The organism is Pedobacter frigiditerrae, assembly GCF_032678705.1.
GTDB lineage: Bacteria > Bacteroidota > Bacteroidia > Sphingobacteriales > Sphingobacteriaceae > Pedobacter > Pedobacter frigiditerrae_A.
This window is the reverse complement of the sequence record NZ_JAVTSS010000001.1, coordinates 461,374-519,044: the sequence shown is the minus strand read 5'-3', so window position 1 is coordinate 519,044 and position 57,671 is coordinate 461,374. Positions and strand designations below refer to the sequence as shown.

The window sequence follows — 57,671 nt, the reverse complement described above, 5'->3', positions numbered from 1 at the left end:
TTTAATAGGTAAGGTAAATGTTTGCGTTGCACGAGGTCCAACTGGCAACTCGTTTAAAAAACCTGTTTCAACTATTTTTCCATCTTCTAACACCTCCCATTTCAATTGGAAATTACTAATATCCCTAAAGAAATAGCTGTTGTTTATGCTGATTTGCTTGTTGCCTATATAGCTTGATTTAATAAATTGATAAACTTTTTTAGCTTCAATTGCCATTGGTGTTAAACCACGATAAGCTGTTACCACACCTTTAACACAGAAATTATTATCGCTAAAATCTTCGTTAACTGGTCCTTCTAGTGGGAAATCGCCACCATAAGCTAAAATTCTCTTTCCATTTTTTACCGTGTCTATTGCTTGGTCTATCCACTCCCAAATGAAACCGCCTTGTAACTTCGGATTACCTTCTATCGCATCCCAGTATTCCTTGAAATTACCCAAGCTATTACCCATAATGTGCGCATACTCACTCATGATCAACGGTCTTTCGCTTTTTCCTTTCGAATACCTGATTAACCAATTTGGGTCAGGATATTGAGGAACAATCATATCTGTATTGAAGTCGTTCTCTGCCCTTTCATATTGCACAGGGCGAAAATCTCTTTGTTTTAACCACTCATAAGCTTCATAAAAATTTACGCCATTTCCAGCTTCATTTCCTAGCGACCAAGTAATTACTGCTGTATGATTTTTATCTCTTTCGTACATTCTGGTGATACGCTCCAAATGTGGCACACGCCATTGTTTATCGTTACCAAAAGTTGTTTCTAAACTGTAATAACGACCGTGAGATTCTATATTCGCCTCATCAATTACATACATACCATACTCGTCACAAAGCTCCATCCAATAAGGATCTGGCGGATAATGAGAATGACGAACAGCATTTACGTTCAATTTTTTCATCATCTCCATATCTTTTCTCATATCCTCATGCGTAAGCGTGTGCCCTTGCGTAGCGTTATGCTCATGGCGATTTACACCTTTTAAAAACACACGTTTACCATTAACCAATAAATCGCTTCCCTTAATTTCTACACTACGGAAACCAATGCGTTGAGGAATGACTTCAATTATATTTTCATTTTTATCTTTTAAGGTGATGTATAAAGTATATAAGTATGGTACCTCTGCCGACCAATTTTTAACGTTACTGATTTGAGTTTTAAAAGAAAGATTGGATTTATAATTACCTAATACTTTTTGCAAACCAGTGGCATCTTTCCAAATGCTATTTCCTTTGGCATCTACCAAGTTTAAGGCTACATAAAAACTATCGGGTCTGCTGTGGTTAGTACGTTGGTCTATTTTATAGTTTTCAATGGTTACATCTACATTTAACAGACCATTGGTGTAAGTTGGGTCTAAAGTACCAACCGCTTTAAAATCACGGATATCTAACTTTGGGGTCGAGTATAAATACACATCTCTTTCTATACCCGAAATGCGCCACATGTCTTGGCATTCCAAATAACTTCCATCACTCCAACGGTAAACTTGCAAGGCGATTGTATTTTCTCCAGGTTTAACATATTTAGTGATATCAAACTCGGCAGCAAGCTTACTATCCTCGCTGTAACCAATTTTTTTACCATTTACCCAAATGTAAAAAGCAGATTTAACAGCCCCTAAACTGATAAATACCTGTCTGTTTTTCCAGCTCTCTGGGATGTTTATTTTTCTGCGGTAAGAGCCAACGGGATTATTGTCTTCTGGAATATCAAAAGGTGGATTCATTCTATTGCCAGTATTTTTTCTCCCAGCAAATTCATAAGGCTGATTTACATAAATTGGCAAACCATAACCATTCACTTCCCAGTTAGCTGGTACTTTAAAGTTATCCCAGCTTGCATCGTTGAAATCAGTTTTATAAAAATCTAAGGGTCTTTTTCGTGGGTCTTTAACCCAATTAAATTTCCAAGTTCCATTTAGCGATATAAAATATTCAGACTTTTCCTTATTTCTTTTAGCTGCTAAATCAGCGTCTTCATAAGCAAATGCCGATGCCCTCATGGGCATCCTGTTTACAGAAACAACTTCGGGAGTTTGTAGTTCTACGGGTAATTGTTGCGCTTGTGTATTTAAGCAGAACAATAAAATGATAAATAGGATGATTGTGTTTTTCTTCATTTGTGGTTAATTGGTCAGGATTAATTGCGCATAGATTGAATATTACCTAACAATAATCAATTTATCAGCATACTAAAATAGTCATGTAAAGCCACCGAGAGCTATTTTGTAAAACACAAACGTTTGCATTTTTTCATTTCTCCGGTTAACATTTGCTTTAATAAGCATTACAGCGCTATCAATAGCTTATTTTTTAAGACAAACTTCCTCCATTGATTGCTCAGGATAATTCTGTGAGGATATTTTTGATGAATTGCATTGAGTTTTGAAACAAAGTTTCAATAAATCAAACGTTTGTGTTGTAATATTTTGTTTTGGAGACAAGTTCAATAGTCTAAAATTTTAAGTGTCTTATTTTTTACCCAAAAAATCATATTATTTATAACTTTCTCAAAATCTTAACTTCCAATAGCTATCGGAACATTTGGGTATGAAGCACAATACCTAAACGCTAACCTACAAATAGATTCTTCGCTCCCGAAGAAGTCAGGACAAGTGCGCTACCGATGTAAATCGGCACATGTCTGAAGGACAAGAACCGACTACTTGCAATCGGTTATCTCAAAAATAAACTTCCCTTTTTCGTAATCAATCTTTCTTTTATCGTCAAAATAGGCCGAACCAAAATACATATAGAACTTCCCAACGCCCATTGTCAATTTTCCATCGCGTTTAAGAAAGGCAACTGGATTTCTATACCATTTATCAACTTTGTTTACTTTAAAATCGTAGTGACCTTTTAACGTATCTCCATACATTTTACCCTTAAACTGACCATCGTAGTTTGTTACGTTACCATAATTAAAAGTTATCAAACCAATGATTTGGCTCTTAATCGTATCTATTCGTAACCATCCTGTATCTTTTTCGCTGATAGCTTGAAAACAGATAGTACTTTTCTCGACCATTAGGTCTTTGATATCTTTTTCCTGGTTTTGGCTACAGCTGTAAAAGAGAGTGGTTAGTGTTAGTGATGAAAGGAGAAGGAAGGATTTAGTTTTCATTTGGATTAGTTTTTAGGGTTATCTAATTTACTAAATGATGTTGGGATTTGGGAGATTGCATGAGAGGGAAGTGATTTTATTCGCGAAATATTCATTGAGATAAATTTCTGCGCCTAGTGTCCCCCTTTCGAGGGGGAATTAAAGGAGGAGGATTGTTATGTAAACTTATTATACGACAAGACATTGTTTTACTTCCTCCCCCAACCCCTCCGATAAATCGGAGAAGGCTCTCCGGAGGGGATTGTATGAGGGGAAAAGAAATTTATTGTGTTTTTGAATTAGAGAATAAAAAACCAACCACTCAAGGCTTTCCTCGGCTCTTGACAGCCGAAGGGTCAAGTTACTTTCCTTGATGAAAAAGTATCAAAAAAATCAAGGCTGTAAATGCCTCATCGGATAAGTACGTCAATTGTTTTCATACGCAAGCTGAGCCTCTTGGCTGAAAAAGCCTTCGCTTCTCCACCTTGCTGATTTATCGCTAGAGAGAATTCATTGCTTTAAACAATTAACTACTTCTCCTTCCTTTTGCTTCCGATTGCTATCGGAATAAGGCCAGTCCTCGTGCTTGGGAAAGTTTTTGGGGATTGAAAAGATTTTGCTCTTATTAATGCACAGTAGGTTTAACCCAGTACCCAATTTCCTTTCACAAACCTCTGCCTCACTCCTTACTTTGATAGTACTCAAGTCCCCTCTCTTTTAAGGAGAGGGGATTTAGAGCTTGCTCCGATTTTATATCGGAGGGTGAGGTTATAAAACCCCTTCCAACTTAGCCCAAACATTTTCTGATAAAATTTTTGCGCCTGCAGCAGTTGGGTGAATACCATCCTTTTGGTTCAATTTAGCATTCCCTCCAACTTTATCAAGTAAAAAAGGAATTAAAACCATACCGTTTTTGGAAGCTAATTTTGGATATATCTCTCTAAACTGATTAGTGTACTTCAAGCCCATACTTGGTGGCATTTGCATTCCTGCTAATACCATTTTTGCTTTTGGGTATTTCTTCTTAACCTGATCTATAATGAATTGCAAATTTTTAGTGGTTTCTGCAACTGGGATGCCTCTCAAACCATCATTTGCGCCTAGCTCTAATACAAAAACATCTATTTTCTGCTTTAACAACCAGTCTACCCTGCCCTTACCACCTGCAGATGTTTCGCCACTTAAGCCGGCATTTATTACTTTATAAGGTAATTTTAGTGAGTCTATTTTTTGTTGGATTAAAGTTGGATAGGCTTCGGATGGGTCTAAGCCATATCCGGCAGTTAAACTTGTACCAAAAAACAGGATGTTCTTTTGCTTAGTTTCAGTCTCTTTTTTCACCGCAGCTTCTTCGCTTTTTTCATTTTCATTGTTTGTATTTCCGCAGGCTGCAACAAGGCAAGCCAAAACAATTATACCCATTAAACGTTTTCGTAACATATCTATCAATTCTTCCTCTAATAATTTAAAAGCCTTTATCTTTAACAGGATATACGGCATAATGTTTCAGTCAAATATAGCGAAAACTTAAAATAGGAAATCATTGGAAACCATTCTCGATATTAAAAATGTGAGCAAGGCTTATCAAAGCGCAAATCACGAACTTACCGTTTTAGACAACATCAATTTTTCTATCAATAAAGGCGATACAGTTGCCATTACTGGCCCATCGGGTAGCGGAAAAACAACTTTATTAGGTCTAGCTGCAGGTTTAGATAGAGCCAGCTCAGGTTCTGTAACTTTAAACAACATCGCTTTAGATAATTTAAATGAAGACCAAAGGGCAGCAGTTCGCAACCAATATGTGGGTTTCATCTTTCAGAACTTCCAATTATTGCCAACCTTAACCGCTTTGGAGAACGTAATGGTTCCCTTAGAATTAAGAGGGGCAAAAAACATAAAGGCTACCGCGATGTCATTGTTAGACAAAGTTGGCTTGGCAGAACGTTCACATCATTATCCTGTTCAGTTATCTGGCGGAGAACAGCAACGCGTTTCTTTAGCTAGGGCATTTTCTAATCAACCTGCCTTACTTTTTGCAGATGAACCAACAGGCAACTTAGATGCAGAAACCAGCGAAAAGGTAATCAAACTGTTGTTCGATTTAAATAAAGATGCCGGAACAACACTCGTAATTGTAACCCACGATTTAGAATTAGCAGCTAGAACCAACCGAATTATTAAAATTAAAGGCGGTAAATTAATCGCTGATGAAGCCCTTACCAATGTCTAAATCTGAATTTAATCAACCCATCAGCATTGCTTGGTTATTTAAAATGGCTTGGCGGGATAGTCGTAAAAATCGCTCTCGTTTATTCCTGTTTATTTCTTCCATTGTATTGGGCATTGCCGCATTAGTAGCCGTTTATTCTTTTAAGGATAATTTGCAACGAGATATAGACTCACAAGCAAAGGAATTGGCTGGGGCCGATTTAATTGTAGATAGCAAGCGACCAGTAGAAAAAGCTAGGCAAAAAATGTTAGCCCAACTGGGCGATGATAGAGCCGAAGAAAGAACTTTTGCATCGATGCTTTATTTCATCAAGGGCGAAGGAAGTAGGCTAGTACAAATTAAAGCTTTACGAGGTAAATATCCATTTTATGGGAAGATAGAAACTAGTCCAACAGCAGCAGGCACACAATTTCAAAGTGGAAGGAATGCACTGGTAGACCAAACGCTGATGTTACAATTTAATGCCAAAGTTGGTGATTCGATTAAAGTTGGCGCATTAAATTTCAGGATTGCAGGCGCCTTAAATAAAGCACCTGGACAAACGGGCATCCAAGCTACCATAGCCCCAACTGTATTTATTCCATTAACTTATTTAGAAAAAACTGGACTAACTCAAATTGGTAGCAGAATTACCTATCGTTTTTATTATCAATTTTTAAACGATAATGAGCTGGAAAAAACATTAAAGAAAATTGAAGCTCCTTTTGAAAAAGAAGGATTAGACATTGAAACCGTTGCCTCTAAAAAAGAAAGTACCGGAAGATCGTTTAGAGACATGAGTCGCTTTTTGGCCTTGGCAGGATTTATAGCACTGTTGTTAGGCTGTATAGGCGTAGGCAGTGCCATCCACGTTTATATTCAAGAAAAACTGAGCACCATTGCAACTTTGCGTTGTTTGGGCCTAAAAGCAAGAGCGGCGTTTTTAATTTACTTAATCCAGATTTCATGCATAGGCTTAGTTGGTGCTGTTTTAGGCGCTGCATTAGGTACCGGAATTCAGTTTTTACTACCTGTTGTACTTAAAGATTTTCTCCCTATAGAAATCAGTATGCAAATTTCTTGGTTGGCAGTTGCACAGGGTGTGATTTTAGGTCTATTGATTTCCATCTTATTTGCATTGCCATCTTTATTAGGTGTTAGAAAAATATCTCCATTAAATGCTATTCGTGCTTCTTTTGAAAATGCAACAGCGAAAAGAGACCCTTTAAAATGGTTGGTTTATGTCTTGATGCTTCTTTTTGTATTTGGTTTTACCTATTTGCAAATGAAATCTTTGGTGCAGACCATCGCCTTTACCATCGCAATTTTAATTGCCTTTTTATTGTTAATGGCTTTTTCTAAAGGATTGATGTTTTTGGCGAAGAAGTTTTTACCACTTTCTTGGAGTTATTTATGGCGACAGGGTTTTGCTAATTTGTACAGACCAAATAACCAGACTTTAATGTTAACGGTTTCAATTGGACTGTCCACTGCGTTTATTTGTACTTTGTTTTTTGTACAAGCGATATTAATTAATCGGGTAACACTTTCTTCGAGTGCTAATCAGCCAAACACCATTTTATTTGATATTCAGAACACGCAGAAGGATGATTTGAATAAATTAACAACTTCATATAAACTGCCTTTAATGAATCAAGTGCCCGTAATTACGATGCGCATTGAGCAAATTAATGGCAAAACATTGGCTAAAGACACTAGCAACTCCAATGCATTTAGAGGAGAAATAAGGGCAACTTATCAGGATAGTTTAACCGCAGCAGAAAAGATAATAGATGGCGAATGGATAGGAAAAGCTGAAAAAGATGAACCTATTTACATTTCATTAGAACAAGGTTATGCTAAAAGACTGAAAGTAAAACTGAAGGATAAAATCGTTTTTAATGTACAAGGAATGCTTATCCCAACAGTTGTTGGAAGCTTTAGGGAAGTAAACTGGGGCAGGATGCAAACTAATTTTAGGGTTGTTTTTCCGACAGGTGTTTTAGAAGATGCACCACAGTTCCACGTATTAATGACTAGGATTCCAAGTAAGGAAATCTCGGCGAAATATCAAGGTGCTGTAGTTAGAAGTTTCCCAAATATCTCAGTAATTGATTTAGACTTGGTTTTGGAGTTAGTAGATGAGCTGTTAAGTAAAATTGGTTTTGTGATTAGGTTTATGGCAGGTTTTAGCATGGCCACAGGGTGGATTGTTTTGTTATCAGCTGTGCTAACCAGTAAAAACCAACGCATAAAAGAAAGCATTTTACTGCGAACTTTAGGCGCAAGTGGCAAACAGGTTTTAATCATTAATGCGATTGAATATTTCTTTTTAGGCGTATTAGCCGCAGGTGCAGGATTAATACTATCATTAAGCGGAAGTTGGTTATTAGCTAAATATAGTTTTGATGCTACCTTTACACCACCATTGGTTCCCATACTTATACTGTTTTCTATTGTTGTTGGATTAGTTGTGATAACAGGTGTATTAAGCACAAGAAATGTCTTGAATCAACCACCATTGAAAATATTAAGAAACGAGGGGTAATTTCCCCAATCACATCATAAATGGGGAATTTGTTATGAAAATAATTCCCCACTTTTCTACATATTTTATTTTAATGTAAAAATACGATTGTTCTTAAAGAATTTAGTAACCTTCTTATTTAAGCAATCATAGGTGTTTAAACATCTATACTTGATCTATCGACCGTTTTTGGTGATTAATTAGCTTTTAATGGCATAACCATTGCCTATAGGGTGTTGTAATAAGCACTTAATGAGAAAATATTTTAAATACATAGTTGCTGTCATCTTAGTTTTAATTAGCGTGTTCATGGCGAAAGCCCAAACTTCTGGCTACGGCTGCTTAGTAGACAATGCTGTTTACACAGAATATCTTGGAGAAGAACATCCTTACCACCCCAGTAACCCACTTACAAAATTTTATAGGTTTAATGGCAATAGTATTGATATAAACTATAACAACTACAATAGTAGCCAGCCAAATAACTATGGTTACGATTGTACAAAAATCAACATATTTGGCGCTAGTGGAACTGGCCCTGCACAACAAGAATACGTAAGTCAGAATACCTCATGTGTTACTGCAGCAACTTTAAATAGCTCAATTAAAGGCAACGGAACTTATGTGTACTACAGCTATAAAAACCCTACCTACTGTGGTGGCACACCAATGCCTTTGCCCTTAGATGATTATAATTGGGTTATTATTTTAGGCTTTGCTTTAATTGGCGGTTTTGTGATTAGCAAAAAAGGAATGTTATTGGCTTAATAGCATAAATGGTTCATTGGTTCATTAGTGTCATTAGTTCAATAGTTCAATAGTTCATTCGCATCATTGATTTCCCGATAGATCGATTTCATTTCCGATGTGAATCCGATAGCTATCGGAACAAGTTCGTTCAACATTGGTTCAATAGCTCAGACAATTTATCCAGGGCTCCTTACCATCTATTCCCTATTTCCTATTCCCTATTTCCTATTTCCCATTCCCTATTCCCTTTTATTCCTTCACAGGCACATCCATTTCTCTTGCTGTTTCTATATAAAGCTTAACTTGGTTTAAGCAGGCTTTTAAGTTTTGTTTCACCTCATTTTCCCAAAAACGCATAACGGTATAACCCATTTCTTTTAAACTTTCATTTACAAACTGGTCGCGTTGCATGTTCCGCTTAATCTTAGGGATCCAAAACGTTGGGTTATTTTTATGCTTGTTTTCATCCCATTGGTAGCCATGCCAAAAATCACCATCAACAAAAACTGCCAACCTATATTTATCAATCACTAAATCTGGCTTGCCCGGTAAATCTTTCCTATGAATACGAAAGCGGATGTTGTTTGACCAAAGTGCTTTACGCAATAGCAACTCTGGTTTACTATTCTTGCCCCTGATTTTAGACATGATTTTGCTGCGCTGTTTGGTGGTATAAAATCCAGCGCTTTCTTCAAATTTTGGAACTTGAATCTTGTTTTTCTCTATGGGATAAGGTTTTCGCTTCATCGATTATCGCTCTGTGAAGTTAACGAATTGAAGCTAAAATTGTTTTTTTTCCTATAAATTTAGCGCTGCAAAATACCCACAAATGGGTATTGTAAGAGATGGTGTATTCTGTAAATTTATATTACAAATTTTATATTCATCTATTATGAAGAGACTTCTGTTTTTATTTTGCTGTCTCTTTGTTATAAATTGCTTATACGCTCAACCTGGTGTCAAAGGAGTTACGGTAAACAATACCGATAAAAATGTGTCTACCGGAAAAACTTGGGCTCTTATCATTGGCATTTCCGAGTATCAAAACATAGATGACCTAAGATATGCTCACAAAGACGCAGAGGCATTTTACAAGTACTTAAGAACGCCACAAGTAAATGTCCCTACAGAAAATATCAAGTTGCTATTAAACAAGGATGCCACTTCCGCAGAAATTTATGGTGCTTTAGATTGGTTAACAGAAAGTGTTAAAGAAAATGACAGGGTTATATTTTACTTCTCTGGCCATGGGGATGTTGAGAAAAAAACCATATATCAAAATGGCTTTCTTTTAGCCTATGACTCTCCCACTTCTGCTTATATGACTAAAGGCTCTATTGGATTGACTTATTTACAAAGTTATTTAGACTCTTATATTGTAAAGAACAAGGCAAAAGATGTGCTTTTAATTGTAGATGCCTGTAAGTCTGGTAAACTTGCCGGAGGAGTGCAAGGTGCACAAGCCACGATGAAAGCTTTGAATGAGCATTGGAATGGACAAATCACTAAAATTCTTTCTGCTCAAGAAGGAGAATTATCATTAGAAGATGCCAAATGGGGTGCGGGAAGAGGTGTTTTCTCTTATTATTTATTGAAAGGCATACAGGGATTAGCTAACAGAAATGCGGATGACCATCTTATCACCACCATGGAATTAGGTAATTATCTCCCGATTATTGTATCTGAAGAAACCAATGCTAGTCAAAATCCTAAAATTGAAGGTGATGCAAAGCGTGTTTTATTTACTTATGATGATGTTTTATTAGCGGAAGCGAAAAAAGTTGAAATGGTAAATCCAAAAGACCAAATGATTGCAGCAGTAAAACCTCGCAAAGAAAAAGAGAAAAGAGAAAAAGGTTTTGCTGACAAACTAGATTCTACGATTAACAACTCATACCTCAAATATATGAATTTTGTAGAAAAAGGGTGGTTGTTATGGGGTAATCGACAGTCAGACACCATAAATTGCGCATTAAACATTTACAATAAGTTATTAAACAATCCTGCAGCTATAAGCATAAGACCTTCTTTAAAATCCTCTTTCTTAACTGCCCTACAAAAAGGCGCACAATCTAAACTAGATAGTTTAATAAAAGGTCAAGTTGCAAAAAAATACGATTATAGGGCTTATCAAGAAATATTATATGCCAGTCGTATCATAGATAAAACCCACATTTTATATAATTACGTACAATCGAGAGCATTATATTTTAATGCTTTTAACACAGATTCTACTGAAAAAAGCTTAAAAATGCTTCATCAAGCTTTGGTTTTAGAGGGGGAGGCAGCTTATCTTTATTTTGGGCTAGGCTTTACTTATCAGCAAATGAACAAGCTAGATTCGGCAGCCTATTATTATGATAAGGCAATTGAATTTGCACCAACTTGGAGTTATCCAATTAATAACCTAGGAATGATTTATGCCGCCGAGAAAAATTACGAAAAGGCTAAAACATATTACATAAGGGCATTAGAAATGAATAAAGGAGAATGGAGGCATCCCTTGAATTTAGGAAAATTATATTTTAGTAACGAAGAATACGATAAAGCAATGGATATGTTTAAATTGGCTATAAAAACCGACACAACCATTGCCAACTCACATCAAGGTTTGGCCTCTGTTTATTATCAACAAAAGCAATTTGACAAAGCTTTATATCATTATAAAAAAAGCACTGAACTTGACCTTGAAGATCCTATTTGGTTTAATACACTTGCAGAATTTTACGAATTAGTTGGAGACACAACAAACGCTGTAAATTCTTATTTAAATGCATTAAAAATTGATTCAACATCTATCTTTGCTAATAAAGGGTTGGGCTATCTAAGCTTTAAACTAAAAAAAATAGAAACTGCAATTAATTTTTATAAAGCCGCACTCAGCCAACAACCAAAGGACCAAAAAATACTAATTACCATTGGCCTGTTATATAAGGAAATAGATAAACCGTTTGAAGGTTATTCTTACCTATTTAAATCGGCTGAGCTAGGCCTTGACTCTTTAACCTACAGTTATATAACTGATGGGATAAACAAATCTCCCCTTCATGTACTAGAGGGATTTAAACTTTATTTAAAAACTGCAACTAATCAAAATGTAGGTGCTACTTTTAATTATTGGGTCGGAAAAACCTTTTATCAGAACAATGATTTTATAAATGCTTTAAACTATTTTGAAAAAAGCATTGCCGATGTAGCAGGTTCAACTCATAAGGTACTTTTCGACTCCTACGCTTATTATAATTTTGCTGGTGCCTATGCTGCTAATGGCGATAGTGTTAAAAGTTTAAAATATCTACAACTGGCTTTAGATAATGGTTATAGTGACTACAATTTCATCAAAAAAGACAAAATCCTTATCAACATTAAAAAAACTCTGGCTTTTAAAGCTTTGATGAAAAAATATTCTGTTGATAAGAAAATATAAGAGGGCGAAAATACCAACATTTAAGTATTTACAATATCATTGGCATTAGCTAATTTTAAATTCAATTTTCCCTCAATCAATCTCGTTACCAACCCCATGAAAAACTGGTTTTGCATTTTCATTTGCTTATTGTCTTTATCTCAACTCTGTTTAGCACAAGGTGAAAAAGGGGTTACGGTAAGCAATAAAGAAAAAGATGGACCAACTGGAAAAACTTGGGCGGTTGTGGTAGGTATATCAGAATATCAAAACATCTCTAAATTAAATTACGCCCATAAAGATGCCGAGGCATTTTACAAATATTTGAGAACTCCTCAGGTTAACGTACCTACAGAAAACATCAAGATGTTGCTAAATAAAGAAGCTATTTCAGGCGAGATTTATGGCACTTTGGAGTGGTTAGCAGAAAGTGTTAAGGAAAACGACAAGGTTATCTTTTATTTTTCAGGCCATGGCGATGTTGAGAAAAAAACGATTCATCAAAATGGTTTCCTATTGGCTTATGACGCCCCTATTGCCGCTTACATGACAAAAGGAACGGTGAGCATTAAATTTTTACAGGATTATTTAGAAACTTATATCGCCAATAACAAAGCGAAAGAAGTTTTATTAATAGTTGATGCTTGTAAATCTGGAAAACTAGCCGGCGGAATGGAAGGCATAAAAATGACCATGCAGGCTTTAGGAAAAGAATGGAGCGGCCAAATTACCAAAATACTTTCTGCTCAGGAAGGAGAACTTTCTTTAGAAAACCCTAAATGGGGAGGCGGAAGAGGTGTTTTTTCTTATTATTTGATGAAAGGGATACAAGGTTTAGCAAACAGAAATACCGACAATGTAATTACTGCTGGAGAACTTGCGCTTTACCTCCCATTAAAGGTTGGTGATGAAACGGCTAATAGCCAAAACCCAAAAATTGATGGCGATGCAAAAAGGCAGCTTTTTACGTTTGACAATGTTTTATTAGCTGATGCAAAAAAGGATGAGCTCATCATCCCTACTGGGCAAATGATAGCAGCCAATACAAAAAAAGGTTTTGCAGATGAAATTACGCCAGCAGTTGCTGATGCTTATGCCAAATACAACGAGTTTGTTAAAAAAGGTTGGCTGTTATGGGGAGAAAAAGAAACTGACACTGTAAATTCTGCCCTTCATATTTACAACAAGTTATTAAACGATCCTTCTGCTATTACAATTCGCCCATCATTAAAATCTTCATTTTTAGCGGCGTTACAAAAAAGATCTCAAAGCAAATTAGATGATTATTTAAAAGGGGTCTCGAATATTTTTAAAGAAAAAGATTTAAGAACTGCTAAAGAAATTATGTTTGCAGCTACCTTAACCGACAAAAAGCATATTTTACATGATTACATTAAAGCTAGGGCCTTGTTTTTTAATTCTTTATTAGTTGAGGATGATTTAAAAGGAATCAGCATTTTAAAAGATGCACTTAAATTGGAAGGTGATGCACCTTACATTTACAATAGAATTGGATTAAGGTATGCTGATGCAAAAAAAAGTGATTCTGCCATTTATTATTATAATAAGGCCGTAGAACTTTCTCCTTCTTGGGTCTTTCCGTACAACAACCTTGCTCTTGAATATAAAGAGTTAAAAGACTATAAAAAAGCGATTGAATATTGCGATAAAGCAATTGCTATTGATCCTAATTTTGCTGGCATATATAATGTTAAGGGTACAATTCATGAGGTGAAAAAAGAATATGACAAAGCCATATTGCTCTATGAAAAGTCGATAGCCCTAGATCCTAATGATGAAATTACGATTGGGAATCTCGCCAAACTTTATTATTCTCTAGATAAATATGATTTAATGCTAAAATACGCTCAAAAAGCGATTCTAGTTAATCCTAATTTAGCTGATGCGTATAATGATTTAGGCAATGCTTATGATATGTTAGGTGATAAAGAAAAATCATTATTTAATTACAGAAAAGCGGTTTCTTTATCCCCTACAGATTCACTATATATAAATAACCTTGCTATTGCTTTAAGAGATGCTCAAAATTTCAAAGAAGCTATAATATATTTTGAAAAGTTAGTTAATCAATATCCAAATTCTGCGACGACACACTTTGATTTTGCTTTCACGAATTATCAATTAAAAAATTACGAAAAAGCATTAGTATCATTCGATACCTCTATTAAGTTAGACCCTAAATATGAGGAAAGTTATGTAGGTAAAGCCTATGTTTATGAAGACATTAATGAGCCAAAAAAGGCTGTTCCATATTATGAAATGGCCATAAAATTAAACTCCACCTCTGCTAAAGTTTATACCAGTATGGGAGCAAATTATATTGTCCTTAAAGAATATGACAAGGCAATAGATGCTTTCGAAAAAGCATTGTCATTAAATCCAAAATATATTTATGCTTGGATTAACTATGGAAATTTATACGATGATAAAGGGGAATCGGAGAAAGCACTTGAAAAATACCAAAGAGCCTTAGTAATTGAGCCAACAAATAATGATGGCGTTAATAATTCGGCTTACATCTTAATAAAAATGAAACGATATGACGATGCTATCGTTGTGCTTAAAAAAGCATTAACACTAGATTCTAAAAATATTGAATGGCTTAATAGATTAGCTAGGGTTTATAATATAAAAGAAGATTACCAACAAGCTCTTGAACAGTATTTAAAAATAATAACCATTGATAGAAACAATGACAATGCATACCACAGTGCTGGACATTTATATGCTAGCATAAATAACGCTATTAAAGGATTTGCTTATTATTTGAAATCTGCAGAATTAAATGGCTACTCTGATGCGCTTAGCCATATTACTAATGAAATTGATAAAAACTCGACCGTTTTGCCCAATGCGATTAAATTTTATAAAGATTCCTTAGCTACCAACAATAGCAGAAATATCGCTTTGATGAGCTTTATTGATGGTTACAAACTTTATTCGAAAAAAGACTTTCAAAAGGCTATTACATTTTTTGAAAAATCTATAACATCAGATTCTACATTTACCGACTCGTATAACGTGGCTGGATTGGCTGCATTGTATTCGAAGAAAATACCTCATGCTGAGAAATTCTTTAATAAACTAATAGCTATTGATGAGGATGATACAAATGCCTATTACAATCTAGCTTGTTTATATTCGTTAAATAATGATTTAACGAAGAGTTTAAAAAATCTAGAGTTTGCGCTTTCGAAAGGGTATAAAGAATATGCTCATATTATGGAAGATGAGGACTTGACTAATCTTCGAAAATCTTCTGCATTTACTGTCTTGATGAAAAAATACTTTCCAAATAAGAAATAGGTTTAGTCCATTACCATTTCAAACAATACAATCTTCAACCTTGTTATTATAAGAAAAAGACTTGATATGAGATCGATTTGGAAAGGTTCTATTGGCTTTGGTTTGGTTAATATTCCTGTTAAACTATATTCTGGTGTACAAAATAGCAACTTAGATTTAGATATGCTAGATGAAAGAGACCATGCTAAAATCAAGTTTCAACGTATTAATGAAGATACCAGAAAAGAAGTACCATACGATAAAATAGTTAAGGGCTATTTTATGAATGATAAATATGTGATTTTGGATGAGCATGATTTTGAAGAAGCTGCTCCAGAAAAAAACAAAGTTATTGAACTGGAAAACTTTGTAGACATACAAGACATCAATCCCATTTACTACGAGACCTCTTATTATACTGAACCAGAAAAACAGGGAGCTAAAGCCTATGCCCTACTTTTAAAAGCGCTGGAAAAATCTAAAAAAGCTGGAGTTGGCCGTTTTGTATTACGTAGTACTGAAAATCTATGTGTCATACACCCTATGGATGGCGTAATTGTGATTACAAAAATAAGGTTTCAACAGGAGATTAGAACGATGGATGAAATTAAAAAAGTTGACGATAAAGCCATTTCTAAAAAAGAGATGGAGGTTGGTTTAGCTTTAATTAAACAATACAGTTCTGATTTTGATATTGCCGCTTTTAAAGATACTTATAGCGATGAGTTACTAAAAATTATTAAAGCGAAGGCAAAAGGCAAACGTGCTGTGGTTAAAAAATTAAAACCGCAAAAAGCAACTAGCGATAACCTATACGACCAATTGATGCAAAGTTTAGGAGGGAACAAAAAGAGAGCATAAAAAACAAATCAACATTAAACTTATATTTTGAAAAGCAAAATTGATGCTATTTTGAAAGTTAGTCCTGCTTTACGTTTCAATCTTTTGTCCTTCGACTACCTGCCTACCACAGGCAGGCGCTCAGGATGACAAAAGTATTTTCACTGCAATCAGGTTTAGGAACACTGGTTCTATGCTACTATGAATGGTTTACCTGCACAGTCTTTTGTTAAATAGCCCTGATTGAAACGGCACCACCCAATTTTTCATTGGGTGTACAGTGGAAAGCAGGACTTACGAAAAAGATAACCTTTGATTTGCGCTCCAAAACCTCTATTTACTATAGCAAAATTAAACTAGAAAGATTATGTTTCATCAGCTTATAAGGAATGCAGTTTAGTAGCTAGCAATTCTGCAGTATGAAACACAGTTCTAAGGATTATTTCTTCAGGTTCTCCATCAAAAACAACCCTTTCAGCAAAGAGTTCTTTATTCTTATAAATACAGGAGATAAACATGGTACCCACAGGTTTTTCTGGAGTTTCACTTCCCCCTGGAGTGGGTAAACCCGTTACTCCAATATGTATATCAGCCTTTATTAGCTTAGTTAACCCTTCAGTTATGGCTTTTGTAACTTCTGGAGATTCTGGAGTAAATTCCTCAATCAGTTCTTTTGGCACTTTAAGTATATCCTCCTTGAGGCAAGCATCGTAACAAACAAAACCACCTTTTAAAAATTTTCCAGCATTGGGCACCATGGCAAATTCAGCCACCATCCTACCTGCAGATGCACTTTCTGCAAATGCAACAGTTAATTCTTTTTCTAATAAAAGCTCACTACAATGTGCTAAATCGGCATTAAGCATATTATTCTTTATTGGTTATTGTCTTGATGACTTTCTTTAAATCGATACCTTTTTCTAAAACAGGTTTAAAGATATCTCCCAAACTTTCAATTCGTTCCACAGCATTAAAAATGGTGAAATCTTTCATTTTTAATCCCTTCTTAACTTCATCCCAAGCTAAAGGCATAGATACGGTTGCGCTAGGTTTTGGCCTAACAGAATATGGCGCTGCAATAGTAGCCTGCGACCTATTTTGCAAAAAATCCAAATACATTTTTCCTTTTCTATCGGCTACTGCTCTCTCTAAACTAGTGTATTTTGGCAGTTCTCTATGCACCAAAGTCACAATGATTCTTGCAAACTCCTTAGACTGTTCATACGAGTATTTTGCGCCTAACGGGATGTAAATATGCAAGCCTGTGGAGCCACTCGTTTTGCAATAAGAAGGTACCCCCATATCATCTAAGATTTGCTTGGTTACCTGAGCAGCTTCGATAACTTGTTCGAAAGAATTTTTATCGGGATCTAAATCTATGATACACCATGTTGGATGATCAGGTTTTTTAGTGGTGCTGCTCCAAGGGTTAATTTCTATACAGCCCAAACCTGCCATATAAAGCAATGTTGCCTCATTATTGCCCAAGAGGAAATGTTTATCTTCTGGACTATCGCCACTATGGTACAAATAAGTATCCATCCAATCGGGCACTTTTCCAGTTACATCTTTCTGGTAAAAGCTCGGTCCATTTATCCCCCCTGGGTGACGATTTAAAGATTGCGGACGATTTTTTAGATAGGGCAACATATAAGGCGCAACTTGATAATAATAGTTGATTAAATCTCGTTTCGTTATCTTTTCAATTGGCCAATAGATCTTACTTAAGTTAGTAAATTTTAAATCGTGACCATTAACTTTTCTTACCTGAGTTTGATCTTTCGGGTTTAACAAAGTTCTTCTTTTACCACTTTTTGGTGGTGATAAATACTTATCAACGGCTGTTTCCTTAATTACCTCTTCTGTATTTGCTTCTTTTTCCAAAACTACCTCCTTTGCCTTTTTGTCTTCTCGCATTCCTTCAAATGATGGGTGACGCATCACTCCATCTGTTGTCATTTCAGTAAAACTAACCTCACAAATTAATTCTGGTTTTAACCAAGTTGCTTTTGCCCTTGGCGGGTTGGGTCTAAACCTACTTGGTTTATTGATATCTGGTTCGGCACTAAATTGAGGTTTATCAGTTATTAATGGCTCGAACATTTTAAGCATTTCTTTTTGCGTTTTGATGTTAAAACCTGTTCCGATTTTACCTGTATAAACGAATTTGCCTTTTTCAAAAACGCCAACCAAAAGCGCACTAAAAGGCTTACTCGTATCATCATTTATAGTGTAACCTCCAATTACAACTTCTTGCCTTTTGTTAGATTTTATTTTAAGCCAATTACCAGTTCTATGGCCTACATCATAAACGCTATCCTTTCGCTTCGCCATTATACCCTCAAGTCCCATCTTTTTTGCAGCAGCTAAAAATTCTGTTCCTGAAGTATCAAAATCCTTGCTTAATTGTATCAATGAATCATCTGGTATGATTTGTTTTAAAATTGCTCTTCTTTCTGTAAGGGGTAAACTTTTTAAATCATATCCATTGTACCATAGAACGTCAAAAACGTAATAAACTAACTCTCCATCAGCCTCGCTTCGCCAGTTTTGCAGGGCTCCAAAGTTTGCTATTCCTTTTTCATTTACCACTACTACTTCTCCATCTACAACAGCGTTGATGTTCCATTTCTTTAGCTCATTATAAACTGGGTAGAATTTCTCATTAAAGGATTTATCGTTACGAGATTTAAGTTCTATTTCCTTTTTATTCATAAAAGCAACTGCTCGGTAACCATCCCACTTTATTTCATATAGCCAATCATCATCATCTATTGGTTTATCTACCAAAGTGGCAAGCATTGGTTCTATTTTGGTGTAAAACGGCGATTTCTCTGCATTGGCTACGATGGCTTTTTCATTTTTTGGTGTCGCTGTTTTTTCGCTTTTTTTTTCCTTCACTACTTTTTCAACCTTTTTAATGGGGTCCTTTTTAGCAGTCGTCTTTTTGTTGTCTTCTCCGTAAATATTGTCGGATGTTTTTTCTACTTGTTCGAGTGTTTTTTTAGAAATTACAGACTTATCTTTTTTAGTGATATCCTCTTCAGAAGCATATTTATCTTTATGTTTTATCAACAGCCAAGAATTTTCAGCCATACCGTGAGTTTTAACCAAGGCAAATTCTCCTTTTAGTTTTTTACCGTGTAAAACCATTTTAACAGAACCTTTTTTTAGTTCGGAAAGCAAATACTTTTCTTGCGCAGCAATACCATCAATCTCTTCAATAGTTGTGTAAGTTCCTTCATCCCAAACTATAACCGTTCCACCGCCATATTCTCCTTGTGGGATAATGCCTTCAAATGTTCTATAATCATATGGATGGTCTTCAACCATCATGGCCAATCTTTTAACCTTAGGGTCTGTTGATGGTCCTTTTGGAACTGCCCAGCTTTTTAACACACCACCCATTTCTAATCTAAAATCGTAATGCAAATGTGAGGCAGCGTGTTTTTGTATAACAAAACGAAGTTCCTTTCCTGTACCCTTACCTCCTTCTGGCTCTGTGGTTTTGGTAAAGGTTCTTTTCTTTTTATAGGCTGTTAAACTCATCTTTTTGTAGATATATGGTTCTAGCTTTTAACAACTGTGGTTTTAAAATGTTTAATTTTTAGTTTAATGGTTCATTAGTGTCACTTGTTCATTAGTTCAATAGTTTCATTAGTTCAGTCATTGGGCAGAAAAAATGACAAACATTTTTTCTTTGGGGGTGTTTTTCTAAAAAACCTAAACCTATGGGAAAGATCAAAAAACAAGAACCACCTAAAAAACCGGACACAAAATACCCTGTACCTCCATTTCCTAAGCAAAACGAAGACCCACCTGGAACAGAGGAACAATTAAAACCATTGGCAGACCATGGCGAAACATCTTACAAGGGTTCTGGAAAATTAAAGGGCAAAAAGGCAATTATTACTGGTGGCGATTCTGGGATTGGGAAAGCAATTGCCATTGCTTTTGCTAGAGAAGGTGCTGATGTGTTGATTAGCTATTTAGGAGACGAGGAAACTAAAGACGCGGAAGATTCGGCTAAATATGTAACCGAAGCAGGACAAAAAGCTATATTGGTTAAAGGAGATATCAGGAAAGAAAGTCATTGCAAAAAGATTATAGAAAAAGCAGTTGCCACATTCGGTCAGATAGATATTCTGGTTAACAATGCAGCTTTTCAGATGGCAAGGGAAACTCTTATGGAGATTCCTACCGAAGAATGGATTAGAACTTTCGATGTAAATATACACCCAATGTTTTACCTCAGTAAAGCAGCCGAACCTTATATGAAAAAAGGAAGCAGCATTATTAATACAACATCGGTAAATGCCTATAATCCTACTCCTGTATTATTGCCTTATGCTGCAACAAAGGCGGCAATTCAAAATTTCACTGCAAATTTAAGTCAGATTTTATTGACCGCGGGAAAAGGAATTAGGGTTAATGCCGTAGCACCAGGCCCAATTTGGACGCCATTAATCCCATCGACTATGCCAGACCCAGAAAATTTTGGTAAAGATACCCCAATGGGAAGACCAGGACAGCCAGTTGAAGTTGCGCCAGCTTATGTGTTCTTGGCATCTGATGAAGCTAGTTATATTTCTGGCGCAACTATACCGGTTACTGGAGGACGAATAACTATTTGATGGAAAATGGATGAGGTAAGATGGAAATGGAATAATCTTAAAAGACTTTCTAGCTAAGACATCTCAGAAATCGAACTTAGATGTTCTGAGATAAAGAAATTAAAAAATCAATATTATGAAAAACGAGAAAAAAAATAAACAAGAAAATCCAAAATCAGCTGGTGATGCTAAAGGAAAAGCAAGTTTTGACCAAAATGGAAAAGGTGCATCACCTAAATATGGTCAAGCTGGTATAGATCCAAGTGAAACAAAAGAAGGTGCAAAAAAAGGGAAGTTGTAAGTATTAGTTGAGCAGTTTTCTCACCCTACTTACTAAATCATCAATATCAAATGGCTTACTTATAAAGTCATCAGCTTTGCTTTCGTTGCTTATCATTGCAACATTAGTATTGGCAGACATTAACAAAACAGGGATTTTCTCTGTTAAAAGGTTAGATTTTAATTTATTACAAATCTCAATTCCATTGCCATCTGGCAGCATGATATCTAATACTACTGCATCAGGAGTTGAGTTTTTAATCTCTTCCTTAAAAGTTGTAGCATTTGGAAAGCCAGAAACTTGATATCCCTCTATTTCAAGCAGGTATTCTACCAGTTCTCTGATATCATCATTATCCTCAACTACATAGATTGTCTTATTCAATTTTATTTGGTTTAGAGAGATGCTAATATAACAATTGATTAAAGTAAAATCATAAAACCATTTTAAATGGATAATGTTTTTCAAACATATAAAATTATGCCTTCTTCAGTTATTAATCACTTTAGCTATGATGAAAAATCGCACACCCTAGCAATAACCTTTGTAACAGGTTTAGTTTATCATTATAAAAACGTTCCTGAAGATATTTACAAAATGTTTAAGGTAGCAGGCTCTAAAGGAAGGTATTTCAATCATTTTATTAAAGATAAATTCATGTTTAAAAAAATAGAAGACTGATCAGAAAAAATAGATTATTCATTAAAATATTCCTCTTTTCTCTATTGTTATTTTTTTTAAAACATTCTTAAAAACAAAATGTTGAAGGGCTGTAAAACAAATTATTACATCACCCTAAAAAATAAAACAATATGAAAACTAGTAACAAACCAACAGGAAAAACCGGTAAAATGGAAGATTCAGAATTTCACGAATTTTTCATTGACGAATTAAAAGACATTTATTGGGCAGAAAAACATTTGGCGAAAGCTTTGCCTAAAATGCAGAAAGCTGCCACTAGTCCAGAATTAGCTGCGGCTTTTGAAAAACACACCCAAGAAACTGAACAACACATCACTACTTTAGAGCAAGTGTTCGAACTTTTAGGAGAAAAAGCTGTTGCGAAAATATGTGATGCTATGGCTGGTTTATTAGAAGAAGCAACTGGTATTATTGAAGACACCGACAAAGGGACAATGGTTCGTGATGCTGGTTTAATTTTAGCTGCTCAAAAAGTTGAACATTATGAAATTGCAACTTATGGCACATTACGCACTTTTGCATCTAATATGGGCCACACAGATGTAGAAGAATTATTACAACAAACGTTAGATAATGAAAAAGAAACAGATGTTGCGCTAACTACACTCGCCGAAAGCTGCGTTAACGAAGCAGCAGCTCAAGAATAATTATATGGCTCAGCTTGTCGCTGAGCCTTTTTTTATTCATTTCTTAAACATTGTACTCATTAACCTTTATGTTTTATCAAAACATATAACTAAAAACGATTGTTATTGAAATACAAAAACCTAAGAAATATGCTAAGTCCTATTGATAATTTACCACCTTATGTATTTGGTGTAAAAGCAGACGGCGAAGTAACTGCCGATGATTTAAAGAACGTATTGCTCCCAGGATTAGAAGCGCTTACAGCCAAATACGATGAGATTTATTACCTCCTAGTTTTAGATACCAAAGTAGAAAATTTTACGGCGGGAGCTTGGCTACAAGATGCGGTTGCTGGCATTAAACATCTCACAAAGTGGAAAAAAATGGCAATTGTAACCGACCAGAAAGCAGTAGAAAATTTTACAGATGCATTTAGCTACGTAACACCAGGAGAAGCAAAAGGATTTTCTTTAAATGAGCTAGATGAAGCTATTGCTTGGGTAAGTTTAAAATCATAAGTATGGGCTTGATAAAAAACTTAACAGCAGGATTTATTGGCTCGGTTGCTTTAAATTTTCTTCATGAAACATTGAGAAAATACGAAACAAATGTCCCAAAAATTAATCTTTTAGGTGCTGAAGCACTAAACAAAACATTAACTAATGTAGGTGAACCGGCTATTGATGATGAGGAATTATACAAAGCAACACTAAAAGCCGATCTCATTAGCAATACAATGTATTATAGTTTAATTGGAGGAAAAGCTAAATTGATTTGGCCAAAAGCTATACTCCTGGGCCTCTCTGCTGGAATTGGAGCGGTGAAATTTCCAAAGCCATTAGGCTTAGATCCAGAACCTACTAATAAAACAGAACAAGTACAATTATTAACGGTTGGTTATTATCTCTTTGGAGCAATAGTAACGGGTCTTGTTCTTAAGACATTAACCAAATCTAAAAATTAAAATCATCACCCTATGGAAAATGCAGCATCTCGAGATAGCTCGAACAATACTCAAAATACCCAAGACCACATTAAGACTTTAGAAGGCACTGAAGCTGTTAAAAAGTTAAAAGATTTAGCTACAAGTGCTGAAAATTGTTTTTTCTGCACAAATATTAAAACCGGATTACCACTTTCGGTAAGGCCGATGTCTGTTTTACAAGTAGATGATGCCGGTAATTTGTGGTTCATGAGCCATAACGACAGCAATAAAAATGCTGAAATTGCGCAAGACCCATTTACTCATTTATTTTTTCAGGAAAATAAAAACTCAGGATTTTTAAATATTTACGGCATTACTGAAATAGTTGCAGACCAAGAAAAAGTAGATGAACTATGGAATCCTTTACTTAAAGTTTGGTTTCAAGGTGGAAAAGATGATGCAAAAATTAGCTTATTAAAAGTAGTACCTACAAATGTATATTATTGGGATACCAAACATGGTGAAGCAATTGCCTTTATCAAAATGGCAGCTTCCATAATTACGGGCAAAACAATGGATGATTCCGTAGAGGGAAATTTAGAATTCTAGTTTTGGTTTATCATCCGTTCATTAGAATCATTCGTTCATTAGTAAAAACGAAGGCAAACAAACAACATAAAGTACAATTATTATGATGAGACTTCCAATAGAGCGTAAACATGTAAAGGTTTACCCTGACCCCAAACGTGTAATTGCCCGTTTCTTTTTTAATGGTGATGATAGAGCTAAAGATGTTATTACTAAGGTAATGACGTTAAACGACGTTCAAGTTTTTCAAATCATATCGCCGCTTTTACAAGAATATTCAAAAAGACATAGAAATATTACCAAAATCTTAATTCGCCATTGCAAAAAGCTAAAATCATTGTTTGAAACAATGGATATTGATTATAAAGAGCTTGATGAATATAGGCGATTGTTAATTGGCTCTTATTTTACGCATGAATATTCTATTGAATCTGCAGCGTTTTTTAACCCCTCAATTATTGAAGACCCAGACCAAGCTGACTTAGAAGAAGGAGAAAAGCGCTTAATTATCAGTTTTAGAGCAGTTGGCGAAGGGCACATTTCTTCTATTGTTTTTAGAAGAGCATTGATTGACAGGCATAATAACATCACTGTTATCCCAGTGGGAGATTATATTGATGAAGCAGAAATCATTAGAAATGCGACTTACAACAAAAAGCTTTTTTTAGATAAAGGCCTAATATCTCTCATTAATGAAGATGTTTTAAAAATGCTAGATGCTAAACTGGAAGACCAGTTTGATTATGCGACTTTAAAAAAGGTTATTGCCGAAACGCAAGAATTAGAACCAGACCCAGAAAAAGATGTAGAATTAGAAAAAGTTCTTTGGCTTTCTGATTCTTATTATGAAATTCTTTTCTCACTAGATACTGATATCTCCGACCGTGTAATTTTCCCCATCTCTGAGTTTGAACGAAAAGGAATTGAAGACGCCAGATTTACAAAATTCACAAATGATGATGGATCATTTACCTATTATGCAACCTATACAGCCTATGATGGGCAAATCATTATTCCTAAACTATTAAAGACAAAAGATTTTTATGATTTTACCGTAGGTCCTTTATTTGGAAACGGCGCACAGAATAAGAATTTAGCACTTTTCCCTCGTAAAATTAATGGTAAATATGCCATGCTATCTCGTATTGATGGGATAAACAATTATATCATGTATTCTAATAAAATTAATGTTTGGGAAAATCCAATCAAGCTACAAGAACCTTATTACAGCTGGGAATTTGTACAAATTGGTAATTGCGGTTCTCCTATAGAAACTGAAGATGGTTGGTTGGTAATTACGCATGCGGTTGGACCAATGAGAAGGTATTGCTTAAGTGCAACTCTTTTAAACTTAGAAGACCCAACTATTGAAATTGGAAGATTGGCAGAACCATTATTAATCCCAAATCCCGATGAGCGTGAGGGTTATGTGCCGAATGTGGTATATTCTTGTGGTTCTATTATTAATAATGGGCAGTTGATTATTCCTTATGGTTTATCAGATTATTCATCTTCTTTTGCAACTGTAGATTTAAGAGCTTTGCTCGATCGATTGAAAGCATCTCCAACACCAAATTAATATAAGCCTGGTTTTATTTAAAAACCAGGCTTTTTTGTACTTTCAAACCATTCAATTTTTGATCATATTTAAATGCTTTAAGAATCACCAAGTGTGATATTAGATAAGCCAATGTACTTTCTGCACCTTGATTCCTATTTACGCCACCTTTATGTAAACCGTCTGCACATCCCTTAGTTTCCGCATCATACAATGGAATTCTTAGTGAGTTTTCACCTAAAAACCATAAATAACTAGAAAACATCTTCTTCATATATTCTGCTTCTCTGGTTACAATAAATGCCTGAAAATACATCAACACCATTGCCATAATTTCTATAGCCTGTTGGTCATACAATGGCATTGCTTTATCTCCTCTATTATGCCAACCATCATTCCCAACTGGATTACAAGAGTTTAAGTTAAAAGTTAGTTTCTCTAAATAGGTTAATGATTCAAGCGCAATGTTTTTCACTTCTTCATTGCCAGTTATCTCTGCAGAATGGAATAATGCTAACGGGAAAATTGCATTGTCATAGGTCATTTTATCTTCAAACCAATGCCAATCATCACCTCTGGTTTTGTGATACGCTGCCACTAGTTTAGCGGTTAAATCTTTAAGTTCATTTATAATCATTTCATCATAGGGATGAGATTGTAAATAATAACTTAATCCAGTAATGGTATTAGCAACTCCTCTAAGGTGTGTTAGTTTTTTAAAATGCGGTACGGCTTTAAAGAACAATTCCCTTCCAAATTCTATATAAGAACGATTTGGAGCAGTGTGAATTAAATATCCCAAAGCCCATATAGTTCGCCCGAATGAATCATCTGTACCTTCTTCGTCTAAATATTGGCGACTGAAACTCATAAAATTCCTGAAATTTCCATCTTCCAATTGCATATCGTGGGTAAAGCTTAAATAAATTGGCAATAAGTCTAAAGCTTCGGTATCATTAGTTTCTTCATAGGCCATTAAAGCCATAATGATAGCCCTCGAGTTATCATCTACACAATAACCTTCTTTCCTGTTAGGCACACCAAACTTTGCATGCTGAAAAATTCCTGTATCATCAGTCAAAAGTTTAACATAGTCGATGTTAAATTCTGGCATTAAACCTGGATCTATAATTTGTCTCAATATTTTATCGCTATAATCTTGATGCTGAATTGCTTTTTCAATTGTTGAAATAAAGGTTTTTCCAATTTTTGGCCATCTTAACTGAAGGCCGTATTGATAAGCATTGTTTTTTAAGGTTGCCAATTTTTCAGGAAAATCTAATAATTGATTTACAATTTCAGCTAAGCCAATATCATCTTTGAAATTAAATAAACGGCCACGATTATTGTCAAGTAACTCTTGAGCATGCCAATATGGAGTAGACACAACTGCAGCACCAACACCTACGGCATACGAAAGAGTACCACTGGTAATTTGTGCCTCATTAAAGTATGGGGTGATGTAAACATCGGTCGCTGCCAAATAGTTAATTAGCTCTTCTTCTTCTACAAATCTATTTAAGAATACTAAATGGTCACTAACATTTAATTCAGCTGCTAAAGCTTTAAGATAATCACGGTATTCTTCTCCAGAATTTTTCACCACTCCAGGATGTGTATTTCCAAGAACTACATATATCGCATCAGGATGTTTTTGTACAATTTTAGGTAAAGCTTTAACTACGGTTTCCAAGCCTTTATTTCTGCTAATTAAACCAAAAGTTAATAATATTTTTTTGCCCTTCAATTGTGGTAATTCTTTAACAGGGTTGATGATTGGAGCTTCTAAATCTGGTACTCCATGTTCTATCAATTGTATTTTCTCTTTTGGAACTTGATAAATATCTGTTAAGAAACCAATCGCTTTTTGGCCCATCACAATTATTTTAGAAGATTTTTTAGCAATTTCTTTAATAATGGCTTTTTGTAAAAAAGTTGGAGAATTTAATATGGTGTGTAAGATTGAAATGATTGGTTTTTCAATCTGGTTTAAAAACGGAAGTACAAACAATCCACTTTCTCCACCATAAATTCCAAATTCGTGCTGTAAAATGCAGGCATCAACATCGCTATCATTGATGAAATCGGCCGCTGCCGCATAATCTTCTTGTATATTCTGTCTAATTACAAACTTAACCTCATCTGGATATTTATATTCATTGATATCATCAGAATTGTTCATTGCAATTACTACACTAGTTTCAACTAATGATTGATTATCGAAATTACAACAAATGGCTTTAATCAAGTTATGATTAAAAGTTGCTAAACCACATTCACGTGGTGGGTAAGTAGAAATATACGCTATTTTCATATCTCAGAGGAATAATGCTTAAAAAATAAAGAACCTTAGTTTTTTGAGAGATTATGTGTTTAACAACGAGCCGGTTAAGTTGTTTTAATGCAAAGGCACATTTCGACATAAAATCGTACTCCTAAAAGGAGAAATGATATTTTTATAGCTTTTTAAATATTTAAGAGAAATATTTTGCTTTTAAGCCTCTAAATCCATAAGTTTGCGTCCCGCTATTAAGCAAATGCCCAGTTGGCGGAATTGGTAGACGCGCTGGTCTCAAACACCTGTGGGAAACCGTGCCGGTTCGACTCCGGCACTGGGTACAGCCCCTTTTTACGTAAGTAAAGAGGGGTTTTTCATTTTAAAAACCTGCTCTATTGTCCAGAAATAAGGATTTTTGATGGTTCGATCTCCGCTTAGGGTATATGATTCACCCCAGCCGTATTAAGGTCGAATCGTTGAATTTCAAGGACATGTCTATCCATTGCTTGCGGACTTATACGCCGGTATAAAACAATATTTTACCAACTGCATGATCCCATTTCATAAATACTTAGAATAATTTCAGAAAACTCTTCTCAGATAACGACCGTTTTTTGATAGAAATTGAGATGAGTATTTGATAAACAGTTATAGAACTATTGTGTCTTTTCTAGCAGGCCAGCGATGAAGTAAAGTCTACAGTTGTTTCCTTTCAACCATCAAGAAAAAGGAAGAATACAAGTTATCCTATGAGAGATTTTTGGCTATATTGTAATCACCTACATTTATTGAAATGAAAAACGACAAAACATCACAAAACTACACGTTAAACAGACGTAATTTTGTTACTGGAATTATCCCGGTGATAGCTGGCGCAACAATACCATCCTGGGCTTCGGCGAAGGAGATTCAACAAACCAGAGAAGACAATGACTTTCCAGGACTTATTACGCGAGAGAAAAAGCCATTAAATATGGAGTTTCCATTTCCTACGTTAAAAAACAGGATTACTCCAAATAACCAGTTCTTCATCAGGAGTCATTTTAATATTCCCAATATTGATGCTACAAATTGGGAATTAGAGATTGGCGGCAACACCAATCATGTCATAAAGATCAATCTGAGCGAACTTAAAAAGCTTCCTGCAAAAAAGGTAATGGCTACTATAGAATGTGCCGGAAACGGACGTGCTAACCTCGCCCCAAAAGTGAAGGGTTTAGGATGGGAACAAGGTGGGATCAGCAATGCTGAATGGACAGGAGTACCTTTATCCGTATTGTTAAAGAAGGCTGGCATAAAGGTGGGTACGGTAGACATTATTTTGGAAGGGAATGATGAGGGGATGATTACAGAAGAGCCGAAATCACCAGGAAAAATCAAATTCGCCCGAAGCATTCCGTTAAATATAGCAATGCAGGATCACATCATCATCGCCTATGAAATGAATGGAAAACCATTGAGTGCTGAACATGGTTTCCCGGCAAGGGCAATTATTCCAGGATGGTATGGTATGGCATCTGTGAAATGGCTGATGAAAATTACTGCATCTGAAAAGCCGTTTGATGGCTATTGGCAGACGATTGAATATGCTTACTGGAAGCGTGTTGAAGGACTACCTACCTTGACGCCCGTAACCACTACATTGGTTAAGTCTGAAATATCAAGGCCGGTATTGTTTGAAGCGGTGCCGGCTGGAAAACCTTATCAAGTAAGGGGTGCAGGATGGTCAGGTGATAGTAACCTATCGAAAGTAGAAATAAGCACGGATAAAGGAAATTCATGGCAACCAGCAAAATTAATTGGTCCTGCTATCCCTTTCGCCTGGCAGCTATTTGAATTTGAATGGGTGGTTCCTGCTAAGACTGGAAGATATAGTTTAATGGCTAGAGCGACAGATCAAAATGGCAAAACGCAACCCATGGAGCATGATTTAGACAGAAGAACTTACATGGTTAATTTTATCTCGCCAATTGATGTAGATGTAATATAGCTCAATAAGAACAAATTTCAGTATCTTGCGGTTATCGCATAAGGCTTGTTTGGCATAAACAGTTTATCACAATTAATATTCTACATCAAACCATGATCAGATTCACGTCTATACTTCTACTATTTGCTAGTTTCTCTGCACGAGCACAACATGAACACATGCAAATGGCAACTAAAAAAAATGTCTTCCTTGGGCAAATGGCTCATATGATGATGAAGATGGATGAAATATCAGCTACCACATCTGCAGACAGAGATTTCATACAAATGATGATCCCACATCACCAGGGTGCTATTGATATGGCAGAAGAAGAGATTAAGACCGGAAAAAATAAAGAAATGATTCAGCTAGCTAAAAGTATCAAAGCTGAGCAACAAACCCAGATTCAGCAAATGCGACTCCTGCTCAGCCATCCTGAAGGATTTATCGCTACAGGCAACCAACATCAAAACGCCAACCAGAAGATGATGAAAGTGATGATGGAACAAATGCCTGAAGAAAAACAATTGTCTGATACTGATCTGTCCTTTGCAAGGATAATGCTTCCTCACCATCAGGCTGCCATCGACATGGCTAAAGTTGAGTTGCGGTATGGAAAAAATAAAAATGTAAAAAGACTGGCCGAGAATATTATCTCAGATGAACAGATAGAAATCCAACAAATGAAGACATTTACAAACTCCCATTAACATATGAAAAAGATATCCTTGTTTACGCTATTAATATTCAGTTTTGCCCTACAATCAAAAGCACAATCAATCTATGCCCAAGACAGGGTTTATACAGGCAATCAGATATCTAATACGGTTTCTGTCTTAGATCCCTCAACACAAACGCTATTAGGAAATATTGTTCTTGGTAAACCCCAACCTGATATCTTAAGTCCTCTATATAAGGGACAGGCCCTGGTTCATGGCCTGGGTTATTCCCCTAAAAGGCAATTACTAGCAGCGGTTTCCATTGGATCAAATTCAGTAACCTTTATTTCAACAGCAAAAAATAAAGTTTTAAAAACTGTTTATATCGGACGTTCACCGCATGAGGCAACCTTTAACCCTTCAGGATCACAGGCATGGATATCGGTAAGAGGAGAATCGTATATCAGCGTAATTGATGCAAATAAACTGATTGAAATCAAGCAAATTCCAGTAGCCGACGGCCCGGGAATGGTTGCTTTTACTCCAGATGGAAAATGGGCTTATATTTGTTCCAGCTTTACTGCAGAAGTGGATGTAGTGAATGCAACTTCTTATGCTATTGTAAAGCGTATTCCAGTAGTTAGTCCATTTTCTCCAAATATATTCTGTAGTCCTGACGGGAAATGGATTGCATTGACACATAAGGATGTAGGGAAGATCACTGTCATCAGCACGGAGACAAATACGATACATACAGTACTAAATACAGGTCCAATTACCAACCATGTCACTTTTACTTTAGTTAATGATTCACCTGTGATGCTGGCAACCATTGGCGGAGAAAACAGCTTAAAAGTATTTAGTGTTTCACAAGATTTCAAGCTTACTGATAGCGTTGCGACAGGATCATTGCCACATGGCGTCTGGACTTCGGCAGATGGTAAATTTGCATATGTCGGATTAGAAAATGATGACCAGGTACAAGTGGTTGATCTGGTAAAAATGGCCGTTGTAAAAACCATTGCTATTGGACAATGTCCGCAAGCATTGTTGTACGCCGCTAATGCCAGCCCTGCAAATGCCTCAAAAGAAAATTTAACCCCGCTTAATCTTGCAGACAAAAGTCAGGTGATTAAATTGATGAATAAGGATAATTCAATGTCATCAGGCATGCTAAACGTAAGAAGCGTAGGCTTGACTGATCTTGTCCAACAGGACTTTAAAAAACTCGAGCCAAATACTTCGTATACTTTAGCGTTAACCAACTCCTCAAATGATACGTTTAACGCAGATTATGTCATCAATTCTTTTAAGACCGATGAAAAAGGAGCTTTTAGCGGTCAATCCTCGGGGATAATTAAGAGTGTAGGAACAGGTGGCGCCGATTATAAACATGTGGTTCTTATTGATGATCTTTCAAAAAAGCTGGTGATGATCAGTAACTAATGTATTTTAAACCAAAGATATAACTGCCCATAATGCAGCACTTGAAATTACTATCCATAAAATTACGCCTTGTAACAGTGGCATTATCCCCACTGCTTTCAAGATAGTAAATGAGAGTCCGCTTCCTATCAGGAACAAGGTTAAAGTTAAGCCTGCTTTTGCTAATGCTACAAAGTAGGGCGCAAAAGGCTTAATAAAAGGTAAGTAGGTGTTGGCGATCATTGCCAGGATAAATAGCCCTATAAAATAGGGTATACTAACTTTGCTATTGTTGCTTTTGAACAGGAAAGATGTACCAAACGCTACGGGAACAATCCATAGTGCTCTGGCTAACTTAACAGTTGTGGCTATCTGTAGTGCTTGTTCACCATATTTACTGGCTGCCCCAACAACAGAACTGGTATCGTGAATAGCAATGGCACACCACATACCAAATTGTGACTGTGACAAGTTAAGCGCATGTCCGATAGCGGGGAAAAGAAATAAGGCCACCGAGTTGAGTATAAAAACAGTACCCATTGCAACGGAGATCTGTTTTTCTTCTGCGTTCATTACAGGCGACAATGCAGCAATAGCACTTCCACCACAGATCGCCGTTCCAGCTGATATCAAAAAAGATGTTTTACGTTCTATTTTAAATACTTTTCCCAGGATAAAACCAATGATAAGCACTCCGAAAATAGAAACTACGGTAAACAGTACGCCTTCTTTTCCTGCTTTCATTGCACTGAATACATTCATTCCAAATCCTAGCCCGACAACAGAAATTTTTAGCAGCAGGTTTGTGGCCTTGTGATTTAAATGCAGATAGGGATGTTCCATTAGTTGCGCCAATACTAATCCTAGCAATAAGGCTAAAGGAGGCGACATAAATGGAAAGAGGCACAGCAAAACTGCCAGGATGAAGATAATTTTACGGGTGTTTAAATTTAAGTTTAGCAGGTTACCCGCCTTTATTTTAGAAGAATTTGAATTGTCTTTGATTTGTGTCATAATTTTGATTGTCTTTATTTTCTAATTCAAAGATCCATAACTAATAAACCCCGATCAAATCATTAAAACTTATCTTCCATAACTTCATGTTATAGAAGATAAGTTTTTAGACATTATTTATTCCCAACCCCATTTTTTGAAAATGAGATGTCCTTTATCGGATTGCATAAACTTGATAAAATCCTCAGTTTCCGACTTATGCGTACCAGTGCTACCCCTCACTACAGGTGTACCTCTATAGACTGTTTGTGTAACAGGAATCCTAACCATTGAGGTGAGGTCTGGTAAACGGTTATGCCAGGAGCCAAATGTTATCCAGGCATCATATTGAGGATCATTTTTCCATGCAGCAATACCCAATGCCGAATTTGCAAATGTACCTGCTATACGCTGCTGTATGTTTGCAATCAGATCTTGTCGACCTGCCAAATCTTCCCAAAGCCCCATTTGCCCAGCCCCATTCACATCAAGAATTTTCACACCTGGTTTACAGAGATCGCCCAGATTTTTGATGTTTTTAGGATTGCCGGGCCGTACCAGGATCGCTGCCGCACGTTTATATAACTCTGTCCGAGAGTTCGCCACTATCATGTTTGGGTGGTCAGACATGAATTTTGAAAGCATGTATTCTGCTCCTCCAAAGAACAGATCTGCATGTTTCATTGCATCCGGCATCCATTCATTATCTGGCCCGGCAGTGACTTTAATTACGATATCATGCTGCTTTCCAAAAACCTTCGCACATTCATTGATCGGTCCGAGCGGCCCACCGGGACCATAGACATATAAAGTATCGTTTGGGATTTGTGCATTCCCAATGGTCACTACAGCAACGACTGACAATATGGTTAAAAATATATTTTTCATTGTGTTTATGTTTAAGGTAAATCAAAACCAAACTTTTTGTAGATGGCAGCAGCCTGCGGACTGATCAAAAAATCCATAAAATCTTTTGCAGCGGCCGGATGTGGCGCATCTTTTAACTGTCCCGCTATATATTGCGCATGGATATTCTCTTTTTCAGGAATTTCAATGAGCTCAACAGGATGGCCAATCATTTTCTGATAGTAGGCCTCAGTATACCATACTGGAGCGGCGTCACTTTCGTTGTATAGGATCCTCATTGGTGATTGGCGATGATGGATCATGGTAAGATAAGTAGTCTTATCTTTAACTTTATCTTCCATGATGGTAGATTTTAATGTTTCCCCTCCAGCTTTCACATAGGCTTCTTCAATACGTTTACCGATCCCTTCATTCTCTGGATTGGGCATACTGATCCTCAGCTCTTTATTTGCTAAATCTTTGAGTGACTTCAATGCCTTCGGATTTCCCTTTTGGACCATGATTGCCAACCTGTTTCTAGCATATAAAGTCGTTTTGCTAAACCATTCAGGGGTCATGTCTATCCGGTTCTTACCAGCTGTATAAACATCCGGCTTTAAGGTAATTCTCATGTTGCCCACCACAATGCTACCGGTTTTTATTTGTTGGGCTAAAATGCCTGGGGGAAGCGTTTCGGCAAATACCCGCTGATAATGTGGATATGACTTTTTAAAGGCTGCAATTAATTCGTCAATGCACATAAACTGGTTACCGGCAAAGAAAACCACCAGTTGGGGATCATTAATGTCTCCAAAAAGATCAGGCACATTGTCTACTCCAGGTACTGTGAACTGAACTTTACTTTCAGGTGGAGTATTCCAGGGCGGATCAAAGCGATGATCCTGGGCCTTAACATTTCCACAAAGCAATAAAAATGCAACTGTGGCTAAAAAGGTGTGATTTATATATTTCATGATTTTCTAATTATTTGGTTTAAGGATGTACAACTGCCCATCCCTGATATTGACGGATGATGATTTCACCATTGCCGCTGGGTACATAACTGATAAAATCAAATAAGGTATTTTTTTCGATTTTCCTTTCTCTGACGGTATTTTCACATTGTGCAAGAATTACTCCTCTGGATTGCAGTTCTAACAATGTTTTTTCAAAAGATCCGTTCTTCTGGTAAACAGCTACGCCATCTCCAAAGGCAATAAGTTCTGCATTGATTTTCCCTTTTAACCTGGGATCGTCGAGTGCATTTTTTAGGTTTCGAAGTGTTCCTGCAATCTTTTTCTCATCACCGTTATTGATTACATACAGTGCCTTATAATTTTTCAGGGTGGCTTTTGCCCCTGTAAAATTAGCAGGTGTAGCTTGGGCAAAAGTGGCCGAGGTTGCTGCGATCAGCAAAAATAATGTACAGATTAAGGTTATTTTTTTCATGATTTTAGATTTTGATGATTTATTTAGTTGTTAGTTTTACTTGTTTTTCGGAGGTTACAATTGGTGCAAATGGACCATACTTATGTTGATTTTCAGAAAATTTGTCGGCATATGGTCCGTATGGCGCATCAAAAGGTTTTTTTAACAAATCAGGGTAATCTTTTCCCTGATCTTTATGTGGTCTTGGCTGTGAGTTCACAAAAGCAGCGAGATCCCAGGCCTCCTCATCACTTAACTGCGCATCTCCATATCTGGCACCATATGGCATATTGTTCTTTACGAACCCCGCAAAGTTACTGAGTCTATACATCCCTGCGCCATCATTGTAGCTGTGTTTGCCCCATAATGGCGGATAAACATAAGTTAGTTTGTCTTCATCGAGTATTCCCTCACCATTTGCACCATGACAACTTTGACATTTACTGGTATATAAAATCGCTCCATGTTTGACATTCGCTGCCCTATCCAGGAATTTTAATTTTTCGGTTCCCGTTCCAAACACTTTCTCCCCTTTTTTTACACCTGTTCCAAGCCATTTCATATAAGCCAGCATTGCCTGTATCTCTTTACTAGATTCGTCTGGTACTTTGCCTGCAAGACTTCGATTGAAGCACTCTGCAATACGTGCCGATGCAGGTTCAACCTTTCCTGATCTGCCACTCATTTTAGGAAAACTGGAAATAAAACCAGCATAATTATTTCCGAACAGTTTGGTTCCACCCTCGAGGTGACAATTCTGACAATTCATACCATTTGTAATACGGGCTATGGATCCATTTGGCCCAAAATATTTGCTCGTATGTGCTATTAATTCTTTGCCATACCTGATCATCTGGCCGTACTTGGTGTCCGCCGGAATCGTATTTTCATCAGGCGCTTTCCAGGCATCAGCAGGTACAACCTGGCTTTTGACGTTAACAGCAGCTATACCGGTTTCCACATCCTGTTTGGTTTTTGCTGTCACTACATCTGGCTGCCCATTAAAAAATAAAGTGCAGATGAAAATGGTTCCACAAGCAACAAATAGAAACGCAATGATAGCCGTTGTCCTGGCTGTATATATAAGTGCTTGTCTGATTTCTTTTTCTGTTGATTCCTTATTCATAACCAATATTTTTCTGTTACAAATGTGCATTTATTCTACTCATCAGAAAAAGCATAAAAAGTTATTGATGATAACGTAAGGTTATGATGTCAGTACCCGTTGAAACAAATTGTTTGTATCTTAGGTTATCTACTAAAACCGTGTATGATAGATTTCCGTTTGCAAGTATTTTATGCTGTCGCTAAAAGGCTGAATTTTACAAAGGCCTCGGCAGAGTTATTTATCAGTCAGCCTGCTGTAACCAAACACATTAAAGAATTAGAGCAGGAGTTCAAAATGTCATTATTTGAACGCAGTGGAAACAAAAAAATCAGCCTCACCCCAGCCGGCGAATTATTGTTGCATTACGCAGAACAGATTTTTGGAACTTACCGGGAACTGGAATATGATATGAATCTACTTACTAAACAGCATAAAGGAATATTGAGGATTGGTGCCAGCAGTACTGTGGCACAATATATCATTCCACCTGTATTGGCACAGTTTCACAATAAGTTTAAGGATATACAAATTCAACTGGTTACCGGAAACACAGAAGATGTAGAGCAGCGTTTGATTGCTAAGGAAATAGATTTTGGAATCATTGAAGGCATCTCCCGGAACCCACAGATTAAATACGAACAATATCTAAAAGACGAGCTGGTGCTGGTGTGTTCTGGTCACAATTATGCCATGAAAAAGGAAATGATCAAACCGAATGAGTTGAAGGATTATGATTTATTACTTCGTGAACCTGGTTCTGGTACACTAGATGTTATTGCATATGCTTTAAAAGCACACCAGATAAAGGTGGGGGACTTAAATATAGAAATGCAGTTAGGTAGTACCGAAAGCATTAAATCCTATTTGATTCACAGCAAATGCCTGGCTTTTTTATCTATCCACTCCATATTGAAAGAGCTCAAGAATAATGAATGCCGCATCATAGATATCAAGGATATGGTTATCGAAAGGCCGTTTCATTTCATTCAGCTTCATGGTCAGCAGGACGCTCTGGCGGAACTATTTATGCGCTTCGCTAAAAGCTACAACTATAATGTATAGTGTTACCGAAATTTCGAGGCAATATCAGCCAGCTAAAGTGCTGCTGCTCTTTGTTTCTGAAGCTCCTGGAGGTGACGATAAACATTTTTACCTGGGAAATACTAATCTGTTTCGAACAATTTATCTTGCATTTAGTGAGGTATTTGGCGATTTTAAATCTGTAGAAGATTTTTTGCAGTTCTTTAAAGGCACGGGATGCTTTTTGGAACATCTAACTTGTACACCTATTGATAAATCGTCAGTTAAAATCAGAAAAAACCAGAGGCAGGGGGGAATAGAGCAATTAGCTCATAAAATCAGAACATATCAACCCCGATTAATCATGATCCTAATGAAAAGCATTGAACAAGAGGTTAAAGAATCTATTGACCTATCAGGCTTATCGTTTATCGAAGAAATTGCAGTTACCTGCTATCCTGCCGGCACTGAATCAAACAGGCTTACTTGCATCCGGGATACCAGGGTTATCATCTCCAAACTGGCATCGATATTGACATAACATGCAAATATATTGCTGTAATATACCGATACAGAACAAGATGAAAATTCAAGATCAGGAAAACACCAAACAGCATGCAGGAGACCATTTGGCTAATGAAAGAACATTTTTGGCCTGGATCAGAACCAGTATTGGTATCATGGGATTTGGCTTCGTGGTGATGAAATTCTCGCTATTTATCAAGCAGATCAGTGCCGCACTGGGGAGTAAAGTGCCCCTGCACCAAACCGGAGATTCCCGCATTATCGGGATTTTTCTAGTTGCCCTGGGAGCAATTACTATCATTTGTTCTTACTTAAGATATAATTCAACGAAAGAACAATTGAATCAGGGGGTGTATTACCATTCAACACTTTTTGTTAAAGTTTTAACCGCTTTAGTTTTCATAGCTAGTATACTTTTACTGCTCTACCTTATTAAAACAACATAGACAGTTAAATCATCTGTACTTGATGCTTTAGAAAAGAGAGGAAGGAAAGCGGTCGATATAGCGTTGTTTTTTGATATAAATTGCTGATTGCATTGGTCAAGGATCTTATAAAAATTTCACCTCTTTATGATAATCCACAGGAACAGGATAAGTCAATATTTTATGTTCCCGTAAATATTTTGGGTACCGCAATACGCTGTGAAGAATATATACCTGAATGGCCACTGAAAAAATAGGCTGTAAAACAGGCTACCGCAAAAAACATGGTGTATTCACTACCAAAAAGTTCTATACCCATAATCGTACAGGCAAGGGGTGTATTCGTTGCACCAGCAAAAACAGCAATAAATCCAAGGGCAGCAAACAAACTAACTGGAGCATTTAATAAGGTCGAAAGTGCATTGCCTAATGTTGCGCCAATATAAAACAAAGGCGTTACCTCACCACCTTTAAATCCAGTTCCTAATGTTAAAGTTGTGTAAATGGTCTTCCATAACCAGCTCCAAGTATCTGCTCCACCAGGCTGAAAAGCAGAGGGAATTGTAACGGCTCCTTGGTATTCGCTATCCACGCCCAAACTTAAGTAATCCGGTTTCCCGATGGCGTAAGTCAAGCCTATAATAATCAGACCACCGATAACAGGAATAAGCCACTGGATCTTACATACTTTAGAAAAAAAGGCCTTGATCTCATGCACCATTACAGCAAACAGGTAGCTGGCCAGACCAAACAATGTGGATGCTAGAATAACCTTACTAAGCAGGAGTAGGTTTACCGGCAGGTATTCAGATAGAAAGTAGGCACTTTTCTCTATGAGATCGATGTGATAAGCGGTATGATGGATGCCCCAGGCAGAGACAGTAAGATCACCAAGCACGCTGGCAATTAATGCGGGAAGTAAAGCCTTGTACTCTATTCTTCCAATGGCCAGAACTTCCATTGCAAATATGGCACCGGTGAGCGGTGTTCCGAACACCGCCCCAAACCCGGCTGCAATTCCCGCGGTAAGGAGCATCTTGGTGTCTACCTCATTTAGCTTAAACCAGCGGCTAAACATTCCTGCGATGCTTCCTCCGATTTGTACCGCGGTTCCCTCTCTTCCAGCCGATCCGCCAAACAAATGGGTAATCACTGTAGTTATTAAGATTACTGGCGCCATCTGCCTGGGCACTCCACCACCCGGCCTATGGATTTCATCCATGATCAGGTTATTTCCTTTTTCTGAGGACCTACCAACTGACTGATAAATCAGGTGGATCACAATACCTGCTAAAGGTAGCAGAAAAATGAGACAGGTATGCTGAAAGCGAAAGTGAATGGCCCAGCCTAGCAGCCAAAGGAACAAGGCAACCATACTTCCTATTGCAATGGCAACAGGAAGTATAAGCAGCGTCCATCGAACCGCATATTTAAAAACCGAAAGGTGTTCAAATAAAAATTTATTATGTTTCATTGTAGGTTAGCGGCTGATTTATAATTTTTTATAAAAAGTATTGATTCCTGCAAATGATGCCCTATCACCAAGTTCTTCTTCTATCCGAAGCAACTGGTTAAATTTAGATACCCTTTCAGAGCGGCAGCCACTTCCTGTTTTGATGTGCCCCGCACCGGTAGCGACAACCAGATCCGCAATTGTCGTGTCTTCAGTTTCACCACTGCGGTGAGAAATAAAGCAATTGTAACCGTTTTTTTGGGCTAGTTCTACGGCCTTTAGCGTTTCGGAAACTGTACCGATCTGGTTCAATTTAATCAGTACGCTGTTTGCAATGCCCTGGTCGATTCCCTGCTGGATAATACTCGGGTTGGTGCAGAATATATCATCTCCAACCAATTCCACTTTGTCTCCCAAAAGGCTGGTCAGCTTTTTCCATCCCTCCCAATCGTTTTCGCCCAACCCGTCTTCCAACAGGATAATTGGGTACTCTTTTAACCATCCTTCCCAAAAGCCAATCATTTCATCTGTTGTGATCCGTTCTTTAGAACTTTTATAAAATTCATATTTTCCATTATTCCACATTTCGCTGGTCGCTGGGTCAAGACAAAGGGAAATATCCTTGCCTGGAGCAAAACCGGCAATATGTATCGCTTCCATGATGATTTGGACGGCTTCCTCATTAGAACTCAGATTTGGCGCAAACCCACCTTCGTCACCAACTCCGGTATAATAGCCTTTCGCTTTTAGCAGACTTCTCAAGGAATGAAAAACAGCTTCGCCCATACGGATACTTTCCTTAAACGAGGGGGCGTTATGAGGGGCAATCATAAATTCCTGAAAATCGATGTTGTTATCAGAATGCCTTCCCCCATTAATGACATTCATGCACGGTACGGGCATTACGTAACCTTCCCTTTCCACTAGCTGCCTATACAAGGGAATCCCTTTTGCAACGGCCGAAGCCCGGGCGAAGGCGATTGAGGCCGCAAGCATCGCATTTGCGCCGAGCCTTGATTTATTCTCGGTTCCATCCAGACCAATTATATGATCATCGAAGGCCTGCTGACCCTCAAAGGATAAGCCGGTGACTGATTTGCCGACTTCGACGTTAATCCCTTTTACTGCTTTTTCCACGCCTTTACCATTATAGCGCTCTGGATCACCATCTCTAAGCTCTACGGCTTCTTTTTCACCCGTACTTGCCCCGGATGGAGAAATACCCCTTGCTGTTGTTCCGTTAAGAGTGACTTCTACTTCTACTGTCGGATTGCCCCTGGAATCCAAAATTTCACGGGCATGAATTTTAGTTAATTTCATAGTTTTTTGTTTTATATTGATTTTTAGTATTTCGGTTGCTTACAAATAATTGAGTTTCTCAAAAGATCAAAACCAGTGTTCCCCCAATGATCAGCAGGGCACCAAAGAATACTTTCAGGGTAAGAGCTTCTTTCAGGAACACCATTGCAAGTATAATAGTTAGGGCAACACTCAACTTATCAACAGGGGCGACCTGGGACACTTTCCCGATCTGCAAAGCCTTGTAGTAGAATATCCAGGACAAGCCGGTGGCAAGGCCAGATAAAAAAAGAAATAGCAGGTTATGCTTTGACAGTTCCGTAATTCCTTTAAGTTCGCCTCTGGCCATTACGATCCCCCAGGCTACAATCAGTATTACCACCGTTCGTATGGCAGTAGCCAAATCAGAATTGACATTGGTTACGCCGACTTTTGCAAAGATGGCCGTAAGGGAAGCAAAGAAAGCTGATAATAGCGCGTAGATCCACCACATAGTTTTATGTTAATTTTCCGTTATTGAATAATTCCAAAGTAAATGAGTACAAGAACCGTTGCTCCGGCAATGATCCGGTAAATGCCGAACCAGCGGAAAGAATGCTTTTGAAGATAGGTGATGAAAGAGCGGATGGCCATCCATACATCCCACCCGCACCTGCTTTACTTAAATGAATGATCGTAGTTAGATTCGGTTCATGGGAAGGGCGTAGACGCTTAACGGTGTTTTTAATCAGTCCTGAAGCAATCTGATCTGCACTAGCAACTAGTAGCGCAATGGTAATAAGAACCTGCCAAATTTTTTTGCAGAAATTCTGGAAGAGGCAATAAATAATGAAGGCATAAAAAGGAAGCCAAAAACGCTTATCACTGGCCCAGTACATGATCGTATCCCAGAATGCATTATGGTGCTGATTTATCCACAAGAACCATTCAGTTTCAACCGGCAGGACCATTGCTAACACTGATCTCACTTTGGCAGACAGACAAAGTAAGACAAGCGCAATTAAGATAGCTGCCAGCAATAAGAGTTGAGAATTTATTTTTAATTTTTTCACCTACAATACTTTGACCGGCAGATTTTATTACCTGCTGGAATTTCTATTGTAGGCGCCATCAGCTTTTGAAAAAAGCGGTTGAATCGGAAGGACACCATTTCCGTATTGCAAATATAATACTAATAAAATGATGTGCAAAATCTTAAAGTAGGTGTTGAGAATTTAATTTATCACTATTCCTCCTTATTTGAATACGAGAACCAGTTTCTTATTCTTCTACCGTTTAAACAAGCATCATATCACGGGATTAAAGCTTTTCTTAAACAAAATGAAACCGCCTGGAAATAAACATGTTATCTATATAGGAATTTTTTTTATAACCCTAAAAAATTAAAGTTATGGGATACCATGAATGGAAAAACTGTATTGATGCATGCTTAAAGTGTGCTTCAATTTGCAATCATTGTGCAAGTTCATGCACTCAGGAAGAAGACGTGAAAATGATGGCGCGGTGTATTGAGCTTGATATGCAATGTGCAGCCATCTGCTACTCTGCCGCTCAATTGATGAGTATGGGTAGCTCTTTTGCTCAAGACATTTGCCGTATTTGCGCAGATATTTGCCAGCAATGCGGAGATGAGTGTAGTAATCATCATACCCAGCATTGTCAGGAATGTGCAGATGCTTGTAAGGCTTGTGCGGAAGAATGCAGAAGAATGACAGGAGTAGCTGCTTAAGATGCCAATCACCGTGAGCATTAATTGATTAAGGGCAGCATTCTAGTTGCCCTTTCATTTTTATAAATAGGCAAATTTATTCCATTCATTTTATTTTCATTATTCCCTCCTTTTTTGATAAGCGACTCTAAGCAAATGCTGATGCATTTAAGCAAAGTATAACGTTCCAGACAATCATTAAATATCTCTTTTTCTTTTTGCTGATTATCATAAACCCATTCCATTATTCAAATCAGAATTTTAGTTTTTGATGATGAGTTTTTGATAATTTGCGCTATATCAAAAACGAAGGATTAAATGTATCTAAAATTCTAATGATAATATTAGCAAAATCATTTGAGATAGCTTATGTTCATGGCCTGTATATCTTGTGTAGTGAAACCAAGCTATAATCATTTAAAGTTCAAGCTCTTCGGTTAGCAATCCAATTTTAATTCCGATTTTCTGCGCAGCAAAGACAAGATTTCCGTTATGCTAGGCTCAAAGAAAACTTATTTGTAACCTGTAGCAATATTGAAGCATTTGTACTATCAGTTGTATGCATATTTATATTCTAGTGGGAGTTACAATTGTATTCCCAAGCAGATCAAATACAAATTACCAAAGAATTGTTGCAAAAAACAATTCCGCATGCAAAAATAACTCATCTTAATTATCACATTAGTATTGAAGCAATTATGTTCAAATCATCCATGAACTGGTTCGATTTCAGTACGCCCGGGGGTACTAGCCTGTAAATCGTTGATTTACAGGCTTTTTTTTTAATCTCATGGCCTCAATATATATTCTCCATTCGATACAGCATGATAAATTTTATATAGGGAGCTGTAAAGATCTGAATTACCGCATAGGTCAACATTTGAACAAGGAATTCATTAAAAGCTTTACCTCTAAGGCTGATGATTGGACTTTATTCTTTTTCGCAGATGGACTCGAATACAAACAAGCAAGATTGATTGAACATCATATCAAGGCGATGAAAAGCAAAAGCTATATCCATAACTTGAAGAGCTATCCTGAAATTATTGAAAAACTCAGCGAAAAATATAAGTAATGGCGGCCCCTATAGCTATCGGGGTGGTAGACGCGCTGGTCTCAAACACCTGTGGAAAACCGTGCCGGTTCGTCCCGATAGCTATCGGGACCGGCACTGGGTACATTGGAAAGCCTTAGAGAAATCTAAGGTTTTTTTGTTTGGTGACTTTTCCAAAAACTTGTTCATAAATTTAAATGCTATTGTTAACTTCGAACATTCCTATAATTACTCATGTTTAAGTTTAAACCAGCAAATATTTCATTAACAAAAAATAATTTTTGGCATGAATTAATTGGTAGCCCTTCAAACTTTAGTTTAGAAAGCAGAATATTTCACTCCATCAGTGTTGGAATAATTACTTTAAACGGCATTTACATTCCATATAATCTATTCATTGGCCTTTATTTTGGGGCTTTATCAGGTCTAATACTTGAAATATTCTTTTTCTATCAATACTATAACTCTAGATTTAAAGGCAAAACACATAGCAGCACCTTATTTGCGCTACTTGGAATAATCATTTTAGGTTTAAACTATTTTACAAATTCTGGGATACATGGCTCTACAGACCTAATATGGCCAGCATATTTATTATTGGTATTTGCCATTTCGCCATATAAGCAGCTTGTTATTTGGTTAATAATTTATTTGATAGGTTTTTTCATTTTACATTGCCTAGAATTTTATTATCCCACTTTAGTACAGCATCCATTTGTAGCTGGTAAAGGACAATTTATTGATAGAGTAACTGCATTCCCCATACCTGTAGTTGCAATATTTATAGTTATCAAATTCATCCGGAAAAGTTACGATAGAGAGAAAAAGGTTACTGAAGAAAAAACAATAGCTGTAGAAAAAAGCAATGCGCAAATCTTGTTGCAAAAAAATCAGCTGGAAGAAAGTAATAGCGAAAAAAACAAGTTAATGTCTATTATCTCACATGACTTAAGGTCTCCCCTAACCAATATACAAAACTACCTTGTCTTATTAAATCAACTCCAGATAGATAACTCTGAGCGTCGAGCAATTGAAGAAGCTTTACTTAAATCTACCAACAATGCAATGGAAATGCTTTCTAACTTGTTGCATTGGTCAAAATCTCAAATGGAAGGACCGCAGGTGCACCTAATAGAGGTAAATTTATTAGCAGTGTTAGCAAACACCTTAGCTATTGAGAATACATCTGCTTTAAAAAAAGAGATTACCTTAACAAACAATATACCTTCTCAACTAAATGTAATTGCAGATGTAGATATGCTTCAATTGGTAATGCGCAATCTAATTAGTAATGCCATAAAGTTTACACCACAGGGTGGAAGTATTAATATTGATGCTAAAATCTTACCCAACGAATGCAAAATAACAGTTAGCGATAATGGGCAAGGTATTCCGGAAGATAAAAAGAACGATATTTTTTCTATTAAATCTAAACCTGTTTATGGTACTGCAAATGAAAAAGGTGTAGGTTTAGGTTTGGTTCTTTGCAAAGAGTTTATAGAACTACAGGGTGGCAAAATAGGCTTTGAAAGTAGCTTAAGTAAAGGATCTAGCTTTTTTATTTTTATACCATTAAAACATACAAGCAGTACAACACAGGACAGTTAGTTTTTTAAACCGACTATATTTGCTTAGGTAACCTTTTAAATTACCTACTAACCAAATACATCGAATGACCAAATTTAACCCTGTGCACATAGTCCGTGTTTTTATAACGTTGACCATTGTTTTTTGCTCCATCCAGTTATCTGCAGCAACCACTTTTAAATTCAATTTATTAATTGCGCCAGGAACCGTTTCTGAAAATGAAGTAACACTTTTATGGGATAAACAATATGCTTCAGTTAATCCAACATATGTAATTTCATTAAATAACAAAGTAGTTGGTCATACTACTAAAACCAATTATACAGCTGGTAATTTAACACCCAACACTTGGTACACCGCTAAAATTAGTATACAATCAGTACAGGACCAGAAGCTAAACCTATTAAGTACGGTTCGCTTTAAAACAAGCGCAAAAGGAAAAATCTATAATATATTAGATTTTGGGGCAAAGGCCGATACCTCGATTAATACTAAAGCCATCCAATCCGCAATTGATGCTTGTACTGCTGGCGGAACGGTTTACATTCCAAAGGGCACATTTATTTCTGGGGCTTTACATTTAAAAAGCAACATGACACTTTATATTGAAGAAGGTGGTATTTTAAAAGGCTCGACCAAAGTAGACGATTATTTGCCAATGATTTTAAACCGTTTTGAAGGTTGGGAAATGAAAACCTATGCCAGTTTATTAAATGCAGGCACATTAAACCGAAACGGAACATATAATGTGAAAAACTTACGCATCACTGGGAAAGGAACTATTAGTGGTGGAGGTAAAAAACTAGGTGATGCCATGACAAAAGCTAGTGGAATCCGCAGCAGAGGGCGTTTAATTTGTTTAATGAATAGTGAAAATGTAAGCTTATCGAACTTAACTATAACAGAACCACCTTGCTGGACCATACATTACATTTACAGCAATAATATAACTTGTAATAACTTAACAATTACTACTGTTAACATTCGCAATGGCGATGGAATTGACCCTGATTCTTCTACCAACTCTTACATTTTTAATTGCACTTTTGATACAGGTGATGATTGTATCGCCATTAAATCTGGTAAAAACCCCGAAGGCTTTTTTGTAGCTAAGCCTACTAAAAACGTTCGCATAACAGATTGCGACTTTAAAAGAGGTCACGGGATTTCTATTGGCAGCGAAATGTCTGGTGGTGTAAGCGATATTTTGGTACAAGATTGCAAGGCCGGAAAACTATTACATGGCATGCAGATTAAAGGCACAAAAGATAGAGGAGGCTATGTGAGAAACGTTACCGTTGCAGACTGTCAGTTGCTTCAAATTACTATATTCTCTGCTGTTAATTACAACAACGATGGCGAAGCTGCACCACAAATTCCAACTTTTGAGAATTTTGTGTTTAAGAACATCGATTTATCATTGGCCCTATTAGAAAAACCTGCAATTGATATTAATGGTTTTAAAGACCCAGCCCATTTGTTAAGAAATGTAAGTTTCACCAATATTATTGTAGCAGAAAATGCAAAGGTTAAAGTAAACGATGCACAAAAAATAAACTTTACAAATGTTAAAACAGCTAGTGGCGCAAAACCACAATATGTTTTAACAAATACAAGTGAAGTAGTTTATTAAAAGATTTGAAGCGCAAGTTGCTGCTTTCTTTAACGTCATTCCTGCTTTCAGCTTTAGTCTCTGCCTACAGCACGTAGATTTTCGCTTTCAGCTCAAGAGCTATCGCTTTCAATCAGGGCTATTTAACAGCAGGCTGTGCAGGCAAACCATACATAGTAGCAGAAACCGTTATCCTAAACCTGATAAAAGCGAACACGGAATGAAATGGAGTAAAGCGGTTAGCAGGACTAAACTTTGTTTATTGTGCTGCAATTGCTTTTCAAAAACTCGTTTAAGAGATAAGAATTTTATCTAAAAGCATTGAAAATTGGATAACTATCAAAATGTAATTACCTTAACCACAATTAAGGTAAATCAAGTTCCTTTTAAATTAGAATGACGAAGAAAACGACGATAAAAGATATAGCAAATGAACTAAACCTATCAATTACAACTGTTTCGTTTGTAATTAATGGACTGGCCGAAGAAAAGAACATTAGCAAAATAACGGCAAAAAAAATTCTTGACCATGTTAAAAAAATAGGCTACCAACCCAATGCCTTTGCTAAAGGTTTAAGAACTGGTAAATCAAAAATCATAGCTTTTCTTGCAGATAATATTTCACAACCATTTTATGCTCAGGTTGCCAATTATATTGAGCAAATAGCTGCCAATAACGATTACAAAATCATTTGTGCAAGTACATCAGACGACATTAAAAAAACCAAAGAACTAATAGATAGCTTTAATGAAAGACATATAGATGGCTTTATCATTGCGCCATCGTTAAATCTTAAACCAATTATTGCCGATTTAGTTACAGGAAAAGTCCCAGTGGTACTTTTTGATAGTTATATCTCATCCATAGATTGCGACCACGTGATAACCGATAACTTTAACAGTACTTATAACGGCACCAAACACTTGCTAAATAATGGCAAAAAGAATATTGGTTTTATTACCATAAATACAACAGAAATTCAGATGGAGCATAGGTTAACTGGCTATCTTAAAGCTATTGAAGATGCCAAATTAAAACCTTTAACATTAGAAATAGATTACAGCACTACTGAGCATAGCATTAAGCAAATCACTGAATTTATTACTACGAATAAAAACCTTGACGCTGTGTTTTTTGCTGCAAATTACCTTTGCCTAGATGGCTTGAGGGCTTTTAAAATTAAGCCTTCAATAAGTAAAAACCTAGCTATGTTATGTTTTGATGATTTCGACGTGTTGTCGTTCTCTAGTCCAACCATTTCTGCTATTGCACAATCGCCAGAAAAAATAGCAGATGAAATTATTAGAACATTGCTTTTTAGATTGAAGGAAAAATCAGCCAAGATTAAGCCCATGCACACCGTGATTCCAACAGAATTGCATGTCAGAGAATCTACTCTAACAAATCCTACGAATCTAATCTAGTTTTTATTTCGTGATTTTTTTGAAGCGCAGTAACTGTGCTTTTTTTTAAGTGTCTTCCTGCTTTACACTATATCCCGATAAAAATCGGGATGCCGTTTCAATCAGGGCTATTTAACAAAAGACTGTGCAGGTAAACCGTTCATAGTAGCACAGAACCAGCGTTCCTAAACCTGATTGCAGCGATATCCTTTTTTAATGTCACTCTGACGTGTGCCGATTTTATATCGGTAGCGTAGTCGAAGAGCAATTAAAAAAGATTTAGCGGAAAGCAGGACTAACCTTGTTCATTACAGTGCAATTGCTTTTCAAAAACAAACCTATATGATTAAATCCGGTTGAAGGAAAACAGATAATGGTTTATTTAGACCTTTCGTCTTTTAATTTTTTATCTACAATGAAAGGGGCAAATGGTAATAAGGAGGCAACAAAAATTAAGACTGCCTTACCGAATTTCCATTTTTGCTCTTGCCAAGCCATAATTAAACAAACTCCATAGAAAACAAATAATAAACCGTGTGCCCAACCTGTATATTTAACAGCTAATGGCATATCTGCTAAATATTTCAATGGCATAGCTACAAATAATAACAGTAAATAAGAAATACCTTCGGCAACGGCTACTTTACGGAATAAGGTTAAGGATGACATAATGTGATGTAAGATGGAAAAGGTAAAATGGCAGATGGTTAATTTTTATCTAACTTATTTAAGCTTTCGTTTATTCTGGCTAGATATTTATTACGATAATAGATGTCTTTTATCGCTTTTAAGGCATTTTCTTGTTCGGCAGCATCACTATTGTCAAATGACGAAGTTAATGATGCCAGCTCGTTGTTTAATGCACTTTCTATTTTCGCTGTCTGAATTTTTAATTCGGCCAGTTTTTGAGCATCAGCATCAAACTCTAATTCCATTAAAGCTTCGTTTACATCCATCATTTCCATTAGAAAACTTTGGGGCAAGGCATAATTTTCTCCTTCTACCAATTGACCTTTAAGCTCAAGGATGTAGTGCAAACGACTTTGCGGGTCTTTTAAAACCTGAAACGCCTTGTTATTTACCGTAGAAAGTTCTAAAACCTCGTCCTGTTTCTCCTGACCTTCATTGATATAAAAATCTGGATGAAACTTTTTGCTCAACTCGTAAAACTTCTGCTTTACCAATTGTTGGTCGGGATTAAAACTTACTGGCAGCTCGTAAAGCTCGAAATAATTCATTAATTAAAGTTTAGAGGTTGGGGTTTAGGGTTGAGCATAACCCCTACACTTTAAACCCTAACCTTAATTATATTCCAAAATTCTTCAGTATATCATTACCGAAAGCATACACCATTAAACTTAATAATAATACAAAACCAACTATTTGAGCACGTTCCATAAATTTATCGCCAAGTGGCTTACCTTTAATCATTTCTATAATTAAAAATACCACGTGACCACCATCCAAAGCAGGAATTGGCAATAAGTTCATTAAAGCCAAGCCCATTGATATTAGACCTGTAAGTGTCCAAAAATTCTCCCAATCAAAATCGCTACCATAAACTTGTGCTATTCCAATCGGACTACTTATATTTCGGAAGCTCAATTTGCCAGTTACCATTTTCCAAATACCTTTGGCATTGTCCGCAAATGATGTCCATCCTTTATTTACCCCAACTGAAAAAGATTCTATGAATCCATAATTAACAGTTGCAAGTGGAGGTTTAACAAAAGGGAAAATCAAAGAAATTGTACCTTCCTTTGAGACTTTTGGCGAAAATTCTAAAACATCATTTCCTCTAAGCACCTTTACACTTATAGTCTTACCAGCATTACCACTTACTTCGTTTGTAAAATCATCTATAAAACGTACGCTCTTCCCATTCACAGTCAACACACTATCACCTTTTTTAATACCTGCTTCATAAGCTGGAGCAACTACTTTCACCTCCTGAGGCTTAACAAATAAAGCTTTAATTTTTGCAAAAAGACCAGGCTGTGGTTGCAGGTCTTTTGAGCTTGGTACTGAGTCTATTTTTTTTGCAACAAATCTAGGACCTACAAAAGATTTTATTTTGTACTTGCTAATGCTATCTAATACAGATTCAGGCACTCTTAAATCTATGGTCTTACCATCTCTGAAAATGGTCAATTTAGTATTGTTCAATAGCACTTTGGAACTCAACAGCTCATTCAAATAAACTAATCTTTGCCCATTTACGGCTAATATTTTGTCACCTGGTTTTAATCCCATTTGTTTACCAACAATTCCTGGGCTTATACCATTTACCAATTTATCATTAGGAATAAATGTATCGCCATACTTAAAAGCGACCATCCAAAAAATGAAAATACCAACAATAATATTCACGATGATACCCCCTAGCATTACAACTAAACGTTGCCAAGCTGGTTTAGAACGAAATTCCCAAGGCTCAGCAGGTAATGCCATTTGTTCGGTATCCATAGACTCGTCTATCATACCTGAAATTTTCACATAACCACCTAAAGGCAACCATCCCACTCCATATTCAGTTTCGCCAACTTTAAAGCTAAAAAGCTTAAAGCCCCAAGCATCAAAGAAAAGATAGAATTTTTCAACTTTTATTCCGAAGGCACGTGCCGCTAAAAAATGTCCTAATTCGTGTAAAATTACTAGTATCGATAATCCCAGCAAAAGCTGGCCCGCCATAATCAGTCCGTTCATGTAGTATTTATATGTTAAGTCTTTTAGATATTTTAAATTTTATTTTGTTACGAGTTGACTTGCAAATATACGTGTCTCCTTGTCTGTTTCTAAATAATCTTGGAGTGTAGGCTGACTGATGAAAGTCATTTTTTGCATACATTCTTCAATCACATCACTCATTTGTAAAAAGCCAATTTTATCTTTTAAAAATGCATCTACCACAATTTCGTTCGCTGCATTGATGATACAAGGCATATTACCACCCTTTTTCATTGCTGTAAAGGCAAGTTCAAGGTTACGAAAATTTTTTGTATCTGCCTGTAAAAATGTGAACTCTGGATGGTTTAAAAAGTTAAATCTTGGGAAATTACTGCTAACTCTTTGAGGATAAGCCAATGCATAATGGATTGGCAGTTTCATGTCTGGTAAACCCATCTGTGCTTTGATAGAGCCATCTGTAAATTGCACCATAGAATGAATAATGGATTGCGGATGAACAACCACTTCTATTTGCTCAGCTGCTAAACCAAATAACCATTTCGCTTCAATGGCTTCTAAGCCTTTGTTCATTAACGAAGCAGAATCGATGGTAATCTTTGCGCCCATCACCCAGTTGGGATGCTTTAAGGCTTGTTCTTTTTTAACAGTTGATAAAAATGCTAAATCTTTTCCTCTGAATGGTCCGCCAGATGCAGTTAAAAAAATCTTTTCAATTGGATTGTTATCCTCACCTACCAAACATTGAAAAATAGCCGAATGCTCTGAATCAACTGGAATAATTTTTATGCCATTCTCTTTAGCCAATTGCATTACCAATTCTCCTGCAACTACTAAAGTTTCTTTATTGGCAAGACCGATGTCCTTTTTGGCTTCTATAGCTGCAATTGTAGGTTTTAACCCTACAGAACCCATAATTGCCGTCAACACAAATTGTGTTTGAGGTAACTGAACCGCAGCAATTAAGGCATCTTCACCACAAAGCACTTCTACATTTGGCAAAGCATTTTTAACTTTGGCATAATGGTCTTCACAAGTGATAACCACCATTTGAGGATTAAATTCTAAAGCTTGCTGTATTAACAAATCAGCATTATTTTGCGCTGTTAAAACATCAACCGTATATAAATCTGGGGTTGCCCGAACTACTTCTAAAGCTTGTGTTCCTATAGAACCTGTTGAACCTAATATTGATATGTTTTTCAAACTTTTCTGTAATTATTTTTAAGATTTGTCATGCTGAGCGTAGTCGAAGCACCTTTATAAGTGATTCCTCGTTCCTCGCCTGCCTGCGGTAGGCAGGGAATGACAAACTACTTAATATATTTCTCCAAAACTTCCGCCAATTTCCTATCATTACTTAACCTAGGCACTTTATTTTGCCCACCTAATTTACCTTCAGCTCTCATGTAATCTACAAAAGCATCTTTCTTTAACGAACGGATAATCAATTTTTGCAAAATTTTTCCTTCAATTAAATCGAAGTAGTAAATATTTTTCTTTTGCAAAGCTAAATCTACTTTTTCACTAAACGCTTTTAAATCTTTTGGCTCATTGGCAAACTCTACAAACCATTCATGGAAAGGTAATTCGCCAGCTGGCGGATTTACTTGAGGGGCAACCGTAAATTCTGTAATCTCCACTCCTTCTTCATTAGCAACCGATAAAATAGCTTGTTCTACTTCTTCACCGATAACATGTTCTCCAAAAGCAGAAATGAAGTGTTTAATTCTTCCTGTTACTAAAATTTTATAAGGATTTTTCGAAACGAACTTAATGGTATCGCCAATGCTATATCCCCATAAACCAGCAGTTGTGTTTAAAATTAAGGCGTAATTGGTGTCTAATTCTACTTCTGCTAAACTTAACCTCGTAGGTTTTTCATTATAATATTCATCAGCAGGAATAAATTCATAAAATATACCTGCCTTTGCCAAAAGCAATAAACTTTTATCTTTTTGAGAATCTTGGTAAGCAATAAAACCTTCAGAAGCTGGATAGGTTTCAATGGTGTCTATCGTTCTACCAATGCTTGCCTCAATTTTAGCTCTGTATGGCTCATAATTTACTCCACCATAAACAAACAAACTAAAGTTCTTGAAGATGTCCTTTATCTTTTTGCCATTAGACTTATCACTTAACTTATCGAAATACATTTGAACCCAAGGCGGTATGCCTGAAATCAGGGTCATGTCCTTATTAATTGTTTCTTCTACTATCGCATCAACCTTTTCTTCCCAATCTTCGATACAGTTAGTTTCATAAGATGGCAATCTGTTTTTTTGCAAATATGCGGGTACTAAATGAGCTACAATACCAGATAAACGCCCCACGTTAATTCCGTTCTTTTTGGTTAAAATCGGACTTCCTTGTAAAAAAATCATTTTACCATTCACAAAATTGGTTTTACCCGTTTCGTGTATGTAAGTTAATAATGCATTACGAGCAGCTTTAATATGCTGAGGCATCGATTTTTTAGAAATTGGAATATACTTCACACCAGATGTGGTACCTGAAGTTTTAGCAAAATATTGAGGTTTACCTTTCCAGAGCACATCTTTTTCGCCAGCAACTACCCTATCAATGTAAGGTCTTAAAGCTTCATAATCCCTAACTGGAACATTTGCTTTAAAATCTTCATAATTTTTGATGGTAGAAAAATGATGGTCTTTACCGAAAGCTGTATGAGATGCAGATTTAATTAAAGAATGAAAAACATCATCTTGTGCCTTTAATGCGTTTTTCTTCCACTTGTTAATTTTTTTAACCACCCACGCAGCAAATGGCTTACTTAGTGCCGCTTTTAACCCCATATTTAAACGATATTATGAATAATGTCAGGATGTTCATCTCCTTTGTATTCGTTCATAATTTTACGATAAGCCACTGTGAAAAAAGCAGTAGTAAACGGTACAATTACAAAGGAACTAAATACCACAACAATTAAGGATACATATTGATTGATATCGTAATCAAAAAAGTAATTAACCAATCTAAAACCTGTTAAAACTACAACATAGAAAAAGCCAAATACCACAGCTTGCACTAACACTAAACCAGCCAAAATGAATAACAACTTGATAAAGTTACCTTTTGTAGTTGCTAGACTTAACTTGATAGATTCAAAGGGGGTACTTTTTTTATCGATAATGAAAAATGGGAAAAACACAATCCTAATGAAGGTGAAAAAGATACTTAGAACAGCAATGCCAACCGCAATATTAACGATTACCTTTCCCGCATAAGTGAAATTATCTATTAAGCCTTGGTTAACCGCAAATTTTAAAATAAGGTCTAAAATGTAAAGAATAGGCATTAACAATACGCCTACTAAAAATATACTGAGCCCAAAATATACTGTTCCAATTAAAAATCTAACAACTTCAGAACGAGTTGGTAATGTTTCAATGATTTTTATTTCCTCCGTTTCGTGGTCTAATAAATGGAAAATATATTTTATCAAGCAAAGCTCTACCACACAGTAACTTAAAATAAACATCAACAACATGATTATCCTAATTCCAATATTAAGCTCTCCCATAAAAAAAGCCATAAAGGTAGATGTTGAGGCAGTAATGAAGATTAAAAAGCAGAGCGTTGCGATAGAAAAGTAATTATCACGAGTTACTTTCCACGCTTGCATAATCACATCTTTAACTGCAAAAGTGCTTTCCTTTAAATAGTCTATCATGATTGTTTAAATATTATTCTTTTAAAAAAATCTTGTATAAAACCTAAGCCATAGGCGAAGAGTTGTATAAACGATGCAATAACACTCAAAAATGCGATTTTTATTGATTTGTTAACCTGCCAAGCGTGAAAAAATATCAACAAAAAGAAAAGCAAGAAGAGGAAATTGCAAATGTAAGCCAATGGCGGATAAAATACATTTAACAAAAGCATAACGCCCAAACCAACGGTAAATACAGCTGGGAAGAAGTGTACTAGTTTTAATTCTGAAGGAAAATGTTTGTAAATATTAATACGAGCCCTTCCAAAAAAGTGCAGTTGTTTATAAAATTGAGCAAAACTTGTTCTTCTTTTATGATAGACTTTTGCAGCGGGAATTAATCCGATTTTAAACCCATTTTCGTGAATGCGGATACTATATTCGATGTCTTCTCCTAGACGGGTTAAAATAAAGCCACCCACCTTTTCATAAACTTCCCTAGAAACACCCATGTTAAAACTACGTGGATGAAATTGACCTATGTGTTTTTTATTCCCTCTAATTCCGCCTGTGGTAAACGGCGAAGTCATGGCGTAACTTATTGCTTTTTGAACCGGTGTAAAAGTTTGATGAGCAGCATCAGGACCACCATAAGCATCTAGTTGATGTTCAAAAAGGTTAGCCGAAACTATTTCTAAATAATCTTCTGGTATTAAACAATCAGAATCAAAAATGATAAAATAATCTCCTTTGGCACGTTCAAAACCGAAGTTCCTAGCAAAGCCTTGTCCGGCGTTTGGTTTCACAAAATATTTGATGTCTAACCTGTCTGCATAAGAAGCAACAATATCGGCAGCATCATTTACAGAGCCATCCTCAATAACCAAAACCTCAAACTGCATATAAGTTTGCTTGGTTAAAGTATGTAAAAGCTCATCAATTTCTTGTGGGCGATTATAAAGAGGAATGATGATGGAGAAAAACATAGTAGAGATGTAAAATGTAAAATGGCAAATGGCAAATGGACAGTTACATTTTCCATCTTACCTCTTCCATTTTACATCAAATTATTTCCTTTTCTATTAAATAACGATTTCTTTCTGTTGCATTACGGCCAACTAGTTCAGCGATAAATCCTGCTAAGAACATTTGTGAACCTACAACAATGGCAACTAATGCCAAGTAAAATAAAGGCTGGTCGGTAGAATCTCTATAAGGCAAGTTATTCCAAATGAGAATTTTCTTCTCAATCATGATATAAAGTGCCATTATAATACCTAGTACAAAACTAAGCACTCCTAAAGAGCCAAAAAAGTGCATTGGGCGTTTGCCAAATTTACCTACAAAAAAGATGGAAAGTAAATCTAAAAAGCCATTAACGAACCTACTCATACCAAATTTGGTAGTGCCATATTTTCTAGCTCTATGTTCTACAACTTGTTCCCCTATTTTAGTGAAGCCTGCCCATTTAGCAATTACAGGGATATAACGATGCATTTCGCCATAAACCTCAATGGTTTTAACTACATCACTTCTATAAGCTTTTAAACCGCAGTTAAAATCATTTAACTGAATACCGCTCATTTTACGAGTTGCAGCATTAAATAATTTAGTAGGGATAGTCTTAGTTATTGGGTCGTAACGTTTCTTTTTCCAACCAGAAATGATGTCGTAATTTTCTTCTTTAATACGACGATATAATTCTGGAATTTCATCAGGGCTATCTTGTAAATCGGCATCCATTGTAATGATTACATCACCTTGAGTAACTTCAAAAGCTACGTTTAAAGCAGCAGACTTACCATAATTTCTTCTGAATTTAATGGCTTTAACACCTGCAAAGGTTTCTTTTAACTGCGTAATTACTGCCCAAGATTTATCAGTACTACCATCATCAACAAGCACAATTTCGTAAGAAAAATTATGCTCATTCATTACCTTATCTATCCAAGAAACTAACTCGGGTAGCGATTCATCTTCATTATATAGTGGTACTACAACTGATATATCCATTAATAGTATTGAGATTTGAGTATTGCGTATTGAGATAAATCTTCTTAAATCAAAATACGCTTAAAAAACAACGTGCAAATTTCATCAAATTATATGATAAAACCTGCACGTTATTAAACTTATGTTATTGAGGTTTATTGCGTACTCACCTCTTCATCATTGACAGGTGCAAATGGATTAGGATTACTCTTTTTAAATATCAAAGCAAATATCAATGCTCCGATAAAATAAAGTACAGAAGATATACCAAAACCAACTATTGCTTGACTAAAAGTAGGACTAAACTGTTTATCTAAACTTTCTGAAACTTTTTCCAATGCTGCTTCAGAAGTCTGTTCATCCATCCCTAAACTTTCGTAAGTAGATTGGGTTTTAGCCATAACCGCTTCTTTCATTTTAACAGGGTAAGTTGGGTCTATAAATTTGCCAAACAAAATATTAAAGATAAATACAATAGCCATCGACATTAAAAACATCACAAAAATATTCCATAGAGCTTCGCCAAATGTCCAATAACCTCCAGCTTTTTTTCTCATATCTATACAGAAGAAAACAGCTAAAGCAATACCAATAACTGCAAGTAGGCCAGAATAAAGGTAAGAACTCATCAAGCTTGGCATTGCATACCATGATACTAAAAATATAACTATATTAATTACGCCCCAAATTGCTCCATTCTTTAGAGCCTCGGTCTTTAAGTTAACACTAGTTGTTGTTTCCATTTTTGTTTGTTTAGGTTTAGGTTTATCTATTTTTATTAAAGTTAGTGATTAAAGCATAAACTGCAACATCAAAACTTTTGTTATTACTATACTTAATCAATTCTTGCTGTGTTTCTTCGCTTGTTTTTGGCTGCAAGAAGAAAGTCATGAATGGCACAAAAAGTTCTTCCATTTCTTCACTCATTTCTATAATATCTGCATTGCTGCAAATATCTTCCACACTACTTTCAGCTAATTGTTGGTTACTGATTAAATCTTCATAAATGTGAAATTCATCTTGAAACTCATCTTCTTCAACCAATAAAAATTCTTTTAAAAAGTCTTCTAAACCTGGCTTAATT

The 57,671-nt window shown here is 36.3% G+C and carries 53 protein-coding genes, 1 tRNA gene and 1 riboswitch (2 of these 55 only partly in view); of the genes, 26 read left to right on the top strand and 28 right to left on the bottom strand.

The genetic code is table 11. From position 1 onward, the window contains the following. From R2Q59_RS02285 to R2Q59_RS02275, 3 genes are all read right to left on the bottom strand, one after another. A protein-coding gene (locus tag R2Q59_RS02285; protein WP_316783352.1) for a glycoside hydrolase family 2 TIM barrel-domain containing protein crosses the window boundary here: on the bottom strand, positions 1-2,130 show its 5' portion. It extends 1,032 nt beyond the left edge of the window; 2,130 of the gene's 3,162 nt are visible here — the first part of the coding sequence; the start codon lies at positions 2,128-2,130; its stop codon lies beyond the left edge, outside the window. 542 nt (positions 2,131-2,672) lie between these two features. Then, on the bottom strand, positions 2,673-3,134 hold the full coding sequence (locus R2Q59_RS02280) for a hypothetical protein (RefSeq protein ID WP_316783350.1): 462 nt from the start codon (positions 3,132-3,134) through the stop codon (positions 2,673-2,675). Between the two features lie 747 nt (positions 3,135-3,881). Further along, positions 3,882-4,613 carry an arylesterase gene (locus R2Q59_RS02275; RefSeq protein ID WP_316783348.1) on the bottom strand — a complete coding sequence of 244 codons (732 nt, stop codon included), beginning with the start codon at positions 4,611-4,613 and terminating at the stop codon, positions 3,882-3,884. 43 nt (positions 4,614-4,656) lie between these two features. Between R2Q59_RS02275 and R2Q59_RS02270 the strand changes: the two genes are divergently transcribed. The 3 genes from R2Q59_RS02270 to R2Q59_RS02260 all read left to right on the top strand — a co-directional run bounded on the left by R2Q59_RS02270 (position 4,657) and on the right by R2Q59_RS02260 (position 8,620). Then, positions 4,657-5,346 carry an ABC transporter ATP-binding protein gene (locus R2Q59_RS02270; RefSeq protein ID WP_316783346.1) on the top strand — a complete coding sequence of 230 codons (690 nt, stop codon included), beginning with the start codon at positions 4,657-4,659 and terminating at the stop codon, positions 5,344-5,346. Then, positions 5,324-7,873 (top strand): ABC transporter permease, encoded by a 2,550-nt coding sequence (locus R2Q59_RS02265; protein WP_316783344.1) that lies wholly within the window; start codon positions 5,324-5,326, stop codon positions 7,871-7,873. Before R2Q59_RS02270 ends, R2Q59_RS02265 begins: the two co-directional genes overlap by 23 nt. 231 nt (positions 7,874-8,104) lie before the next feature. Next, positions 8,105-8,620, top strand: coding sequence for a hypothetical protein (locus R2Q59_RS02260; RefSeq protein WP_316783342.1), 516 nt, complete (start codon positions 8,105-8,107; stop codon positions 8,618-8,620). 231 nt (positions 8,621-8,851) lie between these two features. Here R2Q59_RS02260 and R2Q59_RS02255 read toward each other — a convergent pair whose 3' ends face one another. Further along, complete coding sequence (locus R2Q59_RS02255) at positions 8,852-9,349, bottom strand: very short patch repair endonuclease (protein WP_316783340.1); 498 nt, start codon at positions 9,347-9,349, stop codon at positions 8,852-8,854. Between the two features lie 145 nt (positions 9,350-9,494). On the opposite strand from R2Q59_RS02255, the gene R2Q59_RS02250 reads away from it, so the two are divergent. The 3 genes from R2Q59_RS02250 (at position 9,495) to R2Q59_RS02240 (ending at position 16,175) form a co-directional block, all read left to right on the top strand. Continuing rightward, on the top strand, positions 9,495-12,029 hold the full coding sequence (locus tag R2Q59_RS02250) for a caspase family protein (protein ID WP_316783338.1): 2,535 nt from the start codon (positions 9,495-9,497) through the stop codon (positions 12,027-12,029). 96 nt (positions 12,030-12,125) lie between these two features. Next, entirely contained in the window at positions 12,126-15,335 is a 3,210-nt protein-coding gene (locus R2Q59_RS02245; protein ID WP_316783335.1) for a tetratricopeptide repeat protein, read from the top strand. A gap of 66 nt (positions 15,336-15,401) precedes the next feature. Next, positions 15,402-16,175, top strand: a complete 774-nt coding sequence (locus tag R2Q59_RS02240; protein ID WP_316783333.1) for a Ku protein — start codon at positions 15,402-15,404, stop codon at positions 16,173-16,175. A 359-nt stretch (positions 16,176-16,534) separates the two neighbouring features. Here R2Q59_RS02240 and R2Q59_RS02235 read toward each other — a convergent pair whose 3' ends face one another. After that, complete coding sequence (locus tag R2Q59_RS02235; protein WP_316783331.1) at positions 16,535-17,020, bottom strand: CinA family protein; 486 nt, start codon at positions 17,018-17,020, stop codon at positions 16,535-16,537. A gap of 1 nt (position 17,021) precedes the next feature. Beyond that, entirely contained in the window at positions 17,022-19,703 is a 2,682-nt protein-coding gene (gene ligD / locus R2Q59_RS02230; protein ID WP_316783329.1) for a DNA ligase D, read from the bottom strand. Between the two features lie 182 nt (positions 19,704-19,885). Here ligD and R2Q59_RS02225 point away from each other — a divergent pair, with 182 nt between their 5' ends. Both R2Q59_RS02225 and R2Q59_RS02220 read left to right on the top strand, forming a co-directional pair. After that, positions 19,886-20,788 carry a glucose 1-dehydrogenase gene (locus R2Q59_RS02225; protein ID WP_316783327.1) on the top strand — a complete coding sequence of 301 codons (903 nt, stop codon included), beginning with the start codon at positions 19,886-19,888 and terminating at the stop codon, positions 20,786-20,788. Between the two features lie 115 nt (positions 20,789-20,903). After that, on the top strand, positions 20,904-21,068 hold the full coding sequence (locus tag R2Q59_RS02220; RefSeq protein WP_316765380.1) for a hypothetical protein: 165 nt from the start codon (positions 20,904-20,906) through the stop codon (positions 21,066-21,068). Between the two features lie 3 nt (positions 21,069-21,071). Here R2Q59_RS02220 and R2Q59_RS02215 read toward each other — a convergent pair whose 3' ends face one another. After that, positions 21,072-21,431, bottom strand: coding sequence for a response regulator transcription factor (locus R2Q59_RS02215; RefSeq protein WP_316765379.1), 360 nt, complete (start codon positions 21,429-21,431; stop codon positions 21,072-21,074). Between the two features lie 66 nt (positions 21,432-21,497). On the opposite strand from R2Q59_RS02215, the gene R2Q59_RS02210 reads away from it, so the two are divergent. The 6 genes from R2Q59_RS02210 to R2Q59_RS02185 all read left to right on the top strand — a co-directional run bounded on the left by R2Q59_RS02210 (position 21,498) and on the right by R2Q59_RS02185 (position 25,468). Then, positions 21,498-21,728, top strand: a complete 231-nt coding sequence (locus tag R2Q59_RS02210) for a KTSC domain-containing protein (protein ID WP_316783325.1) — start codon at positions 21,498-21,500, stop codon at positions 21,726-21,728. Between the two features lie 131 nt (positions 21,729-21,859). After that, positions 21,860-22,396 carry a ferritin-like domain-containing protein gene (locus tag R2Q59_RS02205; protein WP_316783322.1) on the top strand — a complete coding sequence of 179 codons (537 nt, stop codon included), beginning with the start codon at positions 21,860-21,862 and terminating at the stop codon, positions 22,394-22,396. Positions 22,397-22,501: 105 nt separating this feature from the next. Then, positions 22,502-22,894, top strand: a complete 393-nt coding sequence (locus R2Q59_RS02200; RefSeq protein WP_316783320.1) for an STAS/SEC14 domain-containing protein — start codon at positions 22,502-22,504, stop codon at positions 22,892-22,894. 2 nt (positions 22,895-22,896) lie between these two features. After that, positions 22,897-23,340 carry a hypothetical protein gene (locus tag R2Q59_RS02195; RefSeq protein WP_316783318.1) on the top strand — a complete coding sequence of 148 codons (444 nt, stop codon included), beginning with the start codon at positions 22,897-22,899 and terminating at the stop codon, positions 23,338-23,340. Between the two features lie 12 nt (positions 23,341-23,352). Beyond that, the gene (locus R2Q59_RS02190; protein ID WP_316783315.1) at positions 23,353-23,910 is read left to right on the top strand and encodes a pyridoxamine 5'-phosphate oxidase family protein; all 558 of its coding nucleotides are present in this window, start codon (positions 23,353-23,355) and stop codon (positions 23,908-23,910) included. Between the two features lie 85 nt (positions 23,911-23,995). After that, positions 23,996-25,468, top strand: a complete 1,473-nt coding sequence (locus tag R2Q59_RS02185) for a glycoside hydrolase family 130 protein (protein WP_316785464.1) — start codon at positions 23,996-23,998, stop codon at positions 25,466-25,468. A gap of 13 nt (positions 25,469-25,481) precedes the next feature. Here the strand turns inward: R2Q59_RS02185 and R2Q59_RS02180 are convergent, their stop codons facing one another. Then, entirely contained in the window at positions 25,482-27,761 is a 2,280-nt protein-coding gene (locus R2Q59_RS02180; RefSeq protein WP_316783313.1) for a glycosyltransferase family 4 protein, read from the bottom strand. A 225-nt stretch (positions 27,762-27,986) separates the two neighbouring features. On the opposite strand from R2Q59_RS02180, the gene R2Q59_RS02175 reads away from it, so the two are divergent. The 4 genes from R2Q59_RS02175 to R2Q59_RS02160 all read left to right on the top strand — a co-directional run bounded on the left by R2Q59_RS02175 (position 27,987) and on the right by R2Q59_RS02160 (position 31,799). Then, a tRNA-Leu gene (locus tag R2Q59_RS02175) sits at positions 27,987-28,066 on the top strand. 632 nt (positions 28,067-28,698) lie between these two features. After that, positions 28,699-29,715, top strand: a complete 1,017-nt coding sequence (locus R2Q59_RS02170) for a sulfite oxidase (RefSeq protein WP_316783311.1) — start codon at positions 28,699-28,701, stop codon at positions 29,713-29,715. Positions 29,716-29,807: 92 nt separating this feature from the next. Further along, positions 29,808-30,404, top strand: coding sequence for a DUF305 domain-containing protein (locus R2Q59_RS02165; RefSeq protein ID WP_082489588.1), 597 nt, complete (start codon positions 29,808-29,810; stop codon positions 30,402-30,404). 3 nt (positions 30,405-30,407) lie between these two features. Continuing rightward, entirely contained in the window at positions 30,408-31,799 is a 1,392-nt protein-coding gene (locus R2Q59_RS02160) for a beta-propeller fold lactonase family protein (protein ID WP_056095402.1), read from the top strand. A gap of 6 nt (positions 31,800-31,805) precedes the next feature. Here the strand turns inward: R2Q59_RS02160 and R2Q59_RS02155 are convergent, their stop codons facing one another. The 5 genes from R2Q59_RS02155 to R2Q59_RS02135 form a co-directional block, all read right to left on the bottom strand. After that, positions 31,806-32,792 (bottom strand): YeiH family protein, encoded by a 987-nt coding sequence (locus R2Q59_RS02155; RefSeq protein ID WP_008245480.1) that lies wholly within the window; start codon positions 32,790-32,792, stop codon positions 31,806-31,808. 117 nt (positions 32,793-32,909) lie between these two features. Continuing rightward, positions 32,910-33,659 carry a substrate-binding domain-containing protein gene (locus tag R2Q59_RS02150; RefSeq protein ID WP_008245473.1) on the bottom strand — a complete coding sequence of 250 codons (750 nt, stop codon included), beginning with the start codon at positions 33,657-33,659 and terminating at the stop codon, positions 32,910-32,912. An 11-nt stretch (positions 33,660-33,670) separates the two neighbouring features. Beyond that, positions 33,671-34,591: a molybdate ABC transporter substrate-binding protein gene (locus R2Q59_RS02145; protein WP_056870676.1), complete on the bottom strand. Its 921-nt coding sequence runs from the start codon at positions 34,589-34,591 to the stop codon at positions 33,671-33,673. A 19-nt stretch (positions 34,592-34,610) separates the two neighbouring features. Next, positions 34,611-35,066 (bottom strand): DsrE family protein, encoded by a 456-nt coding sequence (locus R2Q59_RS02140; protein ID WP_008245470.1) that lies wholly within the window; start codon positions 35,064-35,066, stop codon positions 34,611-34,613. Positions 35,067-35,085: 19 nt separating this feature from the next. Next, on the bottom strand, positions 35,086-36,171 hold the full coding sequence (locus tag R2Q59_RS02135; protein WP_082491480.1) for a c-type cytochrome: 1,086 nt from the start codon (positions 36,169-36,171) through the stop codon (positions 35,086-35,088). A 144-nt stretch (positions 36,172-36,315) separates the two neighbouring features. Here R2Q59_RS02135 and R2Q59_RS02130 point away from each other — a divergent pair, with 144 nt between their 5' ends. From R2Q59_RS02130 to R2Q59_RS02120, 3 genes are read left to right on the top strand one after another with little or no spacing between them, the layout of a single operon-like run. Then, positions 36,316-37,215: a LysR family transcriptional regulator gene (locus tag R2Q59_RS02130; protein WP_056095397.1), complete on the top strand. Its 900-nt coding sequence runs from the start codon at positions 36,316-36,318 to the stop codon at positions 37,213-37,215. After that, the gene (locus R2Q59_RS02125) at positions 37,208-37,714 is read left to right on the top strand and encodes a hypothetical protein (protein ID WP_056095394.1); all 507 of its coding nucleotides are present in this window, start codon (positions 37,208-37,210) and stop codon (positions 37,712-37,714) included. Before R2Q59_RS02130 ends, R2Q59_RS02125 begins: the two co-directional genes overlap by 8 nt. Before the next feature lie 40 nt (positions 37,715-37,754). Then, positions 37,755-38,144, top strand: coding sequence for a YidH family protein (locus R2Q59_RS02120; protein WP_008245456.1), 390 nt, complete (start codon positions 37,755-37,757; stop codon positions 38,142-38,144). 160 nt (positions 38,145-38,304) lie between these two features. On the opposite strand, the gene R2Q59_RS02115 is transcribed toward R2Q59_RS02120, so the two are convergent. The 4 genes from R2Q59_RS02115 to R2Q59_RS02100 are packed head-to-tail and all read right to left on the bottom strand — an operon-like array spanning position 38,305 to position 41,927. Continuing rightward, positions 38,305-39,597 (bottom strand): voltage-gated chloride channel family protein, encoded by a 1,293-nt coding sequence (locus R2Q59_RS02115; protein ID WP_008245455.1) that lies wholly within the window; start codon positions 39,595-39,597, stop codon positions 38,305-38,307. Positions 39,598-39,615: 18 nt separating this feature from the next. Further along, positions 39,616-40,896: a phosphopyruvate hydratase gene (eno, locus tag R2Q59_RS02110; protein ID WP_008245454.1), complete on the bottom strand. Its 1,281-nt coding sequence runs from the start codon at positions 40,894-40,896 to the stop codon at positions 39,616-39,618. A gap of 58 nt (positions 40,897-40,954) precedes the next feature. Continuing rightward, positions 40,955-41,368 (bottom strand): EamA family transporter, encoded by a 414-nt coding sequence (locus R2Q59_RS02105; RefSeq protein WP_008245453.1) that lies wholly within the window; start codon positions 41,366-41,368, stop codon positions 40,955-40,957. 4 nt (positions 41,369-41,372) lie between these two features. Then, a complete protein-coding gene (locus R2Q59_RS02100) occupies positions 41,373-41,927 on the bottom strand; it encodes a hypothetical protein (protein WP_124910972.1) in 555 nt (184 codons plus the stop codon). A 42-nt stretch (positions 41,928-41,969) separates the two neighbouring features. Then, positions 41,970-42,038: riboswitch (Fluoride riboswitch) on the bottom strand. A 329-nt stretch (positions 42,039-42,367) separates the two neighbouring features. Here R2Q59_RS02100 and R2Q59_RS02095 point away from each other — a divergent pair. Continuing rightward, positions 42,368-42,604, top strand: coding sequence for a four-helix bundle copper-binding protein (locus R2Q59_RS02095; protein WP_231459955.1), 237 nt, complete (start codon positions 42,368-42,370; stop codon positions 42,602-42,604). Positions 42,605-42,624: 20 nt separating this feature from the next. Here the strand turns inward: R2Q59_RS02095 and R2Q59_RS02090 are convergent, their stop codons facing one another. Next, positions 42,625-42,828, bottom strand: coding sequence for a hypothetical protein (locus R2Q59_RS02090; RefSeq protein ID WP_109923882.1), 204 nt, complete (start codon positions 42,826-42,828; stop codon positions 42,625-42,627). Positions 42,829-43,373: 545 nt separating this feature from the next. Here R2Q59_RS02090 and R2Q59_RS02085 point away from each other — a divergent pair. The 4 genes from R2Q59_RS02085 to R2Q59_RS02070 all read left to right on the top strand — a co-directional run bounded on the left by R2Q59_RS02085 (position 43,374) and on the right by R2Q59_RS02070 (position 48,261). Next, positions 43,374-43,658 carry a GIY-YIG nuclease family protein gene (locus R2Q59_RS02085; RefSeq protein ID WP_316783280.1) on the top strand — a complete coding sequence of 95 codons (285 nt, stop codon included), beginning with the start codon at positions 43,374-43,376 and terminating at the stop codon, positions 43,656-43,658. Between the two features lie 213 nt (positions 43,659-43,871). Then, on the top strand, positions 43,872-45,245 hold the full coding sequence (locus R2Q59_RS02080) for a HAMP domain-containing sensor histidine kinase (protein WP_316783278.1): 1,374 nt from the start codon (positions 43,872-43,874) through the stop codon (positions 45,243-45,245). 64 nt (positions 45,246-45,309) lie between these two features. Next, the gene (locus R2Q59_RS02075; protein WP_316783276.1) at positions 45,310-46,857 is read left to right on the top strand and encodes a glycoside hydrolase family 28 protein; all 1,548 of its coding nucleotides are present in this window, start codon (positions 45,310-45,312) and stop codon (positions 46,855-46,857) included. A 375-nt stretch (positions 46,858-47,232) separates the two neighbouring features. Then, positions 47,233-48,261 (top strand): LacI family DNA-binding transcriptional regulator, encoded by a 1,029-nt coding sequence (locus R2Q59_RS02070; RefSeq protein ID WP_316765368.1) that lies wholly within the window; start codon positions 47,233-47,235, stop codon positions 48,259-48,261. A 357-nt stretch (positions 48,262-48,618) separates the two neighbouring features. Here the strand turns inward: R2Q59_RS02070 and R2Q59_RS02065 are convergent, their stop codons facing one another. The 10 genes from R2Q59_RS02065 to R2Q59_RS02020 all read right to left on the bottom strand — a co-directional run. Beyond that, on the bottom strand, positions 48,619-48,909 hold the full coding sequence (locus R2Q59_RS02065; RefSeq protein WP_316765367.1) for a DUF3817 domain-containing protein: 291 nt from the start codon (positions 48,907-48,909) through the stop codon (positions 48,619-48,621). A gap of 38 nt (positions 48,910-48,947) precedes the next feature. Further along, positions 48,948-49,478, bottom strand: coding sequence for a Fe-S protein assembly co-chaperone HscB (gene hscB / locus R2Q59_RS02060; RefSeq protein ID WP_316783274.1), 531 nt, complete (start codon positions 49,476-49,478; stop codon positions 48,948-48,950). A gap of 67 nt (positions 49,479-49,545) precedes the next feature. Beyond that, on the bottom strand, positions 49,546-50,946 hold the full coding sequence (rseP, locus tag R2Q59_RS02055) for an RIP metalloprotease RseP (protein ID WP_316765365.1): 1,401 nt from the start codon (positions 50,944-50,946) through the stop codon (positions 49,546-49,548). A 39-nt stretch (positions 50,947-50,985) separates the two neighbouring features. Then, positions 50,986-52,131: a 1-deoxy-D-xylulose-5-phosphate reductoisomerase gene (locus R2Q59_RS02050; protein WP_316765364.1), complete on the bottom strand. Its 1,146-nt coding sequence runs from the start codon at positions 52,129-52,131 to the stop codon at positions 50,986-50,988. A gap of 107 nt (positions 52,132-52,238) precedes the next feature. Beyond that, entirely contained in the window at positions 52,239-53,738 is a 1,500-nt protein-coding gene (locus R2Q59_RS02045; RefSeq protein WP_316783272.1) for a GH3 auxin-responsive promoter family protein, read from the bottom strand. A 2-nt stretch (positions 53,739-53,740) separates the two neighbouring features. Continuing rightward, positions 53,741-54,616, bottom strand: a complete 876-nt coding sequence (locus tag R2Q59_RS02040; RefSeq protein ID WP_316783271.1) for a hypothetical protein — start codon at positions 54,614-54,616, stop codon at positions 53,741-53,743. Beyond that, positions 54,613-55,581, bottom strand: coding sequence for a glycosyltransferase (locus R2Q59_RS02035; RefSeq protein WP_316783269.1), 969 nt, complete (start codon positions 55,579-55,581; stop codon positions 54,613-54,615). The genes R2Q59_RS02040 and R2Q59_RS02035 overlap by 4 nt, the downstream gene beginning before the upstream one ends. 76 nt (positions 55,582-55,657) lie before the next feature. After that, a complete protein-coding gene (locus R2Q59_RS02030; RefSeq protein WP_316783267.1) occupies positions 55,658-56,608 on the bottom strand; it encodes a glycosyltransferase family 2 protein in 951 nt (316 codons plus the stop codon). 134 nt (positions 56,609-56,742) lie between these two features. Beyond that, positions 56,743-57,330, bottom strand: coding sequence for a DUF4199 domain-containing protein (locus R2Q59_RS02025; RefSeq protein ID WP_316783265.1), 588 nt, complete (start codon positions 57,328-57,330; stop codon positions 56,743-56,745). A gap of 22 nt (positions 57,331-57,352) precedes the next feature. Further along, positions 57,353-57,671, bottom strand: partial view of a hypothetical protein gene (locus tag R2Q59_RS02020; RefSeq protein ID WP_316783263.1) — the 3' portion only. The gene runs 356 nt beyond the window's last position; only the last 319 of its 675 coding nucleotides appear in the window; the start codon falls outside the window, past its right edge — the gene reads right to left on this strand; the stop codon is at positions 57,353-57,355.

What these genes read in the sequence shown, in the direction of transcription:
- R2Q59_RS02280 (WP_316783350.1), bottom strand. Translation starts at nt 3,134, where the DNA reads ATGAAAACTAAATCCTTCCTTCTCCTTTCATCACTAACACTAACCACT.
- R2Q59_RS02275 (WP_316783348.1), bottom strand. Translation starts at nt 4,613, where the DNA reads ATGCCGTATATCCTGTTAAAGATAAAGGCTTTTAAATTATTAGAGGAA.
- R2Q59_RS02265 (WP_316783344.1), top strand. Translation starts at nt 5,324, where the DNA reads ATGAAGCCCTTACCAATGTCTAAATCTGAATTTAATCAACCCATCAGC.
- R2Q59_RS02260 (WP_316783342.1), top strand. Translation starts at nt 8,105, where the DNA reads ATGAGAAAATATTTTAAATACATAGTTGCTGTCATCTTAGTTTTAATT.
- R2Q59_RS02255 (WP_316783340.1), bottom strand. Translation starts at nt 9,349, where the DNA reads ATGAAGCGAAAACCTTATCCCATAGAGAAAAACAAGATTCAAGTTCCA.
- R2Q59_RS02250 (WP_316783338.1), top strand. Translation starts at nt 9,495, where the DNA reads ATGAAGAGACTTCTGTTTTTATTTTGCTGTCTCTTTGTTATAAATTGC.
- R2Q59_RS02245 (WP_316783335.1), top strand. Translation starts at nt 12,126, where the DNA reads ATGAAAAACTGGTTTTGCATTTTCATTTGCTTATTGTCTTTATCTCAA.
- R2Q59_RS02240 (WP_316783333.1), top strand. Translation starts at nt 15,402, where the DNA reads ATGAGATCGATTTGGAAAGGTTCTATTGGCTTTGGTTTGGTTAATATT.
- R2Q59_RS02235 (WP_316783331.1), bottom strand. Translation starts at nt 17,020, where the DNA reads ATGCTTAATGCCGATTTAGCACATTGTAGTGAGCTTTTATTAGAAAAA.
- ligD (WP_316783329.1), bottom strand. Translation starts at nt 19,703, where the DNA reads ATGAGTTTAACAGCCTATAAAAAGAAAAGAACCTTTACCAAAACCACA.
- R2Q59_RS02225 (WP_316783327.1), top strand. Translation starts at nt 19,886, where the DNA reads ATGGGAAAGATCAAAAAACAAGAACCACCTAAAAAACCGGACACAAAA.
- R2Q59_RS02220 (WP_316765380.1), top strand. Translation starts at nt 20,904, where the DNA reads ATGAAAAACGAGAAAAAAAATAAACAAGAAAATCCAAAATCAGCTGGT.
- R2Q59_RS02210 (WP_316783325.1), top strand. Translation starts at nt 21,498, where the DNA reads ATGGATAATGTTTTTCAAACATATAAAATTATGCCTTCTTCAGTTATT.
- R2Q59_RS02205 (WP_316783322.1), top strand. Translation starts at nt 21,860, where the DNA reads ATGAAAACTAGTAACAAACCAACAGGAAAAACCGGTAAAATGGAAGAT.
- R2Q59_RS02195 (WP_316783318.1), top strand. Translation starts at nt 22,897, where the DNA reads ATGGGCTTGATAAAAAACTTAACAGCAGGATTTATTGGCTCGGTTGCT.
- R2Q59_RS02190 (WP_316783315.1), top strand. Translation starts at nt 23,353, where the DNA reads ATGGAAAATGCAGCATCTCGAGATAGCTCGAACAATACTCAAAATACC.
- R2Q59_RS02185 (WP_316785464.1), top strand. Translation starts at nt 23,996, where the DNA reads ATGAGACTTCCAATAGAGCGTAAACATGTAAAGGTTTACCCTGACCCC.
- R2Q59_RS02180 (WP_316783313.1), bottom strand. Translation starts at nt 27,761, where the DNA reads ATGAAAATAGCGTATATTTCTACTTACCCACCACGTGAATGTGGTTTA.
- R2Q59_RS02170 (WP_316783311.1), top strand. Translation starts at nt 28,699, where the DNA reads ATGGAGTTTCCATTTCCTACGTTAAAAAACAGGATTACTCCAAATAAC.
- R2Q59_RS02165 (WP_082489588.1), top strand. Translation starts at nt 29,808, where the DNA reads ATGATCAGATTCACGTCTATACTTCTACTATTTGCTAGTTTCTCTGCA.
- R2Q59_RS02160 (WP_056095402.1), top strand. Translation starts at nt 30,408, where the DNA reads ATGAAAAAGATATCCTTGTTTACGCTATTAATATTCAGTTTTGCCCTA.
- R2Q59_RS02155 (WP_008245480.1), bottom strand. Translation starts at nt 32,792, where the DNA reads ATGACACAAATCAAAGACAATTCAAATTCTTCTAAAATAAAGGCGGGT.
- R2Q59_RS02150 (WP_008245473.1), bottom strand. Translation starts at nt 33,659, where the DNA reads ATGAAAAATATATTTTTAACCATATTGTCAGTCGTTGCTGTAGTGACC.
- R2Q59_RS02145 (WP_056870676.1), bottom strand. Translation starts at nt 34,591, where the DNA reads ATGAAATATATAAATCACACCTTTTTAGCCACAGTTGCATTTTTATTG.
- R2Q59_RS02140 (WP_008245470.1), bottom strand. Translation starts at nt 35,066, where the DNA reads ATGAAAAAAATAACCTTAATCTGTACATTATTTTTGCTGATCGCAGCA.
- R2Q59_RS02135 (WP_082491480.1), bottom strand. Translation starts at nt 36,171, where the DNA reads ATGAATAAGGAATCAACAGAAAAAGAAATCAGACAAGCACTTATATAT.
- R2Q59_RS02130 (WP_056095397.1), top strand. Translation starts at nt 36,316, where the DNA reads ATGATAGATTTCCGTTTGCAAGTATTTTATGCTGTCGCTAAAAGGCTG.
- R2Q59_RS02125 (WP_056095394.1), top strand. Translation starts at nt 37,208, where the DNA reads ATGTATAGTGTTACCGAAATTTCGAGGCAATATCAGCCAGCTAAAGTG.
- R2Q59_RS02120 (WP_008245456.1), top strand. Translation starts at nt 37,755, where the DNA reads ATGAAAATTCAAGATCAGGAAAACACCAAACAGCATGCAGGAGACCAT.
- R2Q59_RS02115 (WP_008245455.1), bottom strand. Translation starts at nt 39,597, where the DNA reads ATGAAACATAATAAATTTTTATTTGAACACCTTTCGGTTTTTAAATAT.
- eno (WP_008245454.1), bottom strand. Translation starts at nt 40,896, where the DNA reads ATGAAATTAACTAAAATTCATGCCCGTGAAATTTTGGATTCCAGGGGC.
- R2Q59_RS02105 (WP_008245453.1), bottom strand. Translation starts at nt 41,368, where the DNA reads ATGTGGTGGATCTACGCGCTATTATCAGCTTTCTTTGCTTCCCTTACG.
- R2Q59_RS02095 (WP_231459955.1), top strand. Translation starts at nt 42,368, where the DNA reads ATGATGGCGCGGTGTATTGAGCTTGATATGCAATGTGCAGCCATCTGC.
- R2Q59_RS02090 (WP_109923882.1), bottom strand. Translation starts at nt 42,828, where the DNA reads ATGGAATGGGTTTATGATAATCAGCAAAAAGAAAAAGAGATATTTAAT.
- R2Q59_RS02085 (WP_316783280.1), top strand. Translation starts at nt 43,374, where the DNA reads ATGGCCTCAATATATATTCTCCATTCGATACAGCATGATAAATTTTAT.
- R2Q59_RS02080 (WP_316783278.1), top strand. Translation starts at nt 43,872, where the DNA reads ATGTTTAAGTTTAAACCAGCAAATATTTCATTAACAAAAAATAATTTT.
- R2Q59_RS02075 (WP_316783276.1), top strand. Translation starts at nt 45,310, where the DNA reads ATGACCAAATTTAACCCTGTGCACATAGTCCGTGTTTTTATAACGTTG.
- R2Q59_RS02070 (WP_316765368.1), top strand. Translation starts at nt 47,233, where the DNA reads ATGACGAAGAAAACGACGATAAAAGATATAGCAAATGAACTAAACCTA.
- R2Q59_RS02065 (WP_316765367.1), bottom strand. Translation starts at nt 48,909, where the DNA reads ATGTCATCCTTAACCTTATTCCGTAAAGTAGCCGTTGCCGAAGGTATT.
- hscB (WP_316783274.1), bottom strand. Translation starts at nt 49,478, where the DNA reads ATGAATTATTTCGAGCTTTACGAGCTGCCAGTAAGTTTTAATCCCGAC.
- rseP (WP_316765365.1), bottom strand. Translation starts at nt 50,946, where the DNA reads ATGAACGGACTGATTATGGCGGGCCAGCTTTTGCTGGGATTATCGATA.
- R2Q59_RS02045 (WP_316783272.1), bottom strand. Translation starts at nt 53,738, where the DNA reads ATGGGGTTAAAAGCGGCACTAAGTAAGCCATTTGCTGCGTGGGTGGTT.
- R2Q59_RS02040 (WP_316783271.1), bottom strand. Translation starts at nt 54,616, where the DNA reads ATGATAGACTATTTAAAGGAAAGCACTTTTGCAGTTAAAGATGTGATT.
- R2Q59_RS02035 (WP_316783269.1), bottom strand. Translation starts at nt 55,581, where the DNA reads ATGTTTTTCTCCATCATCATTCCTCTTTATAATCGCCCACAAGAAATT.
- R2Q59_RS02030 (WP_316783267.1), bottom strand. Translation starts at nt 56,608, where the DNA reads ATGGATATATCAGTTGTAGTACCACTATATAATGAAGATGAATCGCTA.
- R2Q59_RS02025 (WP_316783265.1), bottom strand. Translation starts at nt 57,330, where the DNA reads ATGGAAACAACAACTAGTGTTAACTTAAAGACCGAGGCTCTAAAGAAT.